The sequence below is a fragment of the Virgibacillus salarius genome (assembly GCF_039521925.1).
Taxonomy (GTDB): Bacteria; Bacillota; Bacilli; order Bacillales; family Amphibacillaceae; genus Virgibacillus; species Virgibacillus salarius.
Window position 1 is genome coordinate 1 of sequence record NZ_BAAACY010000053.1, and the last position, 57,671, is coordinate 57,671.

A 57,671-nucleotide genomic window follows, 5' to 3' on the forward strand; every position below is an offset into this window, starting at 1 on the left:
ATCGCTATCCGTGAGTATAAAAGTAGCTGTGTTACTTCATGCTAGCGTTGTAGAGCCTGATAATAGCGAAAGCCGGCTACTTCAACTCCTGTGGGAAATGTTTGACCTGAAGATCCACTTTTTTGAGCGGGTTTTGCTAAAAAAGTTAGCTGAAGGACAAACCCCACGGAAAGGGAAGTGGGCAGCCGGAGTGGTGGTCAAGCAAGCAGTAGCTATTATTCCATAATAGCTACTAGAGGAAGCGTAAATCTGAGCATTTAGTGATAAGGACTGAGCGAATTTAGCTCAGTTTTTTTTTAAAGATAAGGAGTTATAAAATTAGCCCATGTGGATAAATAGGCGCTTGTTGAGCAGCTTCCAGCTCCAGCGCCCAGAAACTAGGTGACTTCATGAATCGCCCCCTAAACTAAGTCATCATCGGCTCGCAAGCTCACCGTGATTCCTTTAACTCCGTTGGCTCACTCCAGTCGCTACGTTTCTAATCGGGCGCTTGCGCTTGTGGGTTTCCTGTAAATGAATCAGATAATGTAAATATTGTAAGTTGATCCCATATAATCTTCCTTGAGCTGATTCCAACTTTATCCTACCTTGAAGTGAGGTTTTTTTATAAACACCTATAAGCAAGGGAAGGTATAAACCAATAAAAAAGCTTGCAAAGCATTTCGCTTTGCAAGCTTTAAAGAAAAGTAATGGGGGACTTTAGCCAAGTTCCTGACAAATACTGACGTCTAATTCATAGTTGCTTCAGGTATACTATTGTCAGTTGGAGTTTCTTCTTTATCTTCATCCCTAGGGACGGTATCCTCGTCATTATCTTTTTTGTTCGAATCAGGATCTTTTTTATCCGTATCCTTATCATCAACTGGTTTCTCGTCTTCTTCTTTATTCTTGTCCTTATCTTTAACAGTATCTTTTTCTTTACCTTTATCTGGTGTTTCTGGTTCTTTTTCTCCTGTATCACCAACGAGTAATTCTTTCGATGCACCTGATTCAAGACCGAAATAATCTACTGCTTTGACATGGTACCTAGCATCACCAGTGCCTATGTTAAAATTAGTTGAGGTTGTGCTGCCTACTAATGTGAATTTTTTACCTGGTCCAGTTGCCCGATAAATTCGGTAGCCAACAACATCCTTGCTTCCTGACTTCTTCCAAGTTAGTTTCTTTCCTGATTTTTTAAGAGATGTTGGTGCGCTTGGTGCCTTTCCATCATCCTTTAGCATGTCACCAGCGTCTTTATTAGGAGCACTAATTTTTTCCCATTTCTCTGTAGCAATGTTAGGAAATAGCTGGCTAATATCTGCTAATTTATCATAACCATTCCGTTTTAAGAATTCTGGATTAAATGCTAGACCATCACCTTTAGTAAACTCACTTGGGGTATTTGGGCCGGCAACTACTGCTTTACCGTCTACCATAACAATACTTCCAGTAATTAAGCTATCATCTTTCTTTGTAGGAACGAATTTGGCATTAAATAGATCCGACCTTACTAAACCAGCTTTTTCACATAGCTCCGATGGCAGCATTCCAGATATGGCGCAATAGCTTCGCTGGACGATTCCACCTGGACGTTTAAAGCTATTTGTCGGTGCTAGTAGCTCTGGATCAATGGCTGTTGCTTTATTCATTAATTGCGCCCATAACTTCATATTTCGTTGGCTGTAGCTTAGAGACATACTCGAATTATAAATGGAATGCGGCGTTTTATATCCGATCCATGTTCCAAAGGTTACATTTGGATTTGTTGCAACAAACCATGCGTCTTTGTAATCCTGTGAGGTCCCGGTTTTTCCTGCCCAATCCACGCCACCATAGTTTAGTTGGCCATTAAGAAAGCGAGCGGTTCCACTCGATATGACATCACGCATCATATCGATAGTTAAATAATTGGTCTGTGGTGTAAATACATCTACTGGTTTTGACTTATGCTCATAGACAACCTCACCATCATTTGTCGTGATTTTTTCTATCATGTAAGCATCTGCGAACTTACCATTGTTTCCTAAGGTTGCGAACGCATTAACATTCTCTTCAACCGATACATCCATTGTCCCTATTGACGCGGCAGGACCTGTATAATCTATTTCTTTCAGTGTGGTAATCCCCATTTTTTCTAAATATTTTTTTGCGGGATTTAAATGCAGTATTTTGGAATAGACTTCCGCCGCAGGAATGTTGTAGGACTGAGCCAATGCAGTTCTTGCTGAAACAATTCCATGAAAGCCTCCTCCATAGTTTCCTGGCTTGCCAGCTGGCCAACCTGGTAATGGTTTTCTTATATCTGCTAATACGCTACCAGGCTGGATTTTACCTTCTTCCATTGCTGGTGCATAGTCAAGTATTGGTTTTATCGTACTTCCTGGTGAACGGGTAGCCAACGTTGCATAATTGTATTGACTATCTTGGCCAAATTCACGACCACCAACAAAACTAATAATTTTACCAGAACTATTTTCGATTAACATGCCACCAGTTTGTACTTTTTCCGTAACCTCTACAGTTTCTCCATCAACGGTTTTCGTAAATGTACGATCAGGTCCATAGTACTGATAATTTTTTACGATATCCTGCCACTCTTCATAAATCTCTTTATTAATTGTTGTATGGATATGATAGCCGTTCACGCGTAGATTTCTTGAAGCGATCGATTGATATTCTTTTTCGAGATCATCATCTTTTGCAAGATCTTCTTCCGTATAACCATCTTGTTTAGCAAGTTGAGTAGTAAGAATTTCCTTGGCTCTTTTTTCAACTTCAAAGGTTAAGTACGGGTATTTTTCAATTGGTGACTTTGATTTACCTGTGAAATCTTTAGTTATATCATAAGCCATTGCCTCTTCATATGCTTTTTTTGTAATATATTCTGATTCGTACATCCGGTTAAGTACGGACTTCATTCGATTGATGCCTCGTTCTAAACTTTTCCCCTCTTTTAAATTCCCATCGCTAGTGAATGGAGTATAGGCAGAGGGGCTTTGTGGAAGTCCTGCTAAATAAGCTGCTTGGGCTAGATTTACATCCTTAGCGTCTACGCCAAAAACACCTTGTGCAGCTGTTTGAACTCCTGCAATATTATTTCCGGATGCATCTCGACCATATGGCACAATATTTAAGTATGCTTCTAAAATTTCATCCTTTTCAAAGAATCGTTCTAGCCGGAGTGCAAGTAAGATTTCTTTTGCTTTACGTTCAAACGATACTTCATTAGTTAAAATTTGATTTTTAATGAGCTGCTGTGTCAGCGTACTTCCACCAGTTTTTACATTAGAATTAAGTGCCTCTTGTAATACAGCACGTAAAATTGCTTTGGGGACAACTCCTTTATGCTCTTTAAAGTATTCATCTTCTGTAGCGATAACAGCATCAAGTAAAGTAGGGGAGATGTTCTCCAATGTTGTTTCTTCACGATAAAGATCCGATCGGACATCTCCAAAATATTTATCTCCTGCAAAGTACAGCTTGGACGTTTCTTCGTAGTTGTATATATCCTGTTTCATTACTTCATAGGATCTGACAGGTTCATCCTTCACTAGCGAAGCAAAATATCCTGCTCCCACTCCACCGGCAAAAAACATACCAATTAGGCCGATAACAAGAAAAAATAGGATAACATTCCAAACGACACTATATGAAATACGTGAAGTAGTCTGGATTTTTCCCGTTTTCCAAATAGATTTGGCTTTTTCAAAATATGTATGAAGCCGTTCTTTAAAATTCATGGCAAAACCTCCTAAATTCCTTATTCATTATAGCATATTCACTATTTAGGGTATATTAAATTTTGATTTATTATTGCTTTTATGAAATGAATATGATATGAATATATAGTAATAGGATAAACGATGCTGAGAAAGAACGAAGTAGTTTTACAAATCCCTATTTAGAGAACTGGCGGTTGGTGAAAGTCAGGAATATTTGTAAAATGAATTACATTCTGGAGCATTTTCTTTATGGTGTAATAAAGAAACGGTGGCGACACCGTTATCAATCCCAAGTGGCAAGCAATTGCAACAAGGGTGGTACCGCGTGTGAATATAACTCGTCCCTTTTTGAGGGAGGAGTTTTTTTATTTTTTTCATTGGAGTAAGCAGTACAAGCATATTGAGCTAGAAAGAAACAAAAATGATGGAGTGTGAAGGAATTGAATATTTTACAGGATCTAGAAACAAGAGGACTTATTAACCAAGTAACGGATAGAGATGGTTTACAAAAGCATCTAGCTGAAAATGAGGTTACATTATATTGTGGGTTCGATCCTACTGGTGATAGCTTGCATATTGGACACTTGGTGCCAATTACAATGCTAAAGAGATTCCAAAAGGTGGGACATCGTCCAATTGCTCTCATCGGTGGTGGTACGGGAATGATCGGAGATCCAAGTGGACGTAATACAGAGCGTTCCCTAAATGAAAGCGACGTAGTGAAAGGGTACAGTGAAAAAATTAAACAGCAAATTGCTCGTATTCTTGATTTTGACAAAGGAGAAAATCCAGTAGTTGCAAGAAATAATCATGATTGGCTAGCAAGTATGACTGTTATTGACTTTTTAAGGGATGCTGGTAAACATTTTGGCATCAATTACATGCTTGCAAAAGAATCGGTATCTGCGCGTATTGAACAGGGTATCTCGTATACAGAATTTAGTTATATGATTCTGCAATCCCTGGATTACATGAAATTAAATGAAGAAGAAGGATGTACGTTACAAATTGGTGGAAGTGACCAATGGGGAAATATTACCGCAGGAATGGAACTAATTCGTCGTTCAAGAGAAAATGAAAATGACGAAATAAATGTTTTTGGACTAACTGTTCCATTAATTACGAAAGCGGATGGTACTAAATTTGGTAAAACAGCTGGAGGAGCAATCTGGCTTGACCCAGAAAAAACATCTCCATATGAATTTTATCAATTTTGGTTAAATACAGATGATCGTGATGTTATCAAGTTTCTCCGCTATTTTACATTTATTTCTGAAGAAGAAATTGCAAGTCTGGAAGACGAAATTAATACGCAACCAGAAAAGCGCGTAGCTCATAAGCGGTTAGCTGAGGAAATGACGCTGATTGTTCATAGTAAAGAAGCATTAGAACAAGCACAAAAAATATCAGCATCTTTATTTAGTGGAGATATAAAACAACTTACAGCAAGTGATATTAAACAGGGATTTAAAGATGTACCAACGTATAAAGCAGAATCGAAAGATATGAATTTAGTTGATCTACTGGTTGCTGCTAAAATCTCTCCATCAAAGCGACAAGCACGTGAGGATATAGCGAATGGTGCTATTTATCTCAACGGGGAACGTCAGCAGGACGTGCAATACGACTTGCAAGTGGATGATCGTATTGAAGATACATTTACTGTTATACGCAGAGGAAAGAAAAAGTACTTTCTTATTACGTTTTAAAAAATAATAGAAGCAATAAGTATTGTAAATTAATGATTAGTTTGAATAGCTGTCGAGAAATTCTTTTCGGCAGCTATTTTGTGTGTCCGGCTTCCCTTGGCTGCTACCATTTGGTATATATGGAGATATGCTAAAAGGGTGTAGAAGATACATCAAATAGTATCATTGGCGTGGATAAGGATAGTAGAGGGAGGCAGCATCATGCTGTATTTACAAGCAGACATAAGTACCTGCTCATTTTTGTAGCAACCAGCTTAGGGTATTTTGTTGACGAATCTTATTTTTCGAACATCCGGCATATTAATGGCAAGTCTCGCTGTAGCAAATGTGCCATGGACGAAGTGGGGAAGGAGGGTTTTACCACTATTTTTAATTTGGTTAGTCATTGCCATTCTGACGTTGACAATTGGTGTATGGATTGATTGGGGACCATTTTAGAAAAAAATAACGTAATGAAAAACGATAAATCCATGTGGAATTTCAAATCCTACATGGATTTATCTATATGCTTTTTTCCAGCCTATATAGTTAGGAGGTACAATTTGCCTTCTTTAGATGGTTTGTGACTCTACAGTAAACCCAACTACAGAACATAGGGAAAAAGCAAAAATCTCTGAGGGATTCATTAGATCATCGACAAGAAAAACAAAACAGTCTTTTACGTTTAGTACATATAAAGATAGTGGAGTAGTTAAGCCAGTTATTGATATGTTGACAAGTATTCCAAATCGCGCAGCACATGCAAGCTCATCACCCATTGCTTTTGCGCAACGAGGACAATTACAGTCTTTCTGATGGTCATCACCATGTTCGTTCATTTCACGAGCAACATCTATTATAAAATCTAAAGCATTTGGGCTTTCTGTAGAGTTTTCCGCTCTTATTCCAGCAATATCGCACAGTTGCACAGTTGTGCTGGGAATTACTTCAGGTTGTGAGGCAGGTTTAAGTTTAACGATACAGCAGTCAATAATATCGGTGATAGTCTGATTTTCAATAGGGTTGCTTAGTGATGTTATGGATGAGATGTATAGATCTACTTGCTTAGCATCAGTATCCGTAGTTGTGGTCTGAAAAGATTGTAACATTTCTAGTAAATTACATGAACATATGGTGCAATTGTCACAATTAGGTGAACATTTCCTGTTTTTGCATCGTTTGCATTTACACTTATCTTTACGATCATCGTGTGGTGGGAAAAATGGAAAGGGAACACAATCACCACATTTTACATTTACAGTTACTCCGTCCACATCAACAGGAGTTGATATGGTTTGATCATTTTCCAACGGAGATATATTTGTATGTCCTTCATTAATTTGATCTCCATTTCTTTGGTCACCATGCTCCTGATTTTGAATTTGCGGCCCTTGATCTTGATCACCCTGATTTTGGATTTGACCACCATGTCCTTGTCCTTGCTGTAGTTCTTGATTGCCTTGGCTCTGTTCTTGATCCTGATCGCCAAATCCTTGCTCTTGCTGTTGCTGCTCGTCACCTTGACTTTGTCCTTGGTCCTGATCGCCAAATCCTTGCTCTTGCTGTTGCTGCTCGTCACCTTGACTTTGTTCTTGGTCTTGATCGCCAAATCCTTGCTCTTGCTGTTGCTGCTCATCACCTTGACTTTGTCCTTGATCCTGATCGCCAAATCCTTGCTCTTGCTGTTGCTGCTCGTCACCTTGACTTTGTCCTTGGTCCTGATCGCCAAATCCTTGCTCTTGCTGTTGCTGCTCATCACCTTGACTTTGTTCTTGGTCCTGATCCCCAAATCCTTGCTCTTGCTGTTGCTTCATATCTTTATGACATTGACATTCTAGCTTATGAAAACATTTTTTACAGAATTGTCTTTTACATGGAGACTCTCTTTTGCAGTCACAATGTTTAAAATGTTTACAGCACTCATTACAAAAATCGAGCGAGTTTTTCATGATTTTCTCTCCCTTAATAGACATTAATCGTTATGTACAATGTATTCAGGGGGAGTATTCACTGTATAGACACTTGTTCAGAAAATATAGAATGCTTAGGTGTCACATCACTATATAGTTACATATGGTAATGATATATCAAACTTTAGGAGGATGGATTGCTCATGGATCATACGGAACAAGATTCGATGGGGGCAAAAGAAGAAAGTAAGTTTCAGTATAGTAATCAGTCAAAGCAACTATATGGAGAAGCTATTCAACAATATAAAGCAGATTTAATAAATCTGATGAAAGCACAAAAAGATGAACTTAAACAGAATTTAAAAAAACAGAGGATGGATCTGAAAAATAAGTTGAAGGAAATAGAGGTTACATCTTTGGAGGATGATATACGTGAAAGTAAGTTAAATGAGAGTATGGAAAGCTTAGAAATGAGAATTATGGATTGGCTTAAGGATCAGTTAACATCTTTGTCTAACTCTCTAAAAGAAGAAAATATGCTGATGGAAGAACGTTTAAAAAGAGAAATAGAAGCACTTCAGAGGTATAACGAAAAGGAATAGGTGAAGTTAATTATATAAAGGTTTGGGACATTTAGAAGGATTGGTAAATAAGTGAGTAAGTTATTCTCAATCTATGGTTATGAATTAATTCATTATCAATGCCGATTGTTAAATAGGGTCACCGTACAATTTATTTTCTAATAATTTCACGTGAATACATCACGTTTAAAAGGGGCTGGAACAAAACCCGAGTAAAATAAAAATTCGTGGGACGACATCTTAATGTGGAGTCCCAATATTTTTTTATGATTAATTTCAAAATTTAATATAAACAAAAAGGATCCCCTTTGATAGAATTAAAATGGTTTTGCCTTTAGATTTAGAAATAAAATTGGATAAGGATGATATTGCTTCACCGTGCATGATATGGTTGAACAATACCAGATGATGCGTTTACTAGTTTTTCGCATGACACAGGCTGCCCCACTTAATACCCCAAAATGATGATGAAAATTATTCTATGTGCTTATACGCAATCGGTGTTAATATTAATAACGATATAATAAATTTTGTAAACCATGCTATGTATTTTGCTCTCCATAAGAATGGGCAAGTATTGTCCCTCATAGTCTTGAAGTTACCACCACTATCTGTATTTGGCATTTAATGAATGCTATATATGGCAGTATATTTTTTGAATAAAAAAGAGAGCCAAAATATGCAGAAGTGAATTAGAGCTTGCAAATTTTAGACTCATTAATATTACTATTTATTGTGGATAGCACCCAATTGCACTACCTAATCTTTGCACGTTGTACTGTGCAATAACAATAAAACAAAAATAAGCGAAAGTTGATAAACACATCCGCTTATTTCTATATCGTTATTTATGCATTGTTACAATAATCTCTATACTGTCCAAAAAAATCGTTTATATATTATTTTAGTATAAAATTAGAATAACTAATATGTCTCAGCCTGCTCGAATAGGTTATCGAAGACATTATAATATAGTATTGTTTACTAAAAAATTATCATTTACAAGGTTACATTCCTTTATTTCTTTACATTAAAATTTTTCTCAAGATCATTAAATAATTTAAATACCATCACTCGTTCACCTGTACGAGAGCTTATATCAGTATGGAAACTTTTCACTTCTTCTCCCGTAATAGTTAATATAATATCCTTAAGATCTTCTATACCTGATTCAACTAATTCCGAACGAGTTTTCTTTATAGTTAACATTCCCTCTTTTGTTTCACAAACGCTATATTCAGCTGGTGTTAAAATACCTTTTAGAATTACAATAATCATATCTCTTAATATATCTGTCTTAACTGATACAGACCCCCGCCCAAGAAAATCCTTTTCCCATTGAGTAATTGCCTTACTTATCTCAGATTCATAAGAACCCTTAGATATTTTCATATATACTACATCTCCTATCAAACCAAAAAATTGGTTTATTCCATATGCTTTTTAAGTCTTTATGTCGCTTTTCATCCTTATAAAATAAAGTAGAGCGCCAGTCGTCAATCCTGAATTCGAAAGTCTAAGATGCATGCTATATTGACAAAATTGATTATTTTAGCATCCATTAATAACCCCTCATAACATAACCTTCATATACACCTTCAATATTTAATTCAATTTCACTGTTTATTGAGACTTCAATAATTTTAGATAATATGTTTTCGTCCATAATAGAGTGTATATGCAAAAAATTGAATGCTACCTAAATAGGTTTCCTCAACTTCCTCATAAGATTTTAAATTATAAAATCAATTGCTTTTCTAATTATCTTTTTAATACATTCCATATTTGCACAATCAAACATACTTTATTTCTTCTTTTGTTGCAATTACAAAATCAGTTAAATTAGAGTCCATTAATTTTTCCTTTCAGTAAATATGAAAACTAGTATAGAGCTAAATGATTTATTGCTCCTAGCTTCTAATTCTTAAGGAAATGACAAGTGATGATCAGGTTAGGTTTGACACTGTTTTATTAGTAGGAACCTTCACAATTGAGAATTTTCCATCATAATTATTTATTATTAAACCTCGAACTTTAAAATGTGACGGAACTAATGGATGATGACGAATGATATCAACACTTTTTTCGATATTGTCACTACCATTTTCTTTTCCATTTAGCCATTCATCGACCGTACCACCTGAAAATTCAGGCTTACTATTTTGAAAAAGATAATCTAATGTTTGTATTTTGTTTTTCGTTGATTCAAGTTGAGTTGATACATTAACTGTGGAAGTCCTCTTATCTTTTGTTCCTACTACAAAAATTTCCTCAACATTTTCCTGATAAATCGCAATGATAATAGACCTCATTATATCTCCATAAGGATGCAAGATTACGGAGCCATAGCTTTGTATAGTTAGCATGTTTTCTGCTCGAATATTCGTTACTTCTTGTAAAATAGGCTCCAACCCGTTTTCCATGTCCGTTAAAAATAGTGCTTTTTTATTTTTATCTAAATTCATATAGTACACTCCTTCTTTATGTTTATAAATTGTTATTTAAGTAGCAACTAGTTGATAGTAGTTACCAATTTACCCAGCGTCCATCTGGATCGACACTAGCAAGTCGAACCCATCCATTTTGAACTTTTTCTCGAAATACTGAATCATTATTTAATAGCCGTTTTACATATCCGCTAGGGGCTTGGATGACAATCAGCAAACGAAGAGGAGAATGATAAACCTCGTGATCTGATTGCATGACTGATTGCCAAGGTAGTCCAGCTAACAAGTCACTTGCATTCCCCTGCATAACACCAAGACCTGCTGTAACGGTTTGAGTTGCTTTATTTCCACTACCATAATAGTGAGGTGCGACCGTTGAAGCGTAATATTGAAGATTAATCCATTGGCTCACCGTTCCTGGTCCTGCAATGATGTTAGCTAGGAGATCACCACTTTCATCCTGATTCCAATCATAATTATGAAGGAAGGCTCTACCTTCCAAGTCACAATCCTGAGTTAGTTCACGTTGGCCGATAATAAAAGCAGCATTACGAGCTAATCCCCATTCCGGACGTATCTCACTCCAATCTTCCGCAAATCGGTGTGCCTCAGCCTTAGGATTTTTAAGTTCCTTTTTAAAATTCGGTAATTGGGCTAGACGTTCTGCATTTGCATTACGGCTCACTTTCGGCATTATAGCTTCGATACGGTCAAATGCTTCCTGTGCAGCTTCGGAAAGTTCAGGAACATAAATCCAATGTAATTCATCCACTGTTGTTTTATGCTCAGCGGCTACGAAAACGGTGTCCTCAGGAATTTCAATTCCTTCAGAAGAAAGTTCCTTTCTTACCTCTGGAAGGTTGCATAAAGTGGCTAAGGCCCTAGCGTTGAATCCACCTGCCGCTCCACCGCACGCACCACATTCAAGAGCTGCAGCATAAGGATTGTTGGTACTTTTACTACTATGTCCGCATATTACGATTAATGGTGAGAAATTCTTTGTTAACCCCATCATTTTCAAAGCTTGATGGGCATAATTCACTTTTTCTTCGTCAGAAAAACCAACAGGCATCTCCGCTTCTAGATGATGAACATGATTAAGCGAGAGCGTTGTATTAGGTTTGCGTAACCAAGTCTCACGAAGGTTACGAATAAAACGATCTGCTCTTCTTGGTACAAAGCTACGTGATACCATTTGGAGACTAAGCCAAGGTCCACTTAGCTCAGGTAAAAGTAAGCTAGCAAGTACATTCTGTTTCATCGTTTTAAATGTATAGCTTAAGGAAGTAACTGCCTGCTTACGTTGTTGATATAATTTGAGTTCATTTTCATCAGCAGTCTCTTTTATTTTATGTTGAGGCTTTAGTATAACCGGCAAGGAAGAATGGCTATGATCGCTACCAAGTTCACTAGTTGCTATCGGTAATCCAAAGAAACCAGCAATTCCAATCGTTTCAAACGGACCTACTTTTTCAAGTTGACGACGAAAAGGTTCTGATCGTACATCAATGCAGAATGCAAATTGAGCTAGTGCAGATTTTTTGTCGATGATCTTCCGTTGTTTAGAGATAATCTGCTGACTTAATCGATCTGTGTGTGTTTGTTCCCAAGCTTCTAACCAAAGTTTCCTGCGAAGCTTCTCATCAAAGCTGTAGGCAAATGATAAATATTCGTTTTGTTCAGCGGCAGACATCTGTGACCATTCCTTGATTGTAAGGTCCCCCCAATGGATCCACGCTGCTATAAGGGGAGCAATCGAAACTTTTTTCTCAGGTCGTTGATTGGTCAACTGTAGATAAGGCTTTAATAGAGCCCACTCCATGGAAATTCGAACTGCTAAATATTCTGTTAGGAGTGAATGTTCATGGCTTGATTGTCGGGAGCGCCAGAGCATCATTCCTGCCCACCCAGGTAAGGAGAGCAAATGACCTTCAAGATAAGTCTGTATTTCTGAATTAGGGATTTCTAGCGCGAATAACGCTTTTTTTAAAGCCATATGTGCCTCTTTTGGCCAACCTTTTAAACTTTTACGTTGAATTTTATTAAGTGCCGGATCATATTGAATAAGACGCTGCCACGCACGATAGAAACCTTCATCACGGTTTGGCATTGTCCAACCTGCCTGTGAGTCATCAAGGTATAATTTACACCACTTGATGACATGATGATCGAGAATATTGACTAACCTTTCACCATCTTCATTCGCTATATTCGAACTTATTGGTTGGATTAAAAAATTATCGATACGATCCGTATTCAGTCCACTAAATTCATCTGCCAATTTCTCCAGTTTAAGTGATGATAAAAGGTTAGAAGGTAATGGATCTAATTTTAGTGCAGCATGACAAAATCGCTCTGCCACGTTCCGTGGGATATTATAGGAATGGGAATCAAGCCAATGCTGTAGACCCATTTTCACAAAAGCTTCATCAATCTCACCTTTACTCTTTGCCGAAAGGATCATAGAAGCACTAGGGTAGATATCAATATCACGAGTTTTATTTAACCAACCTGCAACCTGTTCAAAAGATTGCTTTTCAAGTCCCGTCCACGGATTACGTGCTGCAAATGCAGAAATTGGCCAAAGTGGTGCAATTACTTGACTAGCAGATTCTATTAAAACGTTAATATTACTTTCTTGATGATTAATATTTGTATCTTGCTTTTTTACATTTTCTTTCGTTAATACAGATGTTCCGTTCATCACCGATTACCTCCTTGAGATAAATATTGTTTAAGGTAGTTTGGATGACTTTCTACTAACTTTGGTTTTGCTTCACCTAATCGTACTAACCAAAGATAAAGTATTGCGAAGGAAACAGAAGAACGATTACGAGCAACCCATGTACCCATCGCAATACCAAATAATAAGAGACATACGACAATGATGACAACTGACATTGGAGGTTGAACACTTTGGAAAACGGTTGTGCGTAACCACTCATAGAAGAGATTATGAATGATAAAATAAACAATGGCTGCTCCTCCTAAAAATGATAAGCCAACAATTCGACCAATTCTCCCCTTTCCAAAAGCTACGAGCTGTGTCCAAGAAACGGACAATGACCACCCTAAGATTAACGCACTAATCAATTGATACCCCTCTAAAGGAGCCATGAGCCAATAAGCAATCCCTATAACTAGGGCTAATGTCCGACCTGCCATGATCCATAAATAGGATGACCTTTCATTAACGGGAGTCGATACTTCGAAACGACGTACTGCCGAACCAGCCTGTAAAAACAGCGTAGCTTTGAACAAACCATGTAAGATAAGATGAATAATGGCTGCTACATACGCACCTAACGCACATTGAATGAACATAAACCCCATTTGCCCGATCGTAGAGCCTACTAACTGACGTTTATAGTCAACCTGTACTAAACTAATTCCATATCCAATCAATACAGAAAAACTTGCAAGAATAAGTAAAATAATCGAAGCTATATCACCATTAAAAAGAGGAGAAAATCGAGCTAGCATAATCCCACCTGCATTTACTAAACCTGCGTGCATAATCGCTGAAACAGGAGTTGGAGCAACAACAGACTCAATCAACCACCTTTGGAAAGGCCATTGGGCCGCAGGAATTATCACTGCTAATACAATCAATAAATTAACCCCTGTTCTCTCCCATGCTCCAAGTTGAGCTAAACTTTCATTTGTTAGAATTAATGATAACTGCCATTGACCTGTGACTTGAAAAAGCCAAATTATCGCAAATAATAATGAAAACCAACTTAATATAAATAATCGACCAGAAACCTTGGCTGCTTCACTTGCTACTTTCCATGCACGGTTTAACCTTATAAGTAAAGTTAAACCGACGAGAGTCGCTCCCCAAGATATGACCATCAAACGGAGATCAGCACTTAAACATGTAATTGAAGCAGCACCTGTAGTGAAAGTAAAAAGCGTAAAATACTTTCGATAAGAACGATCTCCCATTAAATAACGTACAGAAAAACGCTGAATGATCAATCCAATTGTAAGAACAAAGAAAACCATTAACCAAGCTAAGGAATCTAGGTACCAAAAACCATCGCCTCTATTCCCACTGTTATTAGTAAGAGCCAATAAGGAAACTAAAGATGGTAAAGCCACGATACCGATATGAATACGAACAAAACTTAATGGTATCCGTGGGTGTAAAAACAAAAGGCCACTAAGTCCAGAAATAACAAGCATAATAAAAAATAATGATAACAATGATGATGAACTCAAAGAACCTAACACAAAACATTCTCCCTTCTAAACGGCGTTAACACATTAAAAATTACTTTTAGAAAAGGCCATATATCTTTCTAAAAAGTTATACATTTTATTTACTCCATTACGATTATTGAATAAATTTATACTTACTCAATAAAAAAACCGACAACTTCAAAACTTCAATGATGATTTAAAATCATTGAGTCTTGAAAATTGTCGGTTTTACTTCAACTAACTTCAACAAAGTTTTTTGAAGAACTACCTTTTTATACGTCATATTACTTTATGTTTTAACTAAATTCTAAGAAAACATCGGTATAACTTTAATTTAGTCGCTGATTATGAAATAAATCGATTTATGTTACTCTTTCCCTTTATATTAGGGTACTTTTTCATCCAGTCAATATTAAATATTAAAAGAATGCTAAAGGCCTAATTATTTAAATAGGCAAAAATAAACATCTGCCGATTATTAAGTTAAGTATAAGATATGCCAAATTTTAAATATTGTCAACAAGAAAGTCGCCATAAACTATTTCAATGAAATTCAACTTAGTTGTTGGAACACGGAGAATGAAGTATCAATTTCTTCTCTTATAAACAACATATTTAACGTATTAGTTAATACATTCCTTTACAAACTCATCAAAAAAAGTTGTTTGTTGCACAGTATGTGTCTACTACGCAATATAAGAGTTACTCCCACAATACGGCTTGTTTATGGAAGACTGACCTTATTTGAAATCAACCCAATTTATATACCAACTATAATAACATTTTTGATTTCAAAAACTATGGCAAGGAGGTACATATCACTAGAGGGTGTAATCAAATAATAGATGGACTACTACATCTATATTTCATCAGTCAGCCCGCAACACATGTAGTGAACTGCTCTTTTCTTTCCATCCCTTCATCCATGCCAGTAATTTATTTGATCCCAAAATAGGCTCTAATTTAGTTCATTATCCTGCATCATTTTGCAAAATAGATAAAAATAAAAAACCCTTTAAACGTTGATACAACAACATTACAAGGGCTTTTTGTGCATTACTTTGCAATCTAAAAGGATTAACGAGAGTAGAATTCAACAATAAGCGCTTCGTTAATTTCAGCTGGAAGTTCTTCGCGCTCTGCATAGCGAGTGAACGTACCCTCTAATTTATCAGCATCAAATGTTAAATATTCAGGGATGAAGTTATTTACTTCCACTGCTTCTTTAACAATATCAAGATTCTTAGATTTTTCACGTAGGCTGATAACTTGACCTGGTTTTACCATGTATGATGGAATATCAACGCGACCACCGTCTACAGTAATATGACCATGATTTACAAGCTGACGTGCTTGTCTGCGTGTACGAGCAAGACCTAAACGATATACAAGGTTATCTAAACGAGAGTCAAGCAAAATCATGAAGTTTTCGCCGTGAATACCTTTCATTTTACCAGCTTTGTTAAACAACGTACGGAATTGACGTTCGTTCAATCCATACATAAAGCGAAGCTTTTGCTTCTCTTGTTGTTGTAAACCAAATTCTGAGATTTTCTTGCGTTGGTTAGGTCCATGTTGACCAGGAGCGTAAGGGCGTTTATCTAATTCCTTACCAGTTCCAGTTAATGAAATGCCAAGACGACGTGATTTTTTCCATACTGATCCAGTATAGCGAGCCATAAGACATTTCCTCCTTTTTATTTTATTTGCATAAAACAAAAAGCCGTGTTCCTAATCACCTGACCATGATGTTTTCATGTATCATCGCTCCAGCAGCTAAGAGTTACGCGATACACCTCATTACAGAGGAACAACATGCATACAAGTGTTGGTTCACTAAGGCTACTTAATTATTTTACACAAAGACTAGTATATAATTTTTAATGAATATAGTCAACCATAAATAAAATTTGGAAAAATTATCAACTTCATATAGGAAAAATGAACTATTTCATATATAATAAAACTATAAAATAGTTCATTAGACTCATTGATGATAATGAATGAGAGGTGATAAATGATGAAAGACAGAGATTTGATTCAAGGGAACCTGCAGCAGGCATACTTTCAAATTACCTCTAATCTATCCCATCTCTCTTATGAAGAAAGTCTACATAATATGATAAAAGCGATCAAGCAGGTATTGCATCTAAAATGGGTAGGTGTATATCACTATCTACGTTCAACTAATTCGTATCACATTCAGTTGATGGACCCTTCAAATGAAATAAACGTATTAAACCAATTACCATTGAATGCTATATCAAATGATAATCAGTTTGGAAAGTGCATAATTGATCGATCTTCTGTATTTTATTTAAAGCTAAAAGATAGAAATTTTTCCAAGGTATTAGTGTGTTTTAAAGCATTTCAAATCGATCCTACTATACTTGCGATTGTTCAATCAGAATCTCAGAGGTTGATAATGCAATTGGATCAATATTATCCACAACAAATAAACTACCCGTTTTTATATGATCTTTCCATTTGTATATTTACCATGAAACGGAAATCTTCCATCTTAAATGAAGTCATTGATGCAATTCGTGAAATATATCCAACCCATTCGCTACACTTATTACTCGCACATGATACGGAAGTTGATTATAATTTTTCAGTAAAGTCGATGGCGTATACGGATGATAGTACAAATGGTTTTGGATCTAAAGCGTTCATGACTGAGGAGGTTCAAATCGAGAAAAGAAAAGGAGGTGCAGGTGAAAAATTATATGTTCCTCTAACGGGAAGGCAAGGTGTGTATGGTGTTATCCAATTGATTTCAAAAAGCTGTGATGTATTCGCGAAAAGCGATGTAGATTTTATAACACATATTGCTCAAACAGCTGGAAAAGCAATAGAAAACGCAAGTCTACTCGAAAATGCAAATTTGCTGATCGCGGATTTAAAACTAATTAATGAAGTTACACATCAATTGAATTCCAATTTAAATTTGACTGATATTACAGAATTTGTTCGAAAAAAAATCAAAGAGGTATGTCGTGCTTCGGAAATAGGTTTTATTTTTCAACGGTCTGATGGATCGTATGCTGATGTTCTAACTGCGAGCACTGCCTACTTTAAAAAAGAAGAAAATCAGAGTCTAGTGGATAAATTACTGAAGGATATCGTTCATCCAACATTTTATGGGAAGTTTGAATATATTCCAACATTTCCTTATCATTCGCTTATGATTATTCCGTTGCGACAAGACATCCATACATATGGTCATGTTGTGATTATGCATGAAGCGTCCTATTTCTTCTCGTTTGAAGTGTTTAAATTATTGCAATCATTGATTCAACATTGCTCTTTAGCACTCGCCAATGCTATCTTAAAAGAGGAATTGGAAAAAGCGGTTATCACAGATTACTTAACAAAATTATATTCGAGGAATTATTTAGAAAAAGTTGTCATAAATCAAATGAAAACAGCTAGAATGGGCTCATTAATTTTATTTGATATTGACGATTTCAAACGAATTAATGATACATACGGTCATCATGTTGGAGATGAAGTACTTAAACAAGTGGCTGATGTAATAATGAGGTTTTCTGAACAAGATGCTATTCCTTCCAGATGGGGAGGGGAAGAATTAGCCATATACACTCCTAACCTATCAATTGATGATGCGGTCCAAATAGCTGCAGGCATTCGTGAGCAAGTAGAGGAACGGACTAATCCAACTGTAACACTATCTTGTGGCGTTTCTTCTTGGTCAGAGGATTTCGATGATTCCGTAAGTGAGCTTTTTATTCGTGCAGATAAAGCACTATATGAAGCGAAGCATAGAGGGAAAAATAGTGTAGTGAAGCGTGTAAAAGATAGATAAGTTCTTATAAATGGAAGAATTAAATCGGCTGGGCTTTCCGCACAGCCGATTTCCAGTTATGATCTATTATTAGGTATACTTAGGGTAAATAAGTTTGTAATGCATGAACAAACTTTTCTAAATATTCCTGATCAATTTCATCAAAGCGATCCATCATCGGACTGTCAATATCAAGAACACCGTAAACCTTATTATCTATAATGATAGGGACAACGATTTCAGATTTGGTAGCACTATCGCATGCGATATGACCAGAAAAATTATGAACGTCAGCTACCCGTTGGGTTGATTGCTCTTTAACAGCAGTTCCACAAACACCTTTTCCATAACCAATACGGATACATGCTGGTAATCCTTGGAACGGACCTAACACAAGCTCATCTTCTTTCCATAAGTAAAAACCAACCCAATTTGTATCGGAAAGAAATTGATTTAATAAGGCTGATGCGTTGGAAAGTATGGCAATAGCATCCGTTTCATCTTCACTTAATGCTTGCAGTTGACGAATTAATAACTCATAATCTTTTAGTTTATTTCCAGAATATATACTTGTTTGGAACATTTAGATTTTCCTCTCTCTTTAGTATTTCGACATGTATGATAAATATTGTCGAGCGAAAATTGCAGGATAAATCATCTCTATGTCGTAATGGAGATGTAAGGAGTTGAATCGTATGAAGACTAATCTCTCGAAACAAAAAGTAATAGAAGCAGCTTCCGCATTATTTTTTCAAAAAGGATTTCATGGCACTTCTGTTCGGGATATTGCGGAGAAGGCCAATGTTAATGTTTCGCTTATTAGTTATTATTTTAAAGGAAAGCAAGGGCTGCTGGAATATGCGGTTACGGACTATTACGAAAAATATCTTGATACCATGGAAGAAGCGTTAGAGCATTATCAAGACTTATATGCTTTGGATCAGTTAAAGGAATTAATTTTCATCATTATACAGTATAAACAAAGTAATCATCAATTCTCTTGTTTTATACATAGAGAATTGTCGCTAGATTCTGTATTCGTTAGAGAGATGGCTGTGACCTATTTAGCGAAGGAAAATTATTTTATTAGCAGGGCATTTTTTAGTGTACTTGATAAACAGCATTCATCAATTAATGATCGAAATTATTTATTAATGCAGTTAAAAGGCATGCTAATTACGCCATATATTATGCATAATGAATGGAAAAATCATATTATTGGTGATGGTTCGCATGATTTATTCGTTACAAATTATGTAAAGACGATTCATCGATGGTTGGACTTTTTAGTCGAGGTTTCAGGTGAAAAAATAGCTGAGGATGCACATGGCAGATGATGTCGCGATTTACTAGTGAAATAGGCACGCTGACGATTGTCGTACAATACTATACAATCACTTGCTAATTTTTATTATGTATAAATGAGTACGGACTTACCTATAGCGTGTAGAATAAAAAATTGGCTGAAACCCCAATTTATTTGTATTTTTTTAGCAAAAATTGTGTTTAACATGGTATTATTATAATTAGATTATTATTAGCGACGATTATTTTATTTTTGTAAACGTCCATCCTCTTTAGGAATTTAGTTGGGAGGCATTTTATGGCATACATCATAGGCATTATACTAATAGTTATAGCACTTATTATTACAGGACTTATCTTACGAAAAAGGGTATATGATGTTGTTGATCGTTATGAAGCCTGGAAAATGGACATTATGGGTCGAAACATCGCTTCAGAGCTCTCCCGTATAAAAATATTAAACTTATCAGGGGAAACACAAGATAAATTTGAAGCGTGGAAGGATCGCTGGGAATATATAGTAACAAAAGAGCTTACTGATATTGAAGAACATTTATTTGATGCAGAAGAAGCGGCGGATCGATATCGGTTCTCGAAAGCTAAAAAAATCCTGGCTAAAGTCGATCAGATATTGCAATCCGTGGAAAAGGATATAGAGAAGATTTTAATGGAAGTAGAAGAACTGCTTGAATCCGAAGAGTCCAGTAGAAAAGAAATAGAGCATGTTGAACCTACAGTAAAGGCGTTACGTAAACAGCTTTCGCAAAACAGATATCAATATGGAAAAGCGGAAGCCTATTTTGATAAAAAAATGGATGAACTGGAAGCACAGCTAACTAATTATCATCAACTTGTCGAGAATGGAAATTATATAGAAGCGAAGCAGCTCGTCGATCAATTAAAGCTATCTGTGGATAGCCTAGAGGGAGAGTTAGATGATTTTCCACAATTATATAAATCATGTAAGCAGGAATTACCTAGTCAGTTAGATGATTTATATACAGGTTTAAAGGAAATGAAAAATGAAGGTTATCGTGTGGATCATCTGGCTTTTGAAAAAGAAATACGCAAATATCAGGAAAGACTTTTACATATAGTTGGCGCTATGGAGAGTGGTGACTTTTCTGAGGCAGAAGGTGCCATAGAGGAGATAGATGGACGGATAAAGGAAATGTATCAGCTGCTCGAAAAAGAAGCAATAGCTAGGAATTTTGTGGAAACAAAAGTTCCGACCTATCAGAGTACGTTAAAGGAAATTACAGACACATTTGCTGGTACTAAAGCGGATGTTGAGCTATTAAAGAAGGCTTATTATTTTGAAGATAGTGATATGGAGAAGTATTTAACATTAGAAAAGGCAATCGGAAAACTAAACACGCAATTTGAAGAACTACTAGATAAAATCGAGAAAGAGAAATCTCCACACACAAAGCTACGTGATGAGTTAGAAGCTGGCTTTGTGCAAATTGAAGAGCTAAAAGAAAAACATGAAGCGTTTAAAAAGCGCATTCGTAATCTTCGTAAGGATGAGCTTGAGGCGAAGGATAAGTTGACGGAAATGCGAAATCAGTTGTATAGTATTCAGCGTAAGCTCAAGAAAAGTAATGTTCCTGGAATTCCAAGTAATATATGGAACTTAATAGAAACAGCTGGAGAAAAAAATCAACGTGTGATGAAAACATTGGAAAAACAACCGCTAGATATGGCAGAGGTGCAACAAGCTTTAAATGATGCGAAGAATGCTGTAGAGTATTCCATGGAACAAACAGATCTTATGTTGGAACAAGCTTATTTAACGGAGCAGGTTATCCAATATGCGAATAGATATCGTAGTCAGTATCCATTATTAGCTGCAAAGCTAGCCGAATCAGAACGGTTATTCCGAAATTACGAGTATGAACTATCGTTGGAGCATGCAGCTAAAGCAATCGAAGAAGTTGAACCTGGCGCGTTAAAACGAATTGAGGAATATCAAGAGGTATTGAATTAAGTAAATAGGACTTAATAGAAAAAGGATATTATATAATATCCTTTTTTCTAAGCAAAGAAATTAATTAAGAAGGCGGCTTGGTGTAATTCTTCTAGGAAGTTAGGAGTTAGTTGAATGATTTATTTAGATAATAGTGCTACAACAGTGCCTGATTCAACAGTATTAAAAAGTTTTGAACAAGTATCTACTACTTTTTTTGCTAATCCATCTTCTATTCACCCATTGGGAGGAGAGGCAGAAAAACTTTTAATTCAAGCTAAGAAACAGGCTGCTGAAATTCTATATGTAGCGGAAAATGAAATTATATTCACTTCTGGAGGTACAGAAGGTAATAATATTGCTATTAAAGGTATTGCTTTAGAGCATCAAAGCAGGGGTAAACATATTATCACCACTCAGATTGAGCATCCTTCTGTAGATAATGCCTGTAAAAGCTTGGAAAAATTAGGCTTTGAAATAACATATCTACCAGTGAATAGGGATGGGGTAATTGCCTTATCAGACCTAAAGCAAGCAATAAGAAATGATACCATTTTAATTAGTATTATGCACGTGAACAATGAGCTAGGTTCGATCCAACCTATAGCAGAAATCGGAAAAATTGCAAAACAATATCCAAAATTATTTTTCCATGTCGATTATGTCCAAGGGTTAGGGAAAGTTCCATTAACCTTAAGAAATAGTGGAATAGATCTTTGTACGATGTCTGGTCACAAAATTCATGGTTTAAAAGGAACTGGCTTATTGTTTGTAAAGAATGGAACAACTCTTTTTCCGTTATTTCATGGCGGAGAACAGGAGCAGGCGATACGTTCGGGAACGGAGAATTTAGCTGGAGCAGTTTCGATAGTAAAAGCCTTACGCTTAATCATGGAAAAGGAACGATTATACAAGCAGAGGTTATATGAATTACAACGTTTTCTTCGTGAGGAACTGGAAAAAATAGAAGCTGTTAAAGTAAATACGCCTATACATGCGGCACCGCATATTATTAATTTTTCGATACCAGGGATTAAACCAGAGGTAATGATACACATGCTCAGTGAAGAAGAAATTTATATATCAACAAAATCAGCTTGCTCTTCTAAAAAGTCAGATGAAAGCAAAATTCTCGCGGCTTGTGGGTTTTCTGATGATAGAGCAGTATCTGCATTACGAGTAAGTCTTTCTTATCAAAATACAGAGGAAGAATTAACTAATTTTATTCACGTACTGAAAGAGAAAATTCAACAATTTAAAGAAGTAATGGAGTAGATAACATGCAATATGATCATATTTTAATACGCTACGGAGAAATGGCGTTAAAGGGTAAAAATATAAAACAATTTATTATCCGTCTACAAGAAAATATTCAACATAAATTAGCTGCATTTCCAAACATAAAAGTAAAACGAACACAAGGGAGAATGTTTATTTTACTAAACGGTCATGATGCTGAGCCAATTATCGAAAAATGTAAGAATATCTTCGGAATTCAAAGTATGAGTTTGGCAATTAAGGTGGAGAATGATCCCGATAAAATAAAAGAAGCCGCTTTATATGCTTTAAAAAATGCTACAAATGTAAACACATTTAAGGTATCTGTGAAGCGGATTAATAAAGATTTCCCCATTGCTTCACAGGAAATGAATCAAGTATTAGGTAGACATTTATTAATCAATACGAATGAAATTAAAGTGGATGTGCATCATCCTGATTTAGAAATTAAAGTCGAAATAAGACTAGAAGCAGCTTATATTACGTCAAGTGTTATTCAGGGACTTGGAGGTCTTCCGGTAGGCACATCTGGTAAATCACTATTATTACTTTCAGGTGGTATTGATAGTCCTGTTGCTGGCTACCTAGCGATGAAGCGAGGGGTGCAGATTGAAGCTATTCATTTTCATTCACCGCCATTTACAAGTGAACGTGCAAAGCAAAAAGTTCTGGACTTAGCTAAACAATTAACAAAGTATGGTAAATCGATTCAAGTGCATATCGTACCGTTTACCAAACTCCAGCAAGAAATTTTTAGAGAAATGCCTGACGGTTATGCAATGACAATCATGCGGAGAATGATGATGCGTATAAGTGAACGGGTGTGTGTGAACCAAGAGATCTTATCGTTGACTACTGGTGAAAATCTTGGACAAGTAGCGAGTCAAACCATGCAAAGTATGAATACAATTAATGAAGTAACTAACTATCCGATTATTCGACCATTGATAACAATGGACAAAACAGAGATCATTAACATATCAAGAGAGATTGGTACCTACGACACGTCTATTTTACCTTATGAGGATTGTTGTACGATATTTGTACCTAAGTCGCCAAAAACGAAACCAAAAAGAGAAAAAGCAAATTTGTTTGAATCGAAGAAGGATTTTACAAAATTAATGGATGAAGCAATTGCTGGAATAGAAACGATAAAAGTATCAGCACGAGATACAGAGACCAAGTTTGATGGTTTGTTCTAAGGAAAGGCAGAAGACTGGATTATTAATGTCTGACCATATCCCTTAATTTGTCAGGAACTACCATTTAAAAATATGTATGCTTTCTCTCCTTTGTACACATTCTATAAGTACCAAGGAGGTGAGTTAACATGGCAGCAAATAATTCTTCAAATCAATTAGTAGTCCCTGGTGTTCAACAAGCTCTAGATCAAATGAAATATGAGATTGCTCAGGAATTTGGTGTACAATTAGGACCAGATTCAACATCTCGTTCCAACGGTTCTGTTGGTGGTGAAATCACTAAACGTCTTGTTCAAATGGCTGAACAACAATTTGGTGGAACAAAATAACTTAAATTAAATAGTTAAAATGGCTATAGGGCTATCCGGTTTGGGTAGTCCTTTTTAATTGTCTAGGAAATGAAGGAAATTATAATATTTGCCCATATGGATAAATAAGGGTGTGTTGAACTGCGTCCAGCGCCAGTGCCCAGAAACGAGGTGACTTCATGAATCGCCCTACATAAGTCATCATCTGCTCGCAAGCTCACCGTGATTCCTTTATCCCCGTTGACTCGCTCCAGTCGCTTGCGCTTTGTTCTCATTGATAAACCTATTATGACTATAATCCCTCTTGATTCCTATTCAGAAAATAAGTAAGGTATGTATATAACATTTTTCTAATGAAGGAGATCGAAGAAGCTATGGGAACACTATGGTTTGGTGGACCGATCTACACGATGGAACGTGAGGATGTAGTGGTAGATGCTGTATTTACCGAGGAACATCAAATAGTTGCTATTGGAACATATGAATATTTGTATCATACTTATTTTAATCAAATAGATGAAGCAATAAATTTGAACGGAAAAACAATGTTACCAGGATTTGTTGATAGTCATTTGCATATTATTTGGCATGGTGAGAAATTACTTCGGCTTGATCTTTCCCAAATGCAATCAGCCGAAGAAGTATTAGAAGCACTGTTTAACCGAGCTACAAATCTTTCTGAGGGAGAGTGGCTCGTGGGTGAGGGCTGGAATGAAAACCATTGGGATGAACCACTCATTATTCACAAAACTGCACTTGACGAAATTGTACCTCATAATCCTGTCATGTTGTCTCGAGTATGCCGTCACGCTATTTTAGCTAACAGCAAAGCAATAGAACTGGCAGGTATTGATACTGTAAATAAAACAGCTAATCCAAAAGGTGGCGTTATTGAACGAGATGATGATGAAGAGACAACGGGTTATTTCTTGGATACTGCTCAGGAATTAATAAAGCAAGCAATGCCAACTGTTTCACAGGCTTATCTAGAACAAGTAATCTCAATCGCTATAGATGATCTTCTTTCAAAGGGCTTAGTTGGAGGACACAGTGAAGACCTTAATTATTTTGGTGGATTTGATAAGACTTTTGGTGCTTTTAAACATGTGTTGGATGGGAAGGAGAAAATATTTAAAGCGCATTTACTCGTCCATCATGAAGTTATGGAAGACATGATTCATGCTGGGCTAGGGTATTTGAAGGGGCCACGTTATGCAGAGCTTGGCGCAGTCAAAATATTTTCGGACGGAGCATTGGGGGGGAGGACAGCATGGTTGTCTACAGATTATGCGGATGACATTGGAAACAGAGGTTTTGCAATTCACAGCATACCTGAGTTAGAGGAACTCGTGGCTAGGGCACGTGTCTATCAGTTGCCAGTAGCAGTTCACGCCATTGGAGATCAAGCCGTTTTAGAAATTGCATCCATATTGAGTAAATATCCGTTAGCAACGAATGCTCGCGATCGAATTATCCATGGACAAATTTTAAATAAACAAGCCTTTGAATTACTAAAGGAGCTTCCTGCTGTCGTAGACATCCAACCGACCTTTGTTGCTTCAGATTTCCCTTGGGTAATTGATCGGCTGGGACAAAAACGGCTAGACTTAGCGTATGCTTGGAAATCTATGCTTCAGCACGGAATACATTGTGCTGGTGGGTCTGATGCACCAATTGAGAAAGTGGATCCGTTACTTGGAATTCAAGCTGCGGTTATTCGTAAATCCTCTTTTGATGGAAAAACATACTTACCTAAAGAAGCGCTGACTATATTTGAAGCCGTACAATTATATACGACTGGTAGTGCTTATGTAATTAATCAAGAGAATAGTAGAGGTTTGATTACGGAAGGTTATCACGCTGATTTCACTATTTTGGAGAAAGATATTTTCCAAGTCAATCCAAATGAGATTCACGAAATTGACGTTGCAATGACAGTAATTGACGGGAAAATTGTATATGACAAGAACCTTTCTTCTATTTAATTAGATCGGTTCTTGTCCGTATTATACGTTATATGCTGCTTCACGCTCTAGTTATAAAAACGTACGTTTTACTCTGTCCCAATAGGAGTTATTTTTTAATTTCACGGTTTTAATAACATGGTCACTTAATGTAACAGAAATATCCCTTATATTTCGAATGGAGTATGCTTCATTGTCAAGACCGATAATTGGATAATCATTACCATCCTGCTGGACTGATAACGTTAACTTTCTATCACTATTAAGAACAAAAGAAGAACCCAGGGTGCGATAACGATTATTATTTATGGATGCTAACTCGGTAACTTGAAAACAAGGAATTTTTGGGTCAATGACCGCTCCATTCGTAGATTTATTATAACCTGTACTTCCTGTTGGTGTTGCAACAATTAGTCCGTCCCCTCTGAAGGTTTCGAAGTGAATGTCATCAATAAACACATCCATAACGATGGATTTAATAATAGTCGAGCGGACACTAATTTCATTAAGGCAATAAAAACTCGTCTCACCATTTAATTCCGCATTAATCACAGGAAAACGACGAACTTCCATTTCTTCATATTGGATTGTCTTCAACATTTCATCAACATTATCCATATTAAAATCGCAATATAGACCTGATTCCCCCGAACGAGTTATTCCTGTATAAAGGCAATCTTGACGAAAGCCTGTCTTACGTACAGCTTGTAAGAAAGCACCGTCACCTCCAATACTTACAATAATATTAGCATGTTCGAAATCGTTTACAATTGTAAAACCATTTGACTCTGCTAATTGGTATAGGGCATTTAATTTATCTTCAAGCCCTTGGTCACTTAAATAATAGAAGAAAATATTTTTTCGATCAGTCATATTCTTTTGATACCCTCCCAAATGTGATGACGAGATGCACTTTATACTACTATCTACTTTAAGCTATTAAGCAAAGCAGTATAACCATATTCTATCATGTTTTGTTGCTATTATCCTAGTGGAGTAAAACGAATGATTAAAATAGGAAATTTGAGGAAAAATAGGAACAGCTATGAAACTGAGGTGATGAAAATGTGGGGGTGGGCTATATTTATGATAACCGTGATCGCGATTGCTGTTATCTTTTTATTCTCAAAGCTAATCATTCATGTTCAAGGAGCATATTGCCAAGCAAATACTTCTATAACGATACGGATTTATTGGTGGAAAATTCCGATTATAAGACGAACGATGATGTTAGATGATTTCGAAAGTAACACGCCTGCTATTAATTTTCGTGAATTACCGAGTAAACTTAATGAGGCGCTTCATATCCTACGTCAAGGTCATAAAGCAATTTCGGTTATGCTACAGAAGATGAAATTCAAACAAATGAAGTGGCATACGGTAGGTGGTACTGGTGATGCATCACTTACAGGTATTGTATCAGGAGGTGTCTGGACAGTAAAAGGTGTTATCATAGCATGGCTTCAAGAACATGGGATTTTTAATTGTCATCCAGATATTAAAGTTGTACCACTTTTTCAACAGAAATATATACAATCCGAAATTTATTGTATTGTTTCTATTCGAATAGCACAAGCTATAAGTGGATTTCTTCAAGTCATGAGAATAATGGCTAATAATAAGAAGCTATTGATACATCAAGCACAAATGTATAAAAGGAGTTGATTGTGATGGAAGAGCATCCTATTCAAGGGCTAATGACTACTGCAATGGAAAATTTGAAGGATATGGTAGAGGTAAACACAATTATTGGAGATCCTGTTCAATCTCCGGATGGCAGTGTTATTATACCTGTGTCCAAAGTTGGTTTTGGATTTGCTGCAGGTGGTAGTGAGTTTAATTCTACAAGTAGTCAATCCCAATCCGATAGCAGTAGTGAAAGTGGTGAAGCAACACTTCCATTTGGAGGAGGTAGCGGTGGAGGAGTATCAATTACACCGGTAGCATTTTTGATTGTCAGTGAAAGAGGAATTAAGATGGTTCATTTAGATCATCATACACATATCTATGAAAAAATGATTGATTTTGCGCCACAGGTTGTAGAAAAGGTGCAACAGATAATGAAAGAGTCAAGTCAACAGCAAGGTTCAAAGAAACAAGAAAATAAGAAACCTAAAGAGATGCCTACCCAATATGATATTTAATGGTTGTATAAATGCAACTCATACACCATTCTATAATGTAAGCGTAGCTAATTCCGTTCACAAATATTTCTAGATTTCATAGCCATAAATTATTGGACATGCACCGCTATTCAATTCATAATGAAGAAGGAATACAATTATTTAGGAGGAATGATTCATATGGCAAATGTTACATTCCAACAAGAACCTGTCACACTTGTAGGTAATGAAGTGAAAGTTGGTGATGAAGCACCTTCTTTTAAAGTACTATCTAATGATTTAGAAGAAGTTACATTAACTGATTATAAAGAGAAGGTTAAGCTGATTAGTGTTGTTCCTTCCATTGATACAGGTGTATGTGCAGAGCAAACAAAACGTTTTAATGAAGAAGCTGATCAGATTGAAAATGTTAAAGTTTTAACGGTGAGTATGGATTTACCATTTGCACAAAAACGCTGGGTTAACCAACATGATATTAAGAAGCTTGATACATTGTCAGACCACCGAGATGCTCATTTTGGAAAGAACTATGGTGTTCTTATAGAGGAGTTACGTCTGCTAGCAAGATCTATATTTGTTGTTGACTCCAATAATATAGTTACTTATGTAGAATATGTTAAAGAAGTGAGTAATCATCCGGATTATGATGCTGCCCTGGAAGCTGCCAGACAAGCTAAATAACTCGAACGGAATCTCTCTCAGTAAATGAGGGGGATTTTTACTGTGTGCTACAGAACTTAATTAGCATTATTTTGTACATAGTCCCATTTCCTTTGGTACAATAGAAACGCTCTGAAGGAACGAATGGAGGATGCTATATGGAGAAATCAAATGTCGAAACATTGTATGAATGGATAGATGAAACGACAAATAAGATTCAACAGTATGTTAATGAACCATATCTGGAAAGCTTAGGTTATACGATGGAAATCGTATTTATGCAAGAAGTGCCAGATAATATAGATGAAAGCCTAGCAATCAAATTACAGCAAGCTTTAGTCGAATTAAAAATAGATTCATTCTCAGCTGAGGAAGTAAGAAAAGCTAATCAGCTTGCTATTCTAAAAGGAATGAAAGGCTCTACTCAACAGCAGCATTTAATGACACCAGAAACAGTATCGCTAATGATTGCGTATTTGGCAAATAAATTATTCGATGACGCCGAAAACATTCGCTTGTTTGATCCAGCTGGTGGAACTGGAAATTTAATAACTGCGGTTCTAAGTCAACTACCACAAATCAAAGAAGCATTTGCAAGTGAAGTTGATTCAACTTTAATTCAACTAGCTGTTTGGAATGCGAACTTGCAGAAAAAGAATATTGAGTTTTTCCATCAAGATAGTCTTCGTCCATTTTTATTGGACCCTGTAGATTTAATCGTAGCTGATCTACCTGTTGGATACTATCCAGACGACTTACGTGCGAGTGACTTTAAACTTAAGGCCGATAAAGGTCATTCTTATGCGCATCACTTATTTATAGAGCAAAGTCTTAATTACACAAAACCAGGCGGATACCTTATTCTAGTTATTCCAGAATTTTTATTTGATAGTGATCAATCAGACAAGCTTCAACAATTTATTCATGATTATGCTCATATGGTTGGCATCCTAAGGTTGCCAGAAAGTGCCTTCAAATCTGATAAGCATCGAAAAAGTATCTTAATACTACAAAAAAAAGGACAGCAGACAGCATCTCCTAAACAACCACTATTGGTTAAAATGCCTTCTTTCAACAATACGAGAGCAATGGGAGATATTTTAGGTCAAATAAATAATTGGTTCCAAACGTATAAAAAGGAGTTGAACAGCAATGAGTAATGTATTGGCAATAAACGCCGGTAGTTCATCTTTGAAATTCCAATTAATACAAATGCCAAACGAGCGCGTTCTAGCAAAAGGGCTAGTGGAACGAATTGGTCTAAATGAGTCAGTATTTACAATGGATGTTCAAGGTGAAAAAGATAAATTTGTGGAAGAGATTCCAAACCATGAAGAAGCAGTAAAGAAACTACTAGCATCATTAACGTCTTCTGGGGTCATTACTTCACTTGATGAAATAAATGCAGTTGGTCATCGCGTAGTTCATGGTGGGGAACGTTTTAGTGATTCAGTTGTCATTAACGACAAAGTTATTGAAACGATTGAACAAGTGTCGGAATTGGCACCTTTGCATAACCCTGCAAATTTGACGGGAATTCATGCTTTCCGTGAAATTTTACCGGAGGTACCAATGGTGGCTGTGTTTGATACTGCATTCCATCAAACGATGCCAGAGTCATCTTATCTTTATAGCTTACCATATGAGTACTATAAAGATTATGGCATACGTAAATACGGATTTCATGGTACATCACATAAGTATGTTTCGCAGCGAGCAGCGGATCTGATGGGTCTGCCATTGGAGAACCTGCGCCTTATATCTTGTCACCTTGGTAATGGTGCAAGTATTGCAGCTATTCAAGGTGGTAAGTCAATTGACACATCAATGGGCTTCACTCCATTAGCTGGGGTAACTATGGGAACACGCTCAGGTAATATAGATCCGGCGCTTATCCCTTATATTATGGAAAAAACAGGAAAGTCCGCGGATGAAGTGATTCATGTGTTGAATAAGGAAAGTGGTATGCTAGCTTTATCTGGATTCTCAAGTGATTTAAGAGATATTGAACAGACAGCTCAAGAGAATAAGCGAGCAGAATTAGCTTTAGAAGTATTTGCAGGTCGTATTCATAAATATTTAGGTTCCTATGCAGCGAAAATGTCTGGCGTAGATGCCATTATCTTTACTGCTGGAGTTGGAGAAAATAGTGATGTGATCCGAGAAAAGGTTTTACATGGTCTTGAATTTATGGGGGTTTACTGGGATCAAGCACTCAATAAAGTTCGAGGAAAAGAACAATTTATTAATTATCCACACTCTCCAGTTAAAGTAATCGTAATCCCTACAAATGAAGAGGTTATGATTGCCAGAGATACAATCAGACTTTCACAAATTAGTTAGTTAAAAGGTTTTGGTGTGGTTGAACCATAGCAAAACCTTTTTTATAAAATCATAATGGATGGGAGAGGTATTAATTGTCAGTAAAGGAACATAAGCGTGAAAACCACGTAGTAAATTGCATGATTTTAACTATTAGCGATACACGGACATTGGAAACTGATATGAGTGGAGGGCTTATTGAAGAACAATTGAAGGCGAACGGACATTGGATAAGTGTCAGAGATATTATTAAAGATGATCGAAATGACATTCAAAAAATAGTTACGAGAGCTTGTGTCAATCCCGGTGTTGAAGTAATCATTTGTAATGGTGGAACTGGTATTGCTGATAGAGACGTTACCATTGAAGCAATAAAAGAACTTTTTACGAAAGAAATCCCTGGCTTTGGAGAGATATTTCGAATGTTGAGTTACAAAGAAGATATTGGGTCAGCCGCTATTCTTTCAAGAGCAGTTGCAGGTACTCGAAACCAAACAGTTATTTTTGCACTCCCTGGTTCTACTGGAGCGGTAAAGTTAGCCATGGAAAAATTAATCATTCCAGAATTATCTCATATCATCCACGAATTAAGAAAAGAATCACCACATTAGAAGCGCTTCCAACAATAATGTGGAAGTGCTTCTAATGTAATTGTGGAATATTCTTAGTGATGTAGTGAGTATATCGTTTTAATGTTATATAGTTATCTGACAACTAATACATCACATGAAGCGTATCTTGTTATGCTCTCAGAAACACTTCCTATAAGAAAACGTTCAACAGCATTCATCCCTGTTGCCCCACAGATAATAAGGTCCGCATGAAAGTCATTAGCAATATCTTTTGCAATTTTTACTTTTGGAGACCCATATTCTACACATCGAATTAAATTATCAATACCTGCTGATTTTGCATTGTCTACATAGCTGTCTAATAATTCCTTAGCATATTCCTCTGCACGATCTGCTAATGTACGATCATAGGCTTCGGCAGTGGCAAATGTCCGTGAATCAACAACATGAGCTAAAATAATGCGTGCATCATTTCGTTTTGCGATATCTAATGATTTAGTAAAAGCTTTCTCAGATGCTTCTGATCCATCAACTGCTACTACAATATTCTTATATTCCATATAGATCTCCCCTTTCATATAAATTATATACCCGTATTTTAAGGACAACAATCAAAATTTGCCACTTTTACTAATTAAATTTTAGAGAGTGTTGCAGTATTGTGGACATACTATAAATGGGGGTGATTAGATTGTCCAAAGAGAAGCGTGATAATCAGCCACAAAACATTTTTGAGGATGAAAAAGGTGTTGCGGCTGTACAGAATCAGTTAAATGAAAGTTACCAAAGTGGTGTCATTGAAGAAAGGCACAATAATAAGGGAATCTACACGTTTAATAATCGTAAAAATTAAAGTGGAGAATGAGGCTGAGACAAAAGAATGAAGAAACAATAAAAAACGAACGATGATTAGTTGATGAAATTAATCATCGCTCGTTTTTTGATCAGAATCATTCATTTAGCACCTGAAATAAGCGAGACTCCGGCGGGAACAGCACGAGTCCGAAGATTCACGTGGTAACGTGTTTTTCTTTACCAAGTTAGCTGAGGCCGTGCCCGTGGAAAGCGCGTATAGTTTCACAGTGTGGCGATGATCCTCCTATTGATAACATGATTATTCGTATTTTGAGTAAAGAAGTTGTGTTTTGTCAGCCTCATTTCCCTTTTACTTTGAGAAAAAATTTGGTACTGTTACAATATACGTATATGAAGTATGAAAGTGCTTTCAAAAAAGTGTTATATTAGAGAATTGGAGGTAGTTAAATGAATATCGGTGTTCCAAAAGAAATAAAAAATAATGAGAATAGGGTTGCTATGGCGCCTTCTGGTGTCCTAACTTTGAAAAATGCCGGTCATACTATTTATATTGAGACAGAGGCTGGTTTAGGTTCTGGATTCACGGACCAACAATATGCGGAAGCCGGTGCAATTATCGTAGCTACAGCCAAGGAAGCTTGGGAACAGGAAATGGTAATGAAGGTAAAAGAACCACTACCTGAAGAATATGATTACTTCTATGAAGGGCTTATTTTGTTTACATATTTGCATTTAGCAGCGGAACCTAGCTTAACAAAGGCGCTGATTGATAAAAAGGTAACTGGGATCGCCTATGAAACGGTGCAGTTACCAAATAATTCACTACCGCTTCTAACACCTATGAGTGAAGTAGCAGGAAGGATGGCTTCGCAACTTGGTGCTCAGTTTCTAGAGAAGACAAAAGGTGGAAAGGGAATCCTTTTAAGTGGAATACCAGGAGTTAAACGTGGCAAGGTTACGGTTATTGGCGGTGGTGTTGTTGGTACAAATGCAGCAAAAATTGCGGTTGGTTTAGGTGCAGACGTTACAATAATTGATTTAAATCCAGAGCGATTGCGTCAGTTGGATGATATTTTTGGATCATCTATTAATACAATGATGTCGAACCCGCTGAATATTAGTCTCGCTTTAGCAGAGTCGGATCTTGTTATTGGTGCAGTGTTAATACCAGGTGCCAAAGCTCCGAAGTTGGTGACTGAAGAAATGGTTCAAGCTATGACAGCCGGTTCAGTGATTGTTGATGTAGCAATTGATCAAGGCGGAATATTTGAAACAAGTGACCATGTTACTACGCATGATAATCCAACATATACCAAACATGGTGTATTGCATTATTCCGTTGCAAATATGCCTGGAGCAGTTCCAAGAACCTCGACAATTGGTTTAACCAATGTTACTGTTCCTTACGCATTACAATTAGCAAATAAAGGCTATGTAGGTGCATGCAAGGATAACGAGGCGTTATTAAAGGGAATTAATACACTCGATGGGTATGTAACATATCAAGCAGTAGCAACATCTCATAGCTTGGAATACGCGGATCCACATACGCTATTGGATAACTAAAGATAGTAATATAAGAAGATAAGGGCGGTCTCCAAAATCTAACGTAGAATTTGGAAGAAAGCCCTTTTTCAATAAATATGAATATGGAGCCGGTTTAGGTTAATCTAAAAATTACTAAACTTATACGCATGCTAAGTTATTCCAAAATCATTAATTCTTTTGGAGATGTAGTTAAAACTTCTGGCCCTTGTTCTGTCATATAAATCATGTCTTCGATCCGAACACCGGCAACCCCTGGTACATAAATACCTGGCTCAATGGTATAGCACATTCCTGCTTGTAACGGTAGATCATTGTTGCTATGCATAGAAGGATACTCATGTGTTTCAATTCCTAATCCATGTCCAATGCGATGTGTGAAGTATTCACCAAAGCCTGCATCTGCAATATGATTTCTTGCTATTTGGTCTAATTTACCAGTTGCTACACCAATCTTAGATGCAGCTATCGCTTTTTGTTCCGCCTCTAAAACGGTATTGTATATCTTTTTTTGTTGCTCGGTTATTGATTTAAATGCTACTGTTCTGGATATATCTGAACAATAGCCCTCATACACTACACCAAGATCAAATAATACGATATCACCTGATTTTATCTTTTTCATGGAAGGTGTCCCATGCGGTGAAGCGGTCTTTGTACCAGAAAGTGTCATTGTAGAGAAGGACATTTCCTGAATTCCTTGTTTTTTAAGCTCATACTCAATTTTAGCAATTACTTCGAGTTCACCTACGCCTTCCTGAATTGCCGCTATCCCAGTCTTTATTCCAAAGTCAGCTAATTCAGCAGCATGTTTTAATAAATTATATTCCTTCTCACTTTTAATGACACGTAGGTTTGCTAATAGTTCTTCACCATTTACAATACGTGTATTTGAAAAGAGTTGCTGCATCAGTTGATATCGATCTAATGTTAGATTTGTATGCTCGACACCAATTGTATTTGGAATATGTTCATTCGTTTTTAATTTCTGGTAAAACATCTCCCAAGGATTTTCATGATCATGATAGGTGATTATTTGATAACGCCATCCAGCTGCTTTTGCATCCTCTTCTTCCATTGCCGGAATAATTAATAATGGATCAAAATGATTACTAATGTAGACAGCCACTAGCCTTTCATGTGGTTCTGTATAGTAATTAGTAATATAGTATACATTCGCCTTAGATGTAATAAACATACTATCGATATTCTGTTTTTTCATGCTTTTTAGTAATGCTTGAATTCTTTCTGCCATTTCTTTGTACACCTCTTTAATATGTAATATTTTTATTATAGCAAAAATAGTGTATGGAATTAAAATGGATGGCATTAACGACAAGTTGATGGCAACGTATTTTTAATATTTGTTTCCAAAACTATTACTGTGATAAGAAAGCTGATAATATATACATAGATTGAACAGACAATATAAAGTGAAACTTCAATCCGTGGGGGGTGTTTATCCCTGCGGATTGTTAGCACCACAAGGGTATGCCCCGCTTATCCATATTGGTTTTACTTTAATGATTGAAGCGGGGATATTATTGCCAGTTATAGGTGGGATAAAAAAATACGAATAACTAGCATGAAAATAACTAATTTCGGGTAGAAAAAATAAGAATGCTTGTTTAAGATAGATAGTATAATGTTTTATCAGAGGAGTGGTAATCGTGCAAATTTCTTATCATGGACATTCAGTAGTAATGATTAAAACGGATACACATCAGATTTTAATTGATCCCTTTATTACTGGAAATGAAAAATGTGATTTGGATGCAAACTCAGTAAATCCAGATGTTATCCTGTTGACACATGGTCATAATGACCATGTTGGTAATACGATAGATATTGCAAAGCGGACAAACGCTTTAATCGTTGCTCCTAATGAATTAGCAGACTATATGGGTTCAAAAGGATTACGTGTACATCCGATGCATATAGGTGGGAAGCATGAATTTGATTTTGGTACAGTCAAGCTCACCCAGGCCTTTCATGGCTCGGCGTTTACAGAGGATGATGGTTCAATTGTATACACTGGTATGCCGGCAGGAATCCTTCTAACGGTGAATGAGAAAACGATCTACCATGTTGGAGATACTGGTTTATTTTCAGATTTAAAATTAATAGGTGATATGAATAATATTGATATTGCGTTTGTTCCAATCGGGGATAATTTTACAATGGGGCCCGAAGATGCGCTAATTGCCTCGGAATGGATTCATGCAGATGTAACGGTTCCTATACATTATAATACCTTTCCTGTCATTGAACAGGACCCGCACAAGTTCATCAGTCAAATTAAATCGGGAGAAGGAAAAGTAATGGAGATTGGCGATGCGTTGCAATTATAATCGTTTAGACTGAGAAAAAAGTATCTTATTCACATCATCATCCGAACGGATTCAGTTCGGATGATTTGTTTACGTCAAACAGGTTCTATCACCCTCTATAAAATACTTCGCCTTCCGTGACACGGCTCCTAAGGACCACTTTCTTGCACGATCTTCAGCTCGCGCTTTTTTCCCGATAGGATAAGGGAATCGGCAGCGTTACATCGCACGCTGATTGAAGTTTCATTTTATTTTATCGTTTTATCGTTCGGCTTTTGGGTTAACTTTTTTCTTGCCAGCCCCTTGCTGTAGAAGCATGCAAATATTCCCTTTTTGCTACTAGTTATTTCCATCTTTTTATACTATAATTTAGGCATAAAGTAGCATATGTCGTAGCAGAAATAGATAAAGTGGCAAACGTATATTGGGGTTGGGACACTATTAAAAACGATCCATTCAAAACACTTTATCCCGTCTCTCTGAAAAAGCTATATTTTATTTTATTAAAAGATATTCAAGTAGAAATAAGGTGAAATCCGATTGAACACTTTTACGCTCTCGTTATTTTTTCTAGTTGGTTTACTGTTTGGATCTTTTTATAATGTAGTAGGATTGCGATTACCTAAACAATTATCGTTTATCATGAACCGTTCTAATTGTATACATTGTAGTCATCAGCTTCACTGGTATGAGCTAATACCCATTTTATCCTTCTTATGTTTAAAAGGTAGATGTAGTAAATGTAGTAACCGTATATCCTATCTCTATCCATTGATTGAAATCTCTACTGGATTATTATTTGTATATAGTTATTTGATGTTAGGTTGGAATAGCGAGCTAATTATAGCATTGCAATTAGTTTCCATGCTGATGATCATTACAGTTTCCGACTTAACATATATGGTCATACCTAATAAGTTATTGCTATTCTTTCTTCCGCTATTTTTTATACTGCGAATTATCTCTCCATTAACGCCATGGTGGTCGCCATTACTTGGAGGACTATTAGGTGTATGTATCACGATGTTCATCATTTTAATTAGTCGTGGTGGTATGGGAGCAGGGGATATGAAACTTTTCGGTGTACTAGGTATTGTATTGGGGTATGAGAAACTATTGCTTTGCTTTTTTCTATCTTGTGTAGTTGGGGCTGTCTTTGGAATGTTGTTACTAGTAATCAAAAAAATTCAACGTAAGCAGCCTGTAGCATTTGGACCATATATAGTAATTGCGACTTTAATTACCTATTTTTATGGAGATGCTATTATCGATTGGTATTTTAGATACCTTTAGATACTGGTAGTTATGAATATTGCTATTTAGATCTGTTTTATCCCATATATAATTGGCAGTAAAACCCCCACTTCAAGTAATAAGGTGAAACCACTTTTGGTGGTATAACCCCCCTACTAAATGAACGCTCACTTTATTATGGACAATATGATGAATAGAAGAACCGTGTAAGTTCTTAATGCATGGATTCTTTCATACATTGTTACCAAGGAGGTAGACAATAATGGTGAGACATTATGCAGTACTACGATTATTGCTTGCAGGTTTCTTCTTATACATGGCGTGGCCCTCTATCCCATATGCTGTTACGCCGATTGAACTTGCTTTTTGGGGTGGATGGTTAATTTTTTTCTTATTAATTGTTGGAGCAAATATTGCTTCACTTTTACAAATGATTCAACCACCAATTATGGAACAGCAAAAGGAAAGACAGCGTCAAACCTATAATTATTGAGTTTCAGCTTTTTCAACTGTATAATAAATGGTAAATAATTCATTAGTACAGTTGAAAGATGGTGTATGTACCAATGGCGAGTAAACATGAGCAAATAATTCAGCATATTATATCATTGGAAATTGGTCATAAGATATCTGTAAGACAAATCGCTAAGGATTTAAATGTAAGTGATGGCACAGCATATCGAGCGATTAAAGAAGCTGAAAATCAAGGACTTGTAAGCACAATCGAACGTGTAGGTACAATTCGTATTGAACGGAAGAAAAAAGAAAACTTCGAGCGCCTTACGTTTGCAGAGGTAATCAATATTGTAGATGGACAGGTTCTAGGTGGTAGAGAAGGGCTTCATAAGACATTATCGAAATTTGTAATTGGAGCTATGCAACTTGATGCGATGATGCGTTATACTGAGGCAGGATCTTTACTGATCGTAGGAAATCGTATTAAAGCGCATGAATTAGCTTTGAAAGAGGGTGCGGCAGTACTTATAACTGGTGGGTTTGATACGGAGGACTATATTAAGCGGTTAGCTGATGAAAGACAGCTTCCAATTATTTCTACTAGTTATGATACGTTTACAGTGGCTGCGATGATAAATAGAGCGATTTATGATCAATTAATAAAAAAAGAAATCGTATTAGTGGGCGATATTTTTACTCCATTTGAACGATCGTTTTATTTACGTGCAAAGGACACCATACATGATTGGTATGAACTTAATCATAGATCGACACATACTCGTTTTCCGGTAGTTGATGAAAAAAAACGTGTTATTGGTATGGCTACTTCAAAAGATATCATTGGGAAAGAGAATCAGACAACTATCGAAAAAGTAATGAGTAGGCATCCGAAGATTGTTCAGACAAAGACTTCTTTAGCTTCTGTGGCCCACATGATGGTTTGGGAAGGTATAGAAGTAATGCCAGTAGCAGATGAATCCAATCATTTACAAGGAGTCATTTCTCGACAGGATGTATTAAAAGCATTACAACAAATACAAAGGCAGCCTCAGGTTGGTGAGACAATAGATGATATTGTTTCTCGTAATTTGCGAGAAGCGGACAATCAGAAGGATACCTATTTAACAACCGTTGCACCACAGATGACGAATCAACTTGGAACATTATCTAATGGAGTATTTACATCATTAATAACAGAAGCGAGTAGGAGAATGCTTCTTCAGTATAAAAAAGGTGATCTTGTAGCGGAAAATCTGTCCGTGTATTTTATTAAGCCAGTACAAATTGACAGCACATTGAAAATAAAACCGAAGCTGCTTGAAATCGGTAGGATGTATGCAAAAATTGATGTGGAAGTATTTGATGAGAGAAAACTAGTTGGTAAAGGATTGCTGATGGCTCAGCTCATTAACCGTTAATTAATCTATCAGTAATAAACGGTTAATGAGGTTTGTGTTGATCAGTAGGGACTGAAGGAATAAAGCTACTGGGGGAGGGAGTGCTTAATGGATAAGAAGCACTCACTCCGGTAGCTTTATAAGTCAATTATAAAATTTGAGCCTATGGGTAAATACGGGTGTGTTGAGCCACGTCCAGCTCCAGTGCCCAGAAACGAGGCGACTTCATGAATCGCCCTAATCTAAGTTATCATTGGCTCGAAAGCTAATCGTGATTCCTTTATCTCCGTTGACTCTCTCCAGTCGCTACGTTTCTATTCGCGCTTGCGCTTTTATTTGTTTAGGATGGATTTAATCTTTTCCATTCATTTCGATAGTGTTTTACTTCTTTTATACCTCGATAAATCTGTGGAACTCCGACGATGAGGAGAACTATACCAATAAATAATGATAGCTTTGTTTGGTAAAGAATATATTGATTAGCCGTGAAGAAAAGCACAAAACTACCAAGACATATTCTGGATTTAGCATTGAAGTATGCCTGTGTTAGACCATCCTTGCTTTTTACAATAGCAACTTTATAATATACATAAAGTACAATAGATATTACAATAAATATAGAAAATATAAACATATGTAATCGCCCCTAATCTAAATTACCATTATCCACAAAATTAATTGTAACGTTTTTCTTAAATTTTAGCTACAATGAGAGAATAAAAGCTACGAAAAAGGTGATATTTTGCAGGAAATAATTGAAGCAATAAAACAGTATAATACAATCATTATTCATCGACACGTTCGCCCAGATCCAGACGCCATTGGATCACAAGTAGGATTAAAAGCACTTATTAAGCATTCATTTCCAGAAAAAAATGTCTATGCTGTTGGTGAAGAAGAGGATACATTAACTTTTTTAGCAAGAATGGATACTATTTCTGATGAGCAATATCGAGGCGCACTTGTTATTGTATGTGACACAGCAAATACGGAGAGAATATCTGATGAACGTTATCAATTAGGTAGTAAATGGATTAAAATTGATCATCACCCAAATACGGATGAATACGGTGATATACAGTGGGTAAATATTGGGGCTAGCTCTACAAGTGAAATGATCTATGAATTTTTTATACAAGCAAAGAATCATGGCTTTTCATGTAATCATGAAGTAGCACGTCTTCTTTATGCAGGCATAGTAGGAGACACGGGTAGATTTTTATATCCGAGCACATCGAAAAAAACGTTCCAATATGCTGCAGAACTAGTAACCTATTCATTTGATCGCACAGCATTATATGATGGAATATATAATGTGAAAGCGAATATAGCGAAGTTACGTGGCTATATTTTGCAAAACTTTACATTATCTCCATCAGGTATGTCTTCTGTTAAGCTAACAAAACAAATTTTAGAAGAATTTCAAGTACAACCAACCGATACAGGTCAATTGGTAACAGCTTTAGGAGATGTTGAAGGAATTTGTGCATGGGTAATATTTATTGAAGAGGATGAGATTATCCGAGTTCGCTTGCGGTCGAAGGGACCTGTTATTAATGAGTTAGCCGCTAAATTTAATGGTGGAGGTCATCCCATGGCATCGGGCGCTTCTGTAAGTACGTGGGAGGAAGCGGATAGACTAGTACGTGAATTAGATGAAATATGTGTAACATATAATAACGCATAAAAAACGAGCCGAAAGTAGCGGCTCGTTTATTCATCGTAAGTAACTAACTACTTTTTCTATTGGAGTTCGGGATAAACCAGCAACCTGAATTTGTGTTGTCATAAATGACGTCCAAGTGTTCCTTCTCAATATCACGTTTTATTAAGCGAATGAGCTCATGTGATTCAGCATAAGCGGAATGGCCCTCTTTTAGTCGAGCTATTTTTTCATCGCGCATCCGTCTATGATTCATTACCAACATGAAAATCCACTCCTTTCATCTTAAGCAGTATATGAAAGTTAATCGCAAATGTTCTTTTCTTATTTTTATTTTAAACAAAAAATAACGATATTACCATAAATTTTCAAATATTTCATAAAACGTTCACATTAGTTAGCAAGATCTGCTTTAACGGTTATTTTAATATGTTTGGATATAACTAGCTTTGTTATTGTAAAGTTGTAGGTAAACTCGTCTACAGTATAGGCTTTGTTTTCAATGGTGGATACAAGTAATTTTTCACTTTCTGCGATAAGAGAAAGATCCTTTCCGTAAATATGTTTTAACTCGGTTTTTACCATCTCTTCTAAATTATCAATAATAAGTCGATCCAAAGGCAACTCATCTGTATTTTCAATGGTTAACGATACGGACTCAATAGTTACCGCCTTCTGCGATTTTTCGCTTAACTCATCGTTATCTTCTAATAAGGATTCGTTTTGATTTTGTAAATCATTTATTTTACTGCGAAATTGATTGTTTTCCTCAAGTAATGATTCATACATCGATCCATACATATAAAGAAGGGTACAGTAGGCAATTACACCACCGATCATTACACCAACAAAAAAACGCTGCCAAGTTACTTTTTTATGATAAGGAGGGATATGCATCAATTAATTTCCTCCTGAATAAGCCAATTTAACAAAAGTATCGCTGTTTTCACGCCACCCATTGCGGAAAGAATAAATAATGCCTGTTTTACTAAATCCATGGTTGATCCATCATAGATACCCTTTTCAAAATTCGCAATTGCATCAAAGGTTCCACCAATCGCAGCTACTATTGCCCAAATACGTAAACGGTTAGCAATTCGACCAATATCATATATTGGTGCATCTCCAGTGACAAATGCACCGATACTTCCAATAATTGATCCACCAATTATGACACCAAAAGCAATAAAGTAACAATGTATAAACGTCTCAAAAAATCGTTCTTCCATAAGAACGCACTCCTCGTGAGCCATGTTAGTTCCATTGTATGATTAATAAGGACAGGTTATGCTTTTGAATCAGCTTTTCCGTATGCATGTTCTATCTAGATTGGTATAATAAGAAGTAGAGATTTTAAAGGACGGGATACGATGTCGTTTACACATTTACAAGTACGTAGCAGCTATAGTTTGCTGGACAGTACGATTACAATCGAAAAATTAGTGAAAAAAGCTATTGAGTTAGAGTATGATGCTTTAGCACTTACGGATTATCAGGTGCTGTACGGAGCAATTGATTTTTATAGGCAATGCAAAGCGTATGGGATCAAGCCTATCATAGGGATGATTATCACAGTGAGAGGCGAGAAAAATAATGATAAAGAACAAGTAACATTATTAGCTAAAAATAATCACGGTTATCAGAACTTAGCTAAGCTAAGTACACACATTCAGAAAAATGGAGAAGGAGGTATTACTATAAATGAGCTATCTCCTTATGTGGCGGACTGCGTTGGTATTCTTTCGATTAATCATTCCTCTATAGCAAAAATACTATCATCAAACCTATATGAGGATATTCATACACTTTTATCAGGATTTATGAACTTGTTTAAGCAAGGAGATTTCTATCTTGGCATCGAAGCTAGTCGCACTGAAATAGACACGGTACTGATTCAAAAAGGAATGGAGTTCAAGGATCAATACTCCATTCCTGTAGTTGCATTAAATGATGTTCGCTATTTAGAGGAGAAAGAAGCCATTGCCTTTGATTGCTTACAAGCGATGAAAATGAATGAAAAGTGGAATGGAAAACAAATAAGTACGCATCTTCAGCATCATCATCTTCGTTCTAAAGTAGAGATGGATCATATATTTATTTCCTGGCCAGAAGTATTGACAGAAACGGAAAACATAAAAGCCAAATGTGACGTTAACTTTCAATTTAATCAACGTCATCTTCCATCTTTTCCACTTCCAAATGGGAATGAGGATGCACATGAGTTTTTAGAAAAGTTATGCTGGAAGGCAGTAAACTCTAAATATACCTTGCTAACAGATGAACTACGTAGTCGGTTAACCTATGAACTACGTGTCATTGAATCTATGCAGTTTAGTGATTATTTTCTTATTGTGGCAGATTTCATTCGTTTCGCTAAACAAAATAATATTTTTGTTGGACCAGGTAGGGGATCTGCTGCAGGCTCATTAGTCGCTTATATTCTGGGGATTACGGAGATAGATCCGATAGAATATGACCTTCTATTTGAACGTTTTCTAAATCCAGAGCGCATGACCATGCCGGATATCGATATAGATTTTTCTGATACTAGACGCGACGAAGTGTTGATGTACATTCGTGAGAAATACGGGCATGATCATGTGGCTCAGATCATAACATTTGGAACCTATGCAGCTCGTTCATTGCTGAGGGAGCTCATAAAGACAATGGATATCAATCAACAGGATGCATCCTTCATTTTGCGACATATTCCAGTTCAGTCAAAGAAAGGTATTGTTCACATTGTTAACGAATCAAAGGAATTAAAAGAGTATGTAAAGGGATCTGAACAATTAAAAGTGCTGTTTACCGTTGCAACAACATTAGAGGGAATTCCTAGGCATATTTCGACACATGCTGCTGGAATTGTCATAACACAGGATCCGCTTGTAGAGTATATTCCTTTAGCAACAAGCGGGTCAGATATCTGGCTAACTCAATTTCCAATGAATGATTTAGAGGATATAGGATTATTAAAAATTGATTTACTAGGGCTACGAAATTTAACATTAATGGAGCGTGTTAATAGAACGATAAATTACTCGAAAAATAAAACAATTCATCTGAACGAAATCCCTGCTGATGATCAGGAAACATTTGCTTTGCTTAAAGAGGGGAAAACCAATGGTGTATTTCAGCTTGAATCCCAAGGGATGAAACAAGTACTTCGCGAATTACAACCATCAACATTTGAGGATATCGTAGCTGTTAACGCACTATATCGGCCTGGTCCGATGGAATATATTCCGACATATATAAAACGAAAACATCAGCAAGAAGCTATTGTTTATCCACATCCTGATCTTGCTTCCATTTTGGTTAAAACTTACGGAGTCCTTGTTTATCAAGAGCAAATTATGCAAATTGCTAGTAAGATTGCTGGTTTTTCTCTAGGGGAAGCTGATATATTACGTAGAGCAGTAAGTAAAAAACAGGAAGCGGTAATGGAGGAACAAAAAGGGAAATTCATTGATGGCTGTATTGGAAATGGCTATGATCTATCTGTTGCTGAAGAGCTATTCGCTTGGATTGTTAAATTTTCTAATTATGGATTTAATCGCAGTCATGCAGTAGCATATAGTAAAATAACTTATCAATTAGCTTATTTAAAAACACATTTTCCTGCTGCTTTTTTTGCTGAACTCTTAAGCTCTTCCGTTAATCAACATGACAAACTACAAACGTATGTAAGGGAAATGAAGGAGTTACAATTAACGCTGTTACCACCATCTATCAATAAAAGCTACGGGCGTTATTCGGTAGAAGGGGATTGTATTCGCATAGGCCTTCTTCAAATCAAAGGTATTGGGAAGCAAGTAGTACATGAGATTGTCCAAGCCCGCAAAGAACGTCCATTTAAGAATCTTTTTGATTTTTGTTTACGTATTTCATTAAAGACAGTGAACAGACAAACAATTGAACTTTTGGTTATGTCAGGCGCAATGGATGAATTCCATGGCAACCGAGCTAGCTTGATGGCAACTATTGATCAAGCAATAGAACAAGGTGAGCTCTTTAAAGAGTTTCAAGGACAGCCTCGTTTATTCGATGATCAAATAGAATTAGAAGGTGAGTATGTACTAATTGAAGACTTTACGCAAATAAAAAAGCTAGCAGATGAAAAAGAATTACTAGGTATCTATGTCTCTGATCATCCATTAACTTCGTACAGAAAACAGTTACAGCGAAGTGGCTATATAAGGCTAGCACATGCACGTAAGTTAATTGGAAAAAGAAACGTAAAGAGTGCGGCTGTTATTCAACAAATTAAAACGATTCGGACAAAGCGTGGAGACCCAATGGCTTTTCTTACATTAGGAGATGAAACAGGTGAAATGGAGGCAGTGGTCTTCCCAGATTTATATCGTCAAATTAATCGGTGGTTGAAGGAAGAGTTGCTTGTTATTATGGAAGGGAAAATAGAATCTCGAAATCAACGAATACAATGGTTACTCTCATCAGTAGAGCTGTTATCGGAGGAGGTGCTATACAAATTAACAACAGGTAGGCTGTTTATAAAAATTTCTGGGAATAGTAGTGAGTCGGAATTAAAAAAGATCAAGCAAATAGCGAATCATAACCCTGGTAATACGCCAATCATTATTTTTCAGGAAGATACAAGAAGGACATATCAGCTTTCTGAGGAATATTTCATTCATCCAAATAGAGAAAGCATCAAAAACTTGGAAACATACTTTGGAAAAGAATCTGTTGTGTTCGATTCAGACAAACAATAATCATTACTTTACAGACACGAACCATCTGTTATAATGGAGAGGTTAAGGGTGGTCAGACCACTATAAGCATCGAAGGTAATTAGTATTTTTTCTGCGAAAGGGAGCGATTAGTAAAGATGGCAAGCTTAAGAGATAAAGCGTTGCACTTGCATAAAGTAAATAAAGGTAAACTAACGACACAATCAAAGATACCAGTTACCAATGCAAAGGAGTTGAGTCTAGCATATTCTCCTGGAGTAGCTGAACCTTGTAAGGAAATTCATGACCATAAGGAAACGGTTTATGATTATACAATGAAGGGGAATATGGTTGCGGTTGTCAGTGATGGCTCAGCGGTGTTAGGACTTGGAAATATTGGGCCAGAGGCAGCACTTCCAGTAATGGAAGGGAAGTCTGTCTTATTTAAAAGCTTTGCTGGTGTAGATTCCTTTCCTATTTGCTTGGCTACCCAAAATGTAGAAGAAATTGTAAATGCTGTAAAGCTGATGGAGCCTACATTTGGTGGAGTGAATCTAGAGGATATAGCAGCACCAAATTGTTTTATCATTGAAGAGCGTCTTAAAAAGGAAACAAATATACCTATATTCCACGATGATCAGCATGGGACTGCTATTGTAACTGTTGCAGGATTAATCAATGCACTTAAATTAGTCGGTAAGTCTTTTTCGGATATTAAAGTTGTAGCAAACGGAGCTGGAGCAGCTGGGATTGCAATTATTAAATTATTATATAGCTTTGGCGTACGTGATATGGTTATGTGTGACTCTAGAGGTGCCATATTTGAGGGACGTTCATATGGTATGAACGACGTGAAAGAAAAAGTGGCAAAATATACGAATCAGGCTAAAAAAGAAGGTAGTCTTGAAGAAATGCTTGATGGTGCTGACGTATTTATTGGTGTATCCGTAGGTGGTGCACTAACGAAGGAAATGGTAGAGAAAATGAATGATGATTCGATTATATTTGCGATGGCAAACCCTGATCCTGAAATCATGCCGGAGTTGGCTAAGGAAGCTGGCGCAAAGGTGATTGGGACTGGCCGTTCTGACTTTCCGAACCAAGTTAATAATGTACTTGCCTTTCCTGGGATCTTTCGTGGTGCATTGGATGTCCGAGCTACTAGAATTAACGAACGTATGAAGGTTGCAGCAGCAAATGCTATTGCTTCGCTAATTTCAGAAAGTGAGTTAAATGAGGACTATGTAATTCCTGCTCCATTTGATGCTAGAGTTGCGCCTATCGTCGCCAAAAGTGTCGCACTTGCCGCAATGGAATCAGGTGTGGCTAGAATAGAAGTTGATCCAGAAGACGTAGCGGAGAAAACGAGAAGATTAACACAGATTGATGAAAAATGATGTGTTAAAAGGAGTGAGTCATGGCTGTGTCCATGCCATCAAAACAAAAAGTATATCACGGTGTATTAACCGAGATTCGACACTTTATTAATAGTAATAATTTACAACCAGGAGACAAGCTTCCTTCGGAAAGAGAGCTTGCTGAAAAGCTCCAAGCCGGAAGGTCTTCCATACGTGAGGCATTACGCGCAATGGAACTACTAGGTTTAATTGAGACACGGCATGGTGAGGGTACTTATTTAAGTGCTTATCGTTCTTATCAGACGGTTGAATTGCTCTCTTCTTTTATATTACAAGGAGATCAAATAAAGGTTGAATTATTACTTACTATTCGAATATTAGAAAAAGAGGCAGCAAAACTTGCTTTTGATAGGATACATGAAACAGAAATCAAAGCGTTGAAAACGATTATAACTAGTGATGAACGAAAGCCAAACGATAGGCACGCTGCTTTTTTTAGTTATATCTTTGAAAGAACAGATAATTTGTTATTTACGAAGGTATGGCGTTTAATGTATGAATTTGCTATCACCGTAGAGGATGTTTATACGAGTTCCATATTTTATCAAGAACTCATTCAGCTGTACGTTGAACGAGATTTTAATTCGATTGAAACGTTATTCGACGCTTTAGCTGATAAATAAAGGTTTTTAGACGGCGGATTATGACAATTTTTTTAATTTGAGTTCGCTATACTATATATTATAGGGTTTCATTCTTGCTGTCTTTAAGGCACCAGGCTTTGTTGCTCGTATGCCATGGTTTTGTTGAAAAAAGGAGGAATTGCCTTGCTTAAGGATTTTTTTGGCAAGCGAAGAAAATACGCATCCATTCCTAGCGAACAAGCAAAAGCAGATGTTCCAGAAGGGCTAATGCAAAAATGTAACGGATGTCATAAAATATATTATCGAAAAGAAATGAATAAGAATTTACAAGTTTGTCCAAATTGTGGGTATCATCACCCCTTACAAGCTTGGGATCGTATCGATACATTATTTGATGAAAACAGCTTTGAAGAATGGGATAATGATCTTATTACGAGTAACCCACTTCAGTTTCCTGGTTATGAAGAAAAAGTGGTAAAAGATCGTAAAAAAACAGGTTTAAATGAGGGTGTCGTTACAGGAAAAGGTACAATTGAAGGACAAGCTACAGCGTTTGCTGTCATGGATTCGACTTTTCGAATGGGAAGTATGGGATCTGTAATCGGTGAAAAAATTGCAAGAGCATTAGAAAACGCAAAGAATGAAGGACTGCCCTTTATTATATTTACTGCATCTGGTGGAGCGAGGATGCAGGAAGGTTTATTAAGCTTAATGCAAATGACAAAGACTTCTATTGCCGTGAAACGTTTTAGCGATGCAGGTGGGTTTATGGTTTCTGTCATGACGCATCCTACAACTGGCGGAGTATCTGCAAGTTTTGCATCAATAGGTGATTATAATATCGCAGAACCTGGAGCGTTAATCGGATTTGCAGGTAGACGAATTATTGAACAAACAATTAGGGAAAAATTACCAGAAGATTTTCAGACTGCTGAGTTTCAATTAAAGCATGGACAACTCGATAAGGTTGTTCACCGTCAAGAAATGCAGGAACTATTATCAAAGTTGCTTAAGTTTCATCAGAAAGGTGGGGAAGAAGCGTGAAACAAGTTTTAGAATTTGAGAAACCCATCGTTGATTTAAAAGAGAAAATCTCTGAACTTAAGCGATTTACACAGGATAGTGAGATTGATTTATCGGATGAAATTACAACATTAGAGAAAAGGCTAGCTGTATTAGAAAATGATATTTACGGAAACTTAAAACCCTGGGATCGAGTCCAACTTGCAAGACATTCAGAGCGTCCGACTACATTAGACTATGTTCATAAACTGTTCACCGATTTTATTGAATTTCATGGAGATCGGTTATTTGGTGATGATGAGGCAATAATTGCTGGAATAGCATATTATAAAGATAATCCAGTTACTGTTATAGGGCATCAACGTGGGAAAGATACAAAAGAAAATTTACGAAGAAATTTCGGTATGCCACATCCAGAAGGCTACCGTAAGGCATTAAGACATATGAAGCAGGCAGAGAAGTTCGGACGACCAATCATTTGTTTTATAGATACAAAGGGTGCATATCCAGGAAAAGCTGCTGAAGAAAGAGGCCAAAGTGAGGCGATAGCCCGTAATCTAATGGAAATGGCAGGCTTAAGAGTCCCCATCGTATGTGTGGTTATTGGCGAAGGAGGCAGCGGTGGTGCCCTTGCCTTAGGAGTTGGTGATGAGATACATATGCTGGAAAACAGTACGTACTCTGTTATATCTCCGGAGGGAGCTGCATCCATCCTGTGGAAAGATTCGGCATATGCTCAGCGTGCAGCTGAATCAATGAAAATTACCGCATATGATTTGAAGAAATTGCAAGTGATTGATAAGATAGTACCTGAGCCTAAAGGTGGAGCACATCGAGATTTAGACCAACAAGCGGCTTATTTGGATGAGGTATTAGAGCAATCGTTGCATACGTTAAGTAAATGCTCTGCAGACACATTGCTTGAGAATAGATGGCAAAAATATAAACAGATCGGTGATTATAATCTGTTATAACTCAAGTGCTGTTCTTTCTTCTTTTAAAGATTGCAAGGCAGTTTGTAAAGTGTTAAGCATATCAGGCGCGTACATTATTTTTAGAGGTTGACATTTTATGTCAACCTCATCTTCGTGTTTTTGATGAAATTCTCTATGTTCTACATGCTTTCAATTGCTATTTTACTAAATTCCAATTATCTTTAAGAGAGGGTATTATTAAACATAGATAAAAAGTTCGACTAGAGGTGAATTGTATTTATGAAAAAAATTGGTGTATTGACTAGTGGTGGAGATGCTCCAGGAATGAATGCAGCCATTCGAGCAGTAGTACGAAAAGCCATTTATCATAATATAGAGGTTTACGGTATTAAATATGGCTATCAAGGATTAATGGAAGGTAATATTGAACGAATGGAAATTGGTTCAGTAGGTGATATTATTCATCGTGGTGGTACGATTCTTTATTCTGCAAGAAGTCAAGAATTTAAAACAGAGGAAGGGCAACAAAAAGGTATTAAGCAGTTGGAGAAATTTGGAATTGAAGGATTAATCATTATAGGCGGTGACGGTAGTTTTCGTGGTGCTCAAAAACTAACCGAAAAAGGCTATCCTTGTATAGGTGTGCCAGGAACCATTGATAATGACATTGCTGGAACTGATTTTACCATTGGTTTCGATACAGCACTTAATACTGTCATCGAGGCGATTGATAAGATACGTGATACAGCTACTTCGCATGAACGAACATATATTATAGAAGTGATGGGAAGAGATGCAGGAGATCTTGCACTCTGGGCTGGCTTAGCAGATGGTGCCGAGAGTATTCTTATCCCTGAAAAACAAGAAGATTTTAATATGGTTATAGAAAAGCTAAGGCGTGGGCATAAGCGTGGTAAGAAGCATAGTATAATTGTGCTCGCTGAAGGTGTTGGAAGTGGTTTTGAGTATGGTAAACGTATTGAAAAAGCAACAGATCTTGATACGCGTGTTACCGTATTGGGACATATTCAGCGTGGCGGATCACCAACTGCTTCAGATCGAGTCTTAGCTAGCAGACTAGGAGCAAAAGCGGTAGATCTGTTGCTGCAAGGAAAAGCTGGAAGAATGGTAGGAATTAAAAATAATTCTTTAGTAGATCATGACATCATTACGACATTGAACGAAGAACATACCATTAATGATGAGATGTACAAGCTGTCACAAGAATTATCTATATAGTTTAGCTGTTTTTTCGGATGGTAACGAATTGTAATTTATTTTCACTCAACATGTTTTTATTGACGTATAGACGATAAAAGAACTGCCGTTAACACCGTTTCTCTAAGGGAATGAATTCTTTTAAATAAGTGTTATTTTATTGGTATTAGCTAAGGAGGAAGCAAGAAATGAGAAATACAAAGATTGTATGTACGATTGGACCCGCTTCGGAATCAATCGACAAATTAGAAAAACTGATTGAAGCAGGTATGAATGTTGCTAGGTTAAACTTTTCGCATGGTGATTTTGAAGAGCATGGTGCTCGTATACGTAATATTCGTAAGGCTGCCGAAAAAACAGGGAAAACAGTAGGTATACTATTAGATACAAAAGGGCCAGAAATTCGTACAGGGAACTTTAAAGATGGAAAGGCAGAGCTTGTTCAAGGTAATGATGTATATGTTTCCATGAAAGAAGTTGAAGGTACTGCTGAGCGTTTTTCTATTACGTATCCGGGATTAATAAATGATGTACACGAAGGTTCTAAGATACTATTAGATGACGGTCTTATTGAACTAGAGGTTACCGATGTTGATAAAGCGAACCAAGAATTAAAGACGACAGCCTTAAATTCTGGACTAATAAAAAATAAAAAAGGGGTAAACGTGCCAAATGTATCCGTAAACCTTCCAGGCATTACTGAAAAGGATGCTAAGGATATTGAGTTCGGTATTGAACAAAATGTCGATTTCATTGCCGCATCATTTGTCAGACGTCCATCTGATATATTAGAAATTAAAGAGCTTTTAGAAAAACATCATGCTACACATATACAAATTATCCCTAAAATTGAAAATCAAGAAGGTGTTGATAATATCGACAGTATTCTTGAAGTGAGCGATGGACTAATGGTTGCACGTGGAGATTTGGGAGTAGAAATTCCTGCTGAAGATGTGCCGTTAGTACAGAAAAAATTAATTAAACAATGTAATACAGCAGGTAAACCAGTGATTACAGCAACGCAAATGTTAGATTCTATGCAACGAAATCCACGTCCCACAAGAGCAGAGGCATCTGATGTTGCAAATGCTATATTCGATGGTACGGACGCAATTATGCTATCAGGAGAAACCGCTGCTGGTGATTATCCAGTTGAATCGGTACAAACAATGAGCAATATTGCAATAAAAGCAGAAACTGGTTTAGATCATCATTCTATTTTACGAGATCGATCCAAACACGTTGATATGACAATCACAGATGCTATTAGTCAGTCGGTTACGCATACGGCAATGAATTTGTCTGTTAGTTCCATTATTACACCAACAGAGAGTGGGCATACCGCACGCATGATTTCCAAATATCGTCCACAGGTACCAATATTGGCAGTAACCTTCTCAGAAAGGGTAAATCGTCAACTAGCATTGGTCTGGGGAATTCATGCAGTAATGGGTGATCGAGCAAATTCAACGGACGAAATGCTCGATGTCGCAGTTGAGCGTGGATTGCAATCAGGGATTGTTGAACACGGGAATAGAGTAATCATTACAGCTGGAGTTCCCGTTGGTGAGAGTGGTACAACAAATCTGATGAAGGTACACGTGATAGGTGACGTTATCGCAAAGGGACAAGGAATTGGGAGAAAAAGTGCATATGGCAAAGCAGTCGTTGTGAAATCTGCTGAAGAAGCAGTGAGGCAAGTACAAGAAGGAGATATTTTAGTAACATATGGTACAGACAGAGAAATGATGCCAGCAATTGAAAAAGCCAGTGGCATCATAACAGAAGAAGGTGGCTTAACTTCTCATGCGGCGGTTGTTGGTTTAAGCCTTGGTATTCCGGTTGTTGTAGGTGTTAAAAACGTATTTGATGTTATCAAAAATGCAGAAGATATTACAATTGATGGCGCAAAAGGTGATATTTATCAAGGACATACAAGAGTCCTTTAACGAAGAAACAGTGAAAAAGGACGATAATCCTTTTTCACTGTTTACTTTTTTCTTTAATTCGTATCATATTATGACAATACTTTGTAGAGGGAGCTAAATCTATGCGTTGGTTTTTGTTGATAGCGTTTTTATTATCCGCGTTAGAGATAGGTGTATTTATATGGGTTGGTGGTATGATAGGCGCATGGTGGGTTGTTCTATTAATATTACTAACTGGTGCAGTAGGGTTTTTATTAGCGAAGCAACAGGGTATTGAAACATGGAAGCGCGCACAACTTTCTATGCAAAAAGGAGAAGCGCCTACTGGCTACATTATTGATGGCATCTGTATTTTAATTGGTGCTGTTTTATTAGTAACGCCAGGTTTTATATCAGATTTTATTGGGTTTATGTTAGTAATCCCAACAACACGGAGACCGTTTAGGAAAAAGATAGAGCAATTTATAAAACGATGGATTACAAATCGAAAGATAATCTACCGTAGATGGTAATATTAGCCTTTAATAAACTGCAAAATTTCTTGAAATGTACCTGCTTGATGTAATGCATTTATGATGATCAAGAAGACAGGCGCTAGTATAAATCCAACTACGCCCCAAAGCTGTATACCTACAAACAATGTAATTAATGCTGCTAAAGGGTGAAGTCCCATACTTGAAGCAAGTATTTTTGGCTCAATAAACTGACGAATAATAATAATTAAACCATATAGAATAGCTAAACTAATAGTCATAGAATAATTACCAATTAGGAATACGTAGACCATCCAAGGAATAAAGATAATTCCCGAGCCAATATATGGGAGGATGTCCATCATTGCCGAGTAGAGTGCAATTGTAAAAGCATGTTCGATGTTTAATAGTAATAAACCAACATAAACGAGTAAAGCAGTTATCAATACAAGAATACATTGAGCTTTGATATATCCAGATATTGTTCTTTTTAAATGTCTCGCGATATTAGCCATTGGTTGCTTGGCGAAGCTTGGACTCAAATTCTTTAAAAGATGCTTTAGGCTGTCATAATCATTTGTAATTAAAAAAACCGCAAGAAGAATAAAGAGAATGACAGTGATAGAACTAGGTAAGCTAGTAATGAAAGCTGGTATCTTGAAGAGTAGATCTTGTACAAAAGTGGTTCCGCTTGCAGTAAGATTAGTAACAAACTGTTTTATATTTTCACTGATCGCTAATTGTTGAGAAGTGTCTAACATGCGAACATAAGAAATAATTTTCTGATATAATGGTATGATGGTGTTATTAATAAAATCTGTTACGAAGAGACTAATTGTTTGGAAATGCTGTGGTATCTCATCTGCTAAAAATTGTGTGCCTTGTAATAGCTCGGAAAAAATGAATAGTAGAATACCCCCTAGAGTGGCAATGATTATAATCATGATAAAGGTAACTGCTAGCATTCTAGGGAATTTCAGCTTTCTTTCAAGGATTGATACTACTGGATTTATTAGAGCTGATAGAAGTATTGCAATCACTAAAGGGTATAAATATGCAAAGCTTTTCGTAACAACGATGCACAAAACAATGAAGACGATAGCAACAATAAAAAAACGTAATGTTTGAAATAAAATTGGCTTGTACATAATGTAACCTCATTTTTATAGAATTCTAATAGCTTCTTTTAATTACATATGAAATTTTAATGAAGAATAGACGTATAAATTAGTAAAGTCGATGTTCATTGTACAAACGAGCGTTGGTTTTCTTTTTTTCTACATATAACTGAAAGTGAAACCTTGACTTTAAGCAATCAAGCGATATGTAAGTGGAAATCGACTGCCAGTAAATGTCCGAGTGGTTCAAAGGCCTTTAGGTCATACCTCTTGTGGTACTAACATCCTTGGGGGATAAACAAAACCCTAAGGATTGAAGCTTCACTTTATATGAATTTAATGGGGAATATTTATTGAAGTAAATCCATTTTTTGCAAGAAATACGTGGTTCTTGTAAAATTTATTGGTAAAATTAATCGGTTTCAATTCACATTAGATTCATAATACTTTATAATTATCCATGGGGATAATTATAATTTTGTAAGAATATTGTCGAAAAAAAGATAATATCCTGAATAATTAATAAAGGAGAGGGTTTGTTATGACAGCAACAACGAAAGGCCTTGAAGGAGTTGTAGCAACTCAATCGTCAATTAGTTCTATCATAGATGACCAGCTGACATATGTTGGATATAAGATTGATGATTTAGCCGAGAATTCGAGCTTTGAAGAGATCATTTACCTGTTATGGAATCAAAAACTTCCAACAAAAGCTGAATTAGATGCTATGAAAAAAGAGCTTGCTGCAAATATGGAATTGCCTGATGCAGTACTTAATCATCTACGATCCTATGATCTTTCTTCTGTTCACCCAATGGCAGCGCTGCGAACTGCTATTTCTTTATTAGGGCTTTATGATGAAGAGGCAGATGTCATGGAGAGGGAAGTCAATAAGAAGAAAGCAATCCGTATACAAGCGAAAATCTCTACAATTGTTACTGCTTTTGCAAGAATTCGTCAGGGTAAAGACCCTATTAAGCCAAAAAAAGAATATAGTTACTCCGAGAACTTCTTGTATATGCTTAACGGTGTAGAACCAAAAGATGTCGAAGTAGAAGCAATTAATAAAGCATTCGTACTTCATGCAGATCATGAATTGAATGCTTCCACATTTACTGCTCGTGTATGTGTGGCAACGTTATCTGATATCTACTCAGGCGTTACTGCTGCAATAGGTGCTTTAAAAGGCCCACTTCATGGGGGAGCCAATGAAGGTGTTATGAAAATGCTAACAGAAATTGGCGAAGAGGAAAATGCTATACCATATATTAAGAAAAAACTAGAAAGCAAAGAGAAAATCATGGGTATGGGACACCGCGTTTATCGTAATGGTGATCCACGTGCCAAGTTTTTAAAAGAAATGTCAAGACAGCTCACAGAATTAACTGGTCAACCGAAATGGTATAATATGTCCGTTAAAATTGAAGATTACATTAAAGAGCATAAAGGGCTTCCTGCAAACGTAGATTTCTATTCGGCTTCTGTATACCACAGCTTGGGAATAGACCACGACTTATTTACACCGATATTTGCCATAAGCCGTGTTTCGGGATGGTTAGCTCATATTCTTGAACAATACGATAATAACCGATTAATTCGCCCTCGTGCTGATTACATTGGTCCAAAATCGCCCGAATATGTAGCTATAGACAAACGCTAATATCGTGTTTATTAGCGTAATCTTTATGCCGTTATGAGGGGAAAGAAACAACATCACTACTAGTTTGGTAGCAAGCAAAGATTTTCACATAAGTAAATCTTTGCTAAACTATAGATGCAGAATGAATTATAGGAGGTAACGATTGCTATGACACAAGGGGAAAAAATTATTGTAGAAAATGGAAAAATGAATGTTCCAGATACACCGATTGTACCGTTTATTGAAGGGGATGGTACTGGTCCGGATATTTGGGCTGCTGCTAGTAAAGTAATTGAAGCTGCGGTTGAGAAAGCTTACAATGGAACGAAAAAAATTGAATGGTTAGAAGTTTATGCTGGTCAAAAAGCCTATGACAAAACAGGTGAGTGGTTACCAAAGGATACACTTGATAAAATTAATGAATATAAGATTGCGATTAAAGGTCCGCTTACAACACCGATTGGTGGAGGAATTCGTTCTCTTAATGTAGCGCTTCGTCAAGAATTAGATCTATTTACTTGCTTACGCCCAGTTCGTTATTTTGAAGGTGTTCCGTCACCAGTTAAACGTCCAGAAGATGTGGACATGGTAATTTTCCGTGAAAATACGGAGGACATCTACGCTGGAATTGAATGGCAAAAAGGCTCGGATGAAGTTAAGAAAGTGATTAAGTTTCTAAAAAATGAAATGAACGTTTCTAATATCCGATTCCCGGAAACTTCTGGTATTGGAGTAAAACCAGTTTCTGAAGAAGGTACAAAACGACTTGTACGCTCAAGTATTCAATACGCATTAAATGAAGGGCGTAAAAGTGTTACTTTAGTACATAAAGGTAACATCATGAAGTTTACAGAAGGTGCATTTAAAGCTTGGGGCTATGAAGTAGCAGAAGAAGAGTTTGGTGATAAAGTATTTACATGGGCAGAGTATGATCGTATTGTTGAAAAAGAAGGAAAAGATGCAGCTAACAAAGCGCAAGATGATGCATTAGCAGCTGGTAAAATTTTAGTTAAAGATGCAATCGCTGATATTTTCCTACAACAAATTCTTACTCGTCCAAATGAGTTTGATGTTGTAGCGACAATGAACTTAAATGGGGACTACATTTCAGATGCACTTGCTGCACAAGTAGG

General features: G+C 36.6%; 49 protein-coding genes, 2 pseudogenes and 1 other annotated feature (1 of these 52 running past the window's edge). Of the genes and pseudogenes, 34 read left to right on the forward strand and 17 right to left on the reverse strand.

Translation table 11 applies throughout. From position 1 onward, the window contains the following. Window positions 1-226 (forward strand): hypothetical protein (locus ABDZ84_RS07310; protein WP_343780732.1); only part of this gene is annotated, 226 nt, incomplete at its 5' end. Window positions 227-728: 502 nt separating this feature from the next. On the opposite strand, the gene ABDZ84_RS07315 is transcribed toward ABDZ84_RS07310, so the two are convergent. After that, a complete protein-coding gene (locus tag ABDZ84_RS07315; RefSeq protein ID WP_343780734.1) occupies window positions 729-3,722 on the reverse strand; it encodes a transglycosylase domain-containing protein in 2,994 nt (997 codons plus the stop codon). A 119-nt stretch (window positions 3,723-3,841) separates the two neighbouring features. Further along, window positions 3,842-4,053, forward strand: a binding site (T-box leader). 91 nt (window positions 4,054-4,144) lie between these two features. Between ABDZ84_RS07315 and tyrS the strand changes: the two genes are divergently transcribed. Together tyrS and ABDZ84_RS07325 are read left to right on the forward strand one after the other, a co-directional pair. Further along, on the forward strand, window positions 4,145-5,413 hold the full coding sequence (gene tyrS / locus ABDZ84_RS07320) for a tyrosine--tRNA ligase (protein WP_121605494.1): 1,269 nt from the start codon (window positions 4,145-4,147) through the stop codon (window positions 5,411-5,413). Between the two features lie 267 nt (window positions 5,414-5,680). Then, the gene (locus ABDZ84_RS07325) at window positions 5,681-5,851 is read left to right on the forward strand and encodes a hypothetical protein (protein ID WP_343780737.1); all 171 of its coding nucleotides are present in this window, start codon (window positions 5,681-5,683) and stop codon (window positions 5,849-5,851) included. 113 nt (window positions 5,852-5,964) lie between these two features. Here ABDZ84_RS07325 and ABDZ84_RS07330 read toward each other — a convergent pair whose 3' ends face one another. After that, a complete protein-coding gene (locus ABDZ84_RS07330) occupies window positions 5,965-7,206 on the reverse strand; it encodes a hypothetical protein (RefSeq protein ID WP_343780739.1) in 1,242 nt (413 codons plus the stop codon). Between the two features lie 299 nt (window positions 7,207-7,505). On the opposite strand from ABDZ84_RS07330, the gene ABDZ84_RS07335 reads away from it, so the two are divergent. After that, window positions 7,506-7,904 (forward strand): hypothetical protein, encoded by a 399-nt coding sequence (locus ABDZ84_RS07335; protein ID WP_205388707.1) that lies wholly within the window; start codon window positions 7,506-7,508, stop codon window positions 7,902-7,904. Between the two features lie 996 nt (window positions 7,905-8,900). On the opposite strand, the gene ABDZ84_RS07340 is transcribed toward ABDZ84_RS07335, so the two are convergent. From ABDZ84_RS07340 to rpsD, 6 genes and pseudogenes are all read right to left on the reverse strand, one after another. After that, window positions 8,901-9,275 carry a Na-translocating system protein MpsC family protein gene (locus ABDZ84_RS07340; protein ID WP_026681458.1) on the reverse strand — a complete coding sequence of 125 codons (375 nt, stop codon included), beginning with the start codon at window positions 9,273-9,275 and terminating at the stop codon, window positions 8,901-8,903. A 169-nt stretch (window positions 9,276-9,444) separates the two neighbouring features. Next, window positions 9,445-9,736, reverse strand: a pseudogene (locus tag ABDZ84_RS07345) (DUF6407 family protein). Between the two features lie 71 nt (window positions 9,737-9,807). Further along, window positions 9,808-10,348 (reverse strand): annotated as a pseudogene (locus ABDZ84_RS07350) (carbonic anhydrase). Between the two features lie 61 nt (window positions 10,349-10,409). Next, on the reverse strand, window positions 10,410-13,034 hold the full coding sequence (locus ABDZ84_RS07355) for a DUF2309 domain-containing protein (protein ID WP_343780808.1): 2,625 nt from the start codon (window positions 13,032-13,034) through the stop codon (window positions 10,410-10,412). Beyond that, entirely contained in the window at window positions 13,034-14,566 is a 1,533-nt protein-coding gene (locus ABDZ84_RS07360; protein ID WP_026681456.1) for an NADH dehydrogenase subunit 5, read from the reverse strand. Before ABDZ84_RS07360 ends, ABDZ84_RS07355 begins: the two co-directional genes overlap by 1 nt. Window positions 14,567-15,613: 1,047 nt before the next feature. After that, a complete protein-coding gene (gene rpsD, locus ABDZ84_RS07365; RefSeq protein ID WP_026681455.1) occupies window positions 15,614-16,216 on the reverse strand; it encodes a 30S ribosomal protein S4 in 603 nt (200 codons plus the stop codon). A 337-nt stretch (window positions 16,217-16,553) separates the two neighbouring features. Between rpsD and ABDZ84_RS07370 the strand changes: the two genes are divergently transcribed. Further along, window positions 16,554-18,365: a diguanylate cyclase gene (locus ABDZ84_RS07370; RefSeq protein ID WP_166530176.1), complete on the forward strand. Its 1,812-nt coding sequence runs from the start codon at window positions 16,554-16,556 to the stop codon at window positions 18,363-18,365. Between the two features lie 79 nt (window positions 18,366-18,444). On the opposite strand, the gene ABDZ84_RS07375 is transcribed toward ABDZ84_RS07370, so the two are convergent. Further along, window positions 18,445-18,927, reverse strand: coding sequence for a GAF domain-containing protein (locus tag ABDZ84_RS07375; protein WP_026681454.1), 483 nt, complete (start codon window positions 18,925-18,927; stop codon window positions 18,445-18,447). Between the two features lie 112 nt (window positions 18,928-19,039). Here ABDZ84_RS07375 and refZ point away from each other — a divergent pair, with 112 nt between their 5' ends. The 6 genes from refZ to ABDZ84_RS07405 all read left to right on the forward strand — a co-directional run bounded on the left by refZ (window position 19,040) and on the right by ABDZ84_RS07405 (window position 26,391). Continuing rightward, window positions 19,040-19,681: a forespore capture DNA-binding protein RefZ gene (refZ, locus tag ABDZ84_RS07380; protein ID WP_026681453.1), complete on the forward strand. Its 642-nt coding sequence runs from the start codon at window positions 19,040-19,042 to the stop codon at window positions 19,679-19,681. Between the two features lie 266 nt (window positions 19,682-19,947). Further along, on the forward strand, window positions 19,948-21,639 hold the full coding sequence (gene ezrA / locus ABDZ84_RS07385) for a septation ring formation regulator EzrA (RefSeq protein WP_026681452.1): 1,692 nt from the start codon (window positions 19,948-19,950) through the stop codon (window positions 21,637-21,639). Window positions 21,640-21,753: 114 nt separating this feature from the next. After that, window positions 21,754-22,893 (forward strand): cysteine desulfurase family protein, encoded by a 1,140-nt coding sequence (locus ABDZ84_RS07390; protein ID WP_343780748.1) that lies wholly within the window; start codon window positions 21,754-21,756, stop codon window positions 22,891-22,893. A 5-nt stretch (window positions 22,894-22,898) separates the two neighbouring features. Next, on the forward strand, window positions 22,899-24,098 hold the full coding sequence (gene thiI / locus ABDZ84_RS07395; protein WP_343780750.1) for a tRNA uracil 4-sulfurtransferase ThiI: 1,200 nt from the start codon (window positions 22,899-22,901) through the stop codon (window positions 24,096-24,098). 128 nt (window positions 24,099-24,226) lie between these two features. Further along, the gene (locus ABDZ84_RS07400; protein WP_026681449.1) at window positions 24,227-24,427 is read left to right on the forward strand and encodes an alpha/beta-type small acid-soluble spore protein; all 201 of its coding nucleotides are present in this window, start codon (window positions 24,227-24,229) and stop codon (window positions 24,425-24,427) included. Window positions 24,428-24,780: 353 nt separating this feature from the next. After that, a complete protein-coding gene (locus tag ABDZ84_RS07405) occupies window positions 24,781-26,391 on the forward strand; it encodes an amidohydrolase (RefSeq protein WP_026681448.1) in 1,611 nt (536 codons plus the stop codon). Window positions 26,392-26,442: 51 nt separating this feature from the next. Here the strand turns inward: ABDZ84_RS07405 and ABDZ84_RS07410 are convergent, their stop codons facing one another. Then, entirely contained in the window at window positions 26,443-27,243 is an 801-nt protein-coding gene (locus ABDZ84_RS07410) for an NAD kinase (RefSeq protein WP_026681447.1), read from the reverse strand. Between the two features lie 213 nt (window positions 27,244-27,456). Here ABDZ84_RS07410 and ABDZ84_RS07415 point away from each other — a divergent pair, with 213 nt between their 5' ends. From ABDZ84_RS07415 to ABDZ84_RS07440, 6 genes are all read left to right on the forward strand, one after another. Continuing rightward, window positions 27,457-28,035 (forward strand): DUF2953 domain-containing protein, encoded by a 579-nt coding sequence (locus ABDZ84_RS07415; protein WP_161629273.1) that lies wholly within the window; start codon window positions 27,457-27,459, stop codon window positions 28,033-28,035. 5 nt (window positions 28,036-28,040) lie between these two features. Beyond that, window positions 28,041-28,514 (forward strand): GerW family sporulation protein, encoded by a 474-nt coding sequence (gene ytfJ / locus ABDZ84_RS07420; RefSeq protein ID WP_034679108.1) that lies wholly within the window; start codon window positions 28,041-28,043, stop codon window positions 28,512-28,514. Window positions 28,515-28,673: 159 nt separating this feature from the next. Then, complete coding sequence (tpx, locus tag ABDZ84_RS07425; protein ID WP_026681444.1) at window positions 28,674-29,174, forward strand: thiol peroxidase; 501 nt, start codon at window positions 28,674-28,676, stop codon at window positions 29,172-29,174. A gap of 137 nt (window positions 29,175-29,311) precedes the next feature. Continuing rightward, complete coding sequence (locus ABDZ84_RS07430; protein WP_026681443.1) at window positions 29,312-30,313, forward strand: class I SAM-dependent methyltransferase; 1,002 nt, start codon at window positions 29,312-29,314, stop codon at window positions 30,311-30,313. After that, entirely contained in the window at window positions 30,306-31,496 is a 1,191-nt protein-coding gene (locus ABDZ84_RS07435; RefSeq protein WP_026681442.1) for an acetate kinase, read from the forward strand. Before ABDZ84_RS07430 ends, ABDZ84_RS07435 begins: the two co-directional genes overlap by 8 nt. 74 nt (window positions 31,497-31,570) lie before the next feature. Next, a complete protein-coding gene (locus tag ABDZ84_RS07440) occupies window positions 31,571-32,086 on the forward strand; it encodes a MogA/MoaB family molybdenum cofactor biosynthesis protein (RefSeq protein ID WP_026681441.1) in 516 nt (171 codons plus the stop codon). A 92-nt stretch (window positions 32,087-32,178) separates the two neighbouring features. Here the strand turns inward: ABDZ84_RS07440 and ABDZ84_RS07445 are convergent, their stop codons facing one another. Continuing rightward, the gene (locus tag ABDZ84_RS07445; RefSeq protein ID WP_026681440.1) at window positions 32,179-32,607 is read right to left on the reverse strand and encodes a universal stress protein; all 429 of its coding nucleotides are present in this window, start codon (window positions 32,605-32,607) and stop codon (window positions 32,179-32,181) included. 131 nt (window positions 32,608-32,738) lie between these two features. On the opposite strand from ABDZ84_RS07445, the gene ABDZ84_RS07450 reads away from it, so the two are divergent. Both ABDZ84_RS07450 and ald read left to right on the forward strand, forming a co-directional pair. After that, on the forward strand, window positions 32,739-32,900 hold the full coding sequence (locus ABDZ84_RS07450) for a hypothetical protein (RefSeq protein ID WP_162986290.1): 162 nt from the start codon (window positions 32,739-32,741) through the stop codon (window positions 32,898-32,900). 410 nt (window positions 32,901-33,310) lie between these two features. After that, window positions 33,311-34,429, forward strand: coding sequence for an alanine dehydrogenase (gene ald, locus ABDZ84_RS07455; RefSeq protein ID WP_026681439.1), 1,119 nt, complete (start codon window positions 33,311-33,313; stop codon window positions 34,427-34,429). Between the two features lie 136 nt (window positions 34,430-34,565). On the opposite strand, the gene ABDZ84_RS07460 is transcribed toward ald, so the two are convergent. Continuing rightward, on the reverse strand, window positions 34,566-35,663 hold the full coding sequence (locus ABDZ84_RS07460) for a M24 family metallopeptidase (protein ID WP_026681438.1): 1,098 nt from the start codon (window positions 35,661-35,663) through the stop codon (window positions 34,566-34,568). 415 nt (window positions 35,664-36,078) lie between these two features. Here ABDZ84_RS07460 and ABDZ84_RS07465 point away from each other — a divergent pair, with 415 nt between their 5' ends. From ABDZ84_RS07465 to ABDZ84_RS07480, 4 genes are all read left to right on the forward strand, one after another. Next, on the forward strand, window positions 36,079-36,759 hold the full coding sequence (locus ABDZ84_RS07465) for a metal-dependent hydrolase (RefSeq protein WP_026681437.1): 681 nt from the start codon (window positions 36,079-36,081) through the stop codon (window positions 36,757-36,759). Between the two features lie 519 nt (window positions 36,760-37,278). Beyond that, a complete protein-coding gene (locus ABDZ84_RS07470; protein ID WP_026681436.1) occupies window positions 37,279-38,031 on the forward strand; it encodes a prepilin peptidase in 753 nt (250 codons plus the stop codon). A gap of 223 nt (window positions 38,032-38,254) precedes the next feature. Beyond that, complete coding sequence (locus tag ABDZ84_RS07475) at window positions 38,255-38,485, forward strand: hypothetical protein (protein WP_226983527.1); 231 nt, start codon at window positions 38,255-38,257, stop codon at window positions 38,483-38,485. Window positions 38,486-38,558: 73 nt separating this feature from the next. Next, a complete protein-coding gene (locus ABDZ84_RS07480) occupies window positions 38,559-39,866 on the forward strand; it encodes a DRTGG domain-containing protein (RefSeq protein WP_026681434.1) in 1,308 nt (435 codons plus the stop codon). Between the two features lie 319 nt (window positions 39,867-40,185). On the opposite strand, the gene ABDZ84_RS07485 is transcribed toward ABDZ84_RS07480, so the two are convergent. Continuing rightward, on the reverse strand, window positions 40,186-40,479 hold the full coding sequence (locus ABDZ84_RS07485; protein ID WP_026681433.1) for a YtpI family protein: 294 nt from the start codon (window positions 40,477-40,479) through the stop codon (window positions 40,186-40,188). A gap of 105 nt (window positions 40,480-40,584) precedes the next feature. Here ABDZ84_RS07485 and ABDZ84_RS07490 point away from each other — a divergent pair, with 105 nt between their 5' ends. Further along, a complete protein-coding gene (locus ABDZ84_RS07490) occupies window positions 40,585-41,532 on the forward strand; it encodes a DHH family phosphoesterase (RefSeq protein ID WP_343780811.1) in 948 nt (315 codons plus the stop codon). 43 nt (window positions 41,533-41,575) lie between these two features. On the opposite strand, the gene ABDZ84_RS07495 is transcribed toward ABDZ84_RS07490, so the two are convergent. The 3 genes from ABDZ84_RS07495 to ytrH all read right to left on the reverse strand — a co-directional run bounded on the left by ABDZ84_RS07495 (window position 41,576) and on the right by ytrH (window position 42,737). Beyond that, the gene (locus ABDZ84_RS07495) at window positions 41,576-41,773 is read right to left on the reverse strand and encodes a YtzJ family protein (protein ID WP_026681431.1); all 198 of its coding nucleotides are present in this window, start codon (window positions 41,771-41,773) and stop codon (window positions 41,576-41,578) included. A gap of 128 nt (window positions 41,774-41,901) precedes the next feature. Next, a complete protein-coding gene (ytrI, locus tag ABDZ84_RS07500; RefSeq protein ID WP_026681430.1) occupies window positions 41,902-42,405 on the reverse strand; it encodes a sporulation membrane protein YtrI in 504 nt (167 codons plus the stop codon). After that, window positions 42,405-42,737: a sporulation membrane protein YtrH gene (ytrH, locus tag ABDZ84_RS07505; RefSeq protein WP_026681429.1), complete on the reverse strand. Its 333-nt coding sequence runs from the start codon at window positions 42,735-42,737 to the stop codon at window positions 42,405-42,407. Before ytrH ends, ytrI begins: the two co-directional genes overlap by 1 nt. Before the next feature lie 141 nt (window positions 42,738-42,878). On the opposite strand from ytrH, the gene dnaE reads away from it, so the two are divergent. From dnaE to ABDZ84_RS07545, 8 genes are all read left to right on the forward strand, one after another. After that, complete coding sequence (gene dnaE / locus ABDZ84_RS07510) at window positions 42,879-46,244, forward strand: DNA polymerase III subunit alpha (protein WP_026681428.1); 3,366 nt, start codon at window positions 42,879-42,881, stop codon at window positions 46,242-46,244. Window positions 46,245-46,360: 116 nt separating this feature from the next. Next, window positions 46,361-47,599, forward strand: coding sequence for an NADP-dependent malic enzyme (gene ystJ / locus ABDZ84_RS07515; protein ID WP_205388702.1), 1,239 nt, complete (start codon window positions 46,361-46,363; stop codon window positions 47,597-47,599). 20 nt (window positions 47,600-47,619) lie between these two features. After that, window positions 47,620-48,243, forward strand: coding sequence for a FadR/GntR family transcriptional regulator (locus tag ABDZ84_RS07520; RefSeq protein ID WP_034679105.1), 624 nt, complete (start codon window positions 47,620-47,622; stop codon window positions 48,241-48,243). Window positions 48,244-48,387: 144 nt separating this feature from the next. Then, window positions 48,388-49,248, forward strand: a complete 861-nt coding sequence (gene accD, locus ABDZ84_RS07525) for an acetyl-CoA carboxylase, carboxyltransferase subunit beta (RefSeq protein WP_026681425.1) — start codon at window positions 48,388-48,390, stop codon at window positions 49,246-49,248. Then, on the forward strand, window positions 49,245-50,201 hold the full coding sequence (gene accA, locus ABDZ84_RS07530) for an acetyl-CoA carboxylase carboxyl transferase subunit alpha (RefSeq protein ID WP_026681424.1): 957 nt from the start codon (window positions 49,245-49,247) through the stop codon (window positions 50,199-50,201). The genes accD and accA overlap by 4 nt, the downstream gene beginning before the upstream one ends. Before the next feature lie 240 nt (window positions 50,202-50,441). Next, window positions 50,442-51,401, forward strand: a complete 960-nt coding sequence (gene pfkA / locus ABDZ84_RS07535; RefSeq protein ID WP_026681423.1) for a 6-phosphofructokinase — start codon at window positions 50,442-50,444, stop codon at window positions 51,399-51,401. 167 nt (window positions 51,402-51,568) lie between these two features. Then, complete coding sequence (gene pyk, locus ABDZ84_RS07540; protein WP_026681422.1) at window positions 51,569-53,329, forward strand: pyruvate kinase; 1,761 nt, start codon at window positions 51,569-51,571, stop codon at window positions 53,327-53,329. Window positions 53,330-53,430: 101 nt separating this feature from the next. Beyond that, window positions 53,431-53,820 carry an FxsA family protein gene (locus tag ABDZ84_RS07545; protein ID WP_205388701.1) on the forward strand — a complete coding sequence of 130 codons (390 nt, stop codon included), beginning with the start codon at window positions 53,431-53,433 and terminating at the stop codon, window positions 53,818-53,820. 2 nt (window positions 53,821-53,822) lie between these two features. Here ABDZ84_RS07545 and ytvI read toward each other — a convergent pair whose 3' ends face one another. Next, on the reverse strand, window positions 53,823-54,929 hold the full coding sequence (gene ytvI / locus ABDZ84_RS07550; RefSeq protein WP_321132875.1) for a sporulation integral membrane protein YtvI: 1,107 nt from the start codon (window positions 54,927-54,929) through the stop codon (window positions 53,823-53,825). Between the two features lie 511 nt (window positions 54,930-55,440). Here ytvI and citZ point away from each other — a divergent pair. Together citZ and icd are read left to right on the forward strand one after the other, a co-directional pair. Then, a complete protein-coding gene (gene citZ, locus ABDZ84_RS07555) occupies window positions 55,441-56,559 on the forward strand; it encodes a citrate synthase (protein ID WP_026681419.1) in 1,119 nt (372 codons plus the stop codon). Between the two features lie 147 nt (window positions 56,560-56,706). Beyond that, window positions 56,707-57,671 carry the 5' portion of an NADP-dependent isocitrate dehydrogenase gene (gene icd, locus ABDZ84_RS07560; protein ID WP_121605477.1) on the forward strand. Its footprint extends 307 nt past the window's final position, so only the first 965 of its 1,272 coding nucleotides appear in the window; it begins with the start codon at window positions 56,707-56,709; its stop codon lies beyond the right edge, outside the window.

Excerpts from the sequence above, each read along its gene's own strand:
- ABDZ84_RS07340 (WP_026681458.1), bottom strand. The coding sequence starts at position 9,275 with ATGAAAATATCTAAGGGTTCTTATGAATCTGAGATAAGTAAGGCAATT.
- ABDZ84_RS07480 (WP_026681434.1), top strand. The coding sequence starts at position 38,559 with ATGGCGAGTAAACATGAGCAAATAATTCAGCATATTATATCATTGGAA.
- ystJ (WP_205388702.1), top strand. The coding sequence starts at position 46,361 with ATGGCAAGCTTAAGAGATAAAGCGTTGCACTTGCATAAAGTAAATAAA.
- ytrH (WP_026681429.1), bottom strand. The coding sequence starts at position 42,737 with ATGGAAGAACGATTTTTTGAGACGTTTATACATTGTTACTTTATTGCT.
- ABDZ84_RS07390 (WP_343780748.1), top strand. The coding sequence starts at position 21,754 with ATGATTTATTTAGATAATAGTGCTACAACAGTGCCTGATTCAACAGTA.
- ABDZ84_RS07460 (WP_026681438.1), bottom strand. The coding sequence starts at position 35,663 with ATGGCAGAAAGAATTCAAGCATTACTAAAAAGCATGAAAAAACAGAAT.
- ABDZ84_RS07485 (WP_026681433.1), bottom strand. The coding sequence starts at position 40,479 with ATGTTTATATTTTCTATATTTATTGTAATATCTATTGTACTTTATGTA.
- ABDZ84_RS07405 (WP_026681448.1), top strand. The coding sequence starts at position 24,781 with ATGGGAACACTATGGTTTGGTGGACCGATCTACACGATGGAACGTGAG.
- ezrA (WP_026681452.1), top strand. The coding sequence starts at position 19,948 with ATGGCATACATCATAGGCATTATACTAATAGTTATAGCACTTATTATT.
- ABDZ84_RS07415 (WP_161629273.1), top strand. The coding sequence starts at position 27,457 with ATGATAACCGTGATCGCGATTGCTGTTATCTTTTTATTCTCAAAGCTA.
- citZ (WP_026681419.1), top strand. The coding sequence starts at position 55,441 with ATGACAGCAACAACGAAAGGCCTTGAAGGAGTTGTAGCAACTCAATCG.
- ABDZ84_RS07355 (WP_343780808.1), bottom strand. The coding sequence starts at position 13,034 with ATGAACGGAACATCTGTATTAACGAAAGAAAATGTAAAAAAGCAAGAT.
- ytvI (WP_321132875.1), bottom strand. The coding sequence starts at position 54,929 with ATGTACAAGCCAATTTTATTTCAAACATTACGTTTTTTTATTGTTGCT.
- ytrI (WP_026681430.1), bottom strand. The coding sequence starts at position 42,405 with ATGCATATCCCTCCTTATCATAAAAAAGTAACTTGGCAGCGTTTTTTT.
- ABDZ84_RS07445 (WP_026681440.1), bottom strand. The coding sequence starts at position 32,607 with ATGGAATATAAGAATATTGTAGTAGCAGTTGATGGATCAGAAGCATCT.
- ABDZ84_RS07315 (WP_343780734.1), bottom strand. The coding sequence starts at position 3,722 with ATGAATTTTAAAGAACGGCTTCATACATATTTTGAAAAAGCCAAATCT.
- refZ (WP_026681453.1), top strand. The coding sequence starts at position 19,040 with ATGAAGACTAATCTCTCGAAACAAAAAGTAATAGAAGCAGCTTCCGCA.
- ABDZ84_RS07435 (WP_026681442.1), top strand. The coding sequence starts at position 30,306 with ATGAGTAATGTATTGGCAATAAACGCCGGTAGTTCATCTTTGAAATTC.
- pfkA (WP_026681423.1), top strand. The coding sequence starts at position 50,442 with ATGAAAAAAATTGGTGTATTGACTAGTGGTGGAGATGCTCCAGGAATG.
- tpx (WP_026681444.1), top strand. The coding sequence starts at position 28,674 with ATGGCAAATGTTACATTCCAACAAGAACCTGTCACACTTGTAGGTAAT.
- ABDZ84_RS07475 (WP_226983527.1), top strand. The coding sequence starts at position 38,255 with ATGGTGAGACATTATGCAGTACTACGATTATTGCTTGCAGGTTTCTTC.
- ABDZ84_RS07330 (WP_343780739.1), bottom strand. The coding sequence starts at position 7,206 with ATGAAGCAACAGCAAGAGCAAGGATTTGGGGATCAGGACCAAGAACAA.
- ABDZ84_RS07370 (WP_166530176.1), top strand. The coding sequence starts at position 16,554 with ATGATGAAAGACAGAGATTTGATTCAAGGGAACCTGCAGCAGGCATAC.
- dnaE (WP_026681428.1), top strand. The coding sequence starts at position 42,879 with ATGTCGTTTACACATTTACAAGTACGTAGCAGCTATAGTTTGCTGGAC.
- ABDZ84_RS07495 (WP_026681431.1), bottom strand. The coding sequence starts at position 41,773 with ATGTTGGTAATGAATCATAGACGGATGCGCGATGAAAAAATAGCTCGA.
- ABDZ84_RS07375 (WP_026681454.1), bottom strand. The coding sequence starts at position 18,927 with ATGTTCCAAACAAGTATATATTCTGGAAATAAACTAAAAGATTATGAG.
- pyk (WP_026681422.1), top strand. The coding sequence starts at position 51,569 with ATGAGAAATACAAAGATTGTATGTACGATTGGACCCGCTTCGGAATCA.
- thiI (WP_343780750.1), top strand. The coding sequence starts at position 22,899 with ATGCAATATGATCATATTTTAATACGCTACGGAGAAATGGCGTTAAAG.
- ald (WP_026681439.1), top strand. The coding sequence starts at position 33,311 with ATGAATATCGGTGTTCCAAAAGAAATAAAAAATAATGAGAATAGGGTT.
- ABDZ84_RS07430 (WP_026681443.1), top strand. The coding sequence starts at position 29,312 with ATGGAGAAATCAAATGTCGAAACATTGTATGAATGGATAGATGAAACG.
- ABDZ84_RS07410 (WP_026681447.1), bottom strand. The coding sequence starts at position 27,243 with ATGACTGATCGAAAAAATATTTTCTTCTATTATTTAAGTGACCAAGGG.
- ABDZ84_RS07520 (WP_034679105.1), top strand. The coding sequence starts at position 47,620 with ATGGCTGTGTCCATGCCATCAAAACAAAAAGTATATCACGGTGTATTA.
- rpsD (WP_026681455.1), bottom strand. The coding sequence starts at position 16,216 with ATGGCTCGCTATACTGGATCAGTATGGAAAAAATCACGTCGTCTTGGC.
- ytfJ (WP_034679108.1), top strand. The coding sequence starts at position 28,041 with ATGGAAGAGCATCCTATTCAAGGGCTAATGACTACTGCAATGGAAAAT.
- ABDZ84_RS07400 (WP_026681449.1), top strand. The coding sequence starts at position 24,227 with ATGGCAGCAAATAATTCTTCAAATCAATTAGTAGTCCCTGGTGTTCAA.
- ABDZ84_RS07545 (WP_205388701.1), top strand. The coding sequence starts at position 53,431 with ATGCGTTGGTTTTTGTTGATAGCGTTTTTATTATCCGCGTTAGAGATA.
- ABDZ84_RS07335 (WP_205388707.1), top strand. The coding sequence starts at position 7,506 with ATGGATCATACGGAACAAGATTCGATGGGGGCAAAAGAAGAAAGTAAG.